The organism is Pseudomonas petroselini (genome assembly GCF_045037875.1).
Classification (GTDB): Bacteria; Pseudomonadota; Gammaproteobacteria; order Pseudomonadales; family Pseudomonadaceae; genus Aquipseudomonas; species Aquipseudomonas petroselini.
Genome location: NZ_CP173614.1, coordinates 1,469,773 through 1,527,443 on the forward strand (window position 1 = coordinate 1,469,773; position 57,671 = coordinate 1,527,443).

The window sequence follows — 57,671 nt, forward strand, 5'->3', positions numbered from 1 at the left end:
GAAAATCAACCCGGATCTTTCCAGTGCCAATGCCGAACTGACACTCGACCCCTTGGCCGAGGATTACCTGGTTCAGGACACCCAGTTCTGGGTAGTCAAACCCTCTATCTCCCTGGCCGGCATCACTGGCCTTGAAGCCTTGGTCAAAGGCAACTACATCGCCATTCGCCCAGGTGACAAAGGCACTCCACCACAACGCGAGTACATCGCCCGCGCCAAAGCGCCACCGTTGGACCTGCGTTCACCGGGCCTGCACATGGTGCTGTTTACCGATAACCTCGGCTCCCTGGATGTCGGCAGCCCGGTTCTCTACAAACAGGTCAAGGTCGGCTCGGTGCAGAGCTACCAATTCTCGCGCAAGAACAAACAGTTGGTGATCGGCGTTCACATCGAGAAGGAATACGAAAATCTGGTCAACGGCTCGACGCGCTTCTGGAATGCCAGCGGTGTCACCCTGACCGGTGGGCTCACCGGTGGCATTCAGGTGAAAAGTGAATCCCTGGCCAGCTTGATGGCTGGCGGTATCGCGTTTGAAACCCCGCAACCGAACGTACCGCTGAAAAAACGCATTCCGCGTTTCCGTCTGTTTGCCGACCGAGAGGCCGCCAACCAACATGGCACTCTGGTCACTATCAAAGTCGACCGCGCCGATGGCATGCGCCCTGGCACCCCGGTGCGCTTCAAGGGCCTGGACGTGGGTAAGATCGAAAGTGTCGACCTCAGTGCGGATATGCAGTCGGTAGTGCTCAGTGCACGTATCACCCAAGTAGCGGACCGCATTGCGCGCGTCGGCAGCCAGTTCTGGGTAGTCAAGCCTGAGTTGGGCCTGATGAAAACCTCCAACCTCGAAACCCTGGTCACCGGGCAATACATCGAAGTGCAGCCGGCTGCGAAAAACGCCGGCCCGCAAAAGAGCTTTGTCGCGCTGGACCAGCCTCCTGAAGCCGCCCATCAAGAGGCTGGCCTGAGCCTGACACTCAGCGCCGCACGCCGTGGTTCGCTCAAGGAAGGCGTACCGGTCACCTATCGCGAAGTTACCGTCGGCAAAGTAACAGGTTACGAGTTGGGCCAAACGGCGGACCGTGTACTCATCCATGTCCTGATCGAGCCCAAGTACGCACCCCTGGTACGCAGTGGCAGCCGCTTCTGGAACACCAGCGGCTTCGGCCTCGACTTCGGCCTGTTCAAAGGCGCCACCGTACGCACCGAATCGCTGGAAACCCTGGTTGCCGGCGGCATCGCCTTCGCCACCCCAGACGGCGAGCGCATGGGCAACGCCGCTCGGCCGCAGCAAACCTTCCCGCTGTTCGACAAGTTCGAAGATGAATGGCTGACCTGGGCGCCTAAAATTCCGCTCGGCAAATAAACCGAGTCGCGGCCATCGCGGGCAAGCCCGGCTCCCACATTCGACTGCGTTCCTACAGGATAAACGCAGTTAACTGTGGGAGCGGGCTTGCCCGCGAAAAACGCCGGCACAAACAACACAAAAAAAGGCCCTTGGATTCTCATCCAGGGGCCTTTTGCATTTCAGCTCAGAAAGTCAGACTTCATCCAACTCCGGCTCATCCGCCTGCACATTCACCGTCGCCTTCACCGCATCATGACGACGGATATACTTCCAATCCGCCTCATCGATATAGATCCCGTTTGGCCCGCTACCGCCTTCCAGGTCGATCGCCACCTGGGCGGACACCTGCGGCTTCACACTGGCCAGGATCGGCACAAAGCCCAGCTGCAAGCTGGTTTCCAGCAACGCCGCCTGGTTCTTTTCATCGATATCCGCCGCCTCGTCGAGGTAGTACGGCAAGCGCACACGCCCGGCCTGGTCGCGGTCCATCAAGTGCAGCAACAAGTACATGTTGGTCAGCGCCTTGATGGTCATGGTGGTGCCGTTGGACGCCGCGCCATCAATGTCGGTATGGATCACGGGTTGGCCATGCACCTTGGTGATCTCGAAGGCCAGCTCGAACAGGTCCTTGAGGCCCAGCTGGTTATGGTTGGCAGCCACCAGGCGCGCGAGGTATTCCTTGGCTTCTTCGTTCTTGTTGTCCTGCTCGGCGCTCTGGCTGAGGTCGAACACCGACAGGGTCTCGCCCTCTTCGTATTGACCGGCACTGTGGATAATCTGGTCGATATGCTTGAGCGCTTCCTTGTTCGGTGCCAACACGATGCGGAAGCTCTGCAGGTTGGAGACCTGACGCTTGTTGATCTCGCGGTTGAACAACGCCAACTGGTGCTCAAGGCTGTCGTAGTCGCTGCGGATATTGCGCAGGGTACGCGCAATGTCAGTGACCGCCGCGCGACGTGCCTTGCCCAGCGTCAACGCTTCATCGGTGCGGTGCGCATACGCGTTGATCAGCAGTTGCAGGCGACGCTCGACATCATCTTCACTGTCGAACTTGGCCACGCCCTTGAGGCGCACCTGCGCATACAACGCCTCGATCTGGCCATCGGCGCGCAGCAACCCTTGCCAGCTGTCCTGATAGTCATTGAGCAGCGGCAACAGGTTGTCCATGGAGTCGTCGACCGGGTCCATGAACGGTGTGCCGAACGGCAAGTCCGCCGGCAACAGCTGGCGACGGCGCAACGCGTCATCCAGCGTACGCTGTTTGGCTTCCATATCGCCGATCTGGCGGCCTACCAGTTGCAGCTTGGCCGACAGTTGCTGGACGCGCTCGGTGAACGCATCGCTGGAGCGTTTCAACTCATCCTGCGCCGCTTCCATCTGCGCCAGGTTTTCCAGCTTCTCGCCTTCTTCCGCGCTTAGGGTTTGTGCGCGGCGGAAGTCTTCGAGGGCCTTCTGTGCGTCAAGTACCTGCTGGTAGAGCGCTTCGGTCTGGGTCTTGCTCGCGGCGCGGTCAGACGCGACAGCCTGCTGGGTTTTCAGCTGCTTGAGTTCTTTCTCCAGTCGCTCTTTCTGGTCGCGCAACGCAGCGCGATCCGCCAAAGCCTGTAAGGCCGGTGGTTCGATGTGCGAGATGTCGATGGACAGCCCCGGCACTTCAAAACGCTCGCCCTTGAAGCCATCCAGGATCTGCTCCAGTGATTTGACCCACTGGCCGTCCTCATCCAGCGTGATGCCATGCTCGCCCAACGGCAGGCTGAACAACGAGCTGTTGAACAGGCGCATCAGACGCTCGACATCCTGCTGTGAGAATTCTTCCCGCAGTTTGGCGTAGCTGTTGTTATCGGCGTGGTCGAGCTGCTGCTTGACCGACTTCAAGCGCTTTTCCAGGTCGCGCAGACGCTCGTCCAAATCCTCGGCGCTGAACTGCCGCGACTGCGCGAGGGCGCCCGCCAATTCATCGTGAGCATCCTTGGCCGCCAGCAGCTGTTGCTCCAGCACTTTCACGTCATCCACGAGCGCAAAGCGATGCTTGAGCACCGACAGCTCGCCCAACCAACGCTGAATCCCGCTGATTTCCCGCTCCAGGCGCATCAGCTCCTGGGTGCCGCCACGTTGGTCGTTCTGCAGCGTGTCCTGCTCATTACGGTAGTGCTCGGCCTGGATCGTCAGCTCTTCTTTGCGCGCACTGGCGTAGTTCGACCAGGTGCCCAGCAACGAATCCAGCAGTGGCGACAGGCGATGCAATTTGCCGCGCAACACGTCGCGCTGGCGAACGCCATTGGACAGCGCCTCGACCAGCGGGCCGGCCGCTACCAGCGAGTTGTAGTCCTGCTCCATGCGTCGCACATCGCGGAAGGCTTCTTCGCACGCCGCGATGTAATCCACGCTGCCAGAACGCAGGCTGTGTTCAAACGCATCCAGAAACAGTTGCTTGAGCTTGGCCGCCGTGATTTCGCGCATGTGCAGCAGGTTGATAAACAGCGCGCGGAAGGTCTTCAGGCTCTGCTCGCTGGTGGATCGCAGCGGGATCAGCGTCAGGTCCAGCGGGATCGACGTATGACCACCCACCAGCAACCGGCGCAGTTCATCCGGCTTGAGTTCGTAGGCTTTCAGGCCTTCGCGTTCCAGGTTGGTGAACAGCTCTTTCTGACGCAGGCAGGTGTCGTTCTTCTGGTAGTGAGCCAGGTCCAGCTTACCGGCGTAGGCAAAGAACTGGTGCCCGAAACCACCGCCAGGGCCGCGCCCGACCACGCCGATCACGTGCGGACCGTGGGGCAGGGAGACTTCCACGAGGATGTAGCTGGTGTCGGTCGCGAAGTAGAAGCGCCGCGATTGCTCCAGGGTGTACTTGCCGAAACTCATGTCCGACATGCGCGCCAGGATCGGGAACTGCAAGGCGTTGATCGACGCGGATTTACCCAGGTTGTTCGCGCCATACACCGACAGCGGTTCTTCCAGCGGGAACAAGCCCAAGCTGTAGCCGGCAGTGTTCAATAGGGCGAAGCGGCGGATGCCGTAGCGTTCTTTGCTCATGCGTCGGTCTCCTGTTCTTCGGCAATAGCACGTGCCAGGGCGTCTTCTTCGCTTTCATCCGCGAAGTCGCTCAAGTCGAGTGGGTCATCGGTTTTCAGCAATTTCTCATCGCTGTCTTCGTCGATGATCACCGGTGCCGGCAGCGGCAACACGCTGTGCACGCTGGCTGCGAGGTCGCGGTCTTGTTGCACCGACAGGCACACATCGAGGAAGCGGTGCATGGGCGGCAGGAAGCGATAAATGCCGTTGTCTTCGCTGGCAAAACCCAGCTGGGTCATACGGCGCATGATTTTCTCTTCGAGTTCTTCCTGGGTTTGCACCTCGGCCTGGATGAACAGGTCGCGGTACTTCTCCAGCAGCGACGGCAACTCATCACGGCCCAGGCTGCCACCATCCAGCACGGCAATCGGGTCGCGGCCCTGGTCGGCCAGATGCTCGACGATGATGAAGGTGAACAACGCCAGGCGCTGGGCGGTCTTGTTCACCTGCGCACTGGCGATGGCCGAGTCCGGCACGAAGTAGTAGAAGCCACGGGTATCGCACACCAGTTCAAAGCCCAGGGCCTTGAACAGCGTGCGGTACTGGTCCTGGAAGTTCGACAGTTGTGCGTACAGCTCCGGGTCGCGGCGGCTGACGTGGTAACCCTTGAACAGCTCGCGAAAGATCGGCGCCAGCTGGGACAGTTCGGATAGATCAAGATGCATAAGGCGTGCTCGCAGAATTCTCGGCGGAGTCGGTGCTGGCCGGGAGCAGGGCGAATGAGCGCAGGCTGACCTGGTGCTCGTGTGTGTGGTAATCGCGGCGTTCCAGGCGTTCGCGCTTGAAGCGTTTTTCGCGCGAGAGGCGCGAGAACCAGTACAGCAATTCGTCGGTGGCGCCGTCCGGTTCCTGCTCCAGCAGCCAGGTCATCAGGTCCGGCATCGGCAGTGCGTCTTCGCAGCGCTCGAGCATTTCCTTGACCGTGCGCGGTGCCCGCTGGGCGTCGCCCTTGTGGGATTTGTGCGCCTTGGGGAACCGCGCCGGCTTCGGCTCGAAGTTCGCCAGGGCATACACATAGGCCTCGACCTGGCTGGCACTGCCGAGGAAGGTGCTTTGCGGCCGGGTAAACATCGGCATCGCCGCCTGCGGCACCGCGTCCAGGCCTTTACGTCGGATGGCCGACAAGGCCAACGCCGCGCCACGGGTCACAGCATTATGCCGGCGCGCTTCTTCGCGCAGCGGCAGCAGCAGCTCGCGGGCATGACGCAGGGTCAGCTGGGCGCTGGTCTGCATCTCGAGGATGCGCGCGTGGGTGCGCAGCAGCATGTCGTCGTCCACCAGGTGGCCGAGGCGCTGTTGCTCAGTGAGCATGCGCAGCAGCACGTTCTCCACCTTGCGCACGCCTTGCTCGAAGGCGCCGTCGGCGTTCACCAGCTGGATCATCGGTTCGACGTATTCGTCCCAGGTCGCCAGGACTTCGGCGTAACGCTGGCGCAACGGAATCTGCCGGTCGCTGGTCTTGGCGCGGTCGGCCACGGCGGCGAGGGCCTGTTCGTCGTTGGCGAGTTTTTTCAACACGTCGCGCACGCGCATGTCGAGCAGGCGCAGCTGGCGGGCCAGGTCGTGGCCATCACGGATGTCGAAGGCGTCCTGGATATAACCGGCCAGGCGCTCGAGGTGGCGCAGGTAGGCTTCGATTTCCAGGCACAGGCCAAGCCGGTGCTCCTTGCGAAGATACGCCAGGAAGTCGTGGATCTGCGCGTTGAGCTCGAAACGGTTCGGGCTCTTGGCGACAGGCACCAGGATATCCAGGCGAATCCACACGTCCAGCAGGCTGGTGATGTCCTGGGGCGTGCTGTCCAGTTGTTGGGCCGCCAATTGCGCGCGCAGTTCGCTCAGGCTCAGGGTGCCTTGGTCGAAGTGTTCGCACAGTGGCTCAAGCAGGGCCCAGTGTTCGGCGAGGGCGCGCAAGACGCGCTTGGGTTCGATCATCGGAATGGCCGGCTGGTTGGCGATTAAAAGTCGCGATTGTACTGCATCGGGCGCGGGATTTATCCACAGCCGGTCAGTGTGCAGTGGGCGATTGTTGCCGAACAGCGGTAGAATCCCCGCTCTTTAGTTATCCACAAGTGGCCGAGCTGTGCTTATCGAGTCCCGACGTCGCGCTTACTTGACCGCCATGCAGGTGGTCAACTGGCTGCCCCGCACCGAACTGCCGTTTGCCGCGCCGTCGCGGCCCGAGCTGTTGCAGGCGCCTGAGCCCTATGAGGCATTCGAGTCGTCGGGGGAGGAGGCGGCTGCACCGGTGGCGGTGGTCAAACCCACTCCGGAATCGCGCCCGGCCGTCGAACGGGCGAAGATCGAAGTGCCGCGCCCTTCGCCGGTGGTCAAGGCGGCCAAGGTGGTCGAGGAGGCCGCCCCGGTGGTCAAGGCCCCGGTGGTGCCGCCGCCGCGTTTCGCCCTGCAATTGCTGCGGGCCGGGCGCTGCCTGCTGCTGGTGGAGTTGCCGACCGGTGAACGCTTCCAGACCCGCGACCCCGCCTACATGCTGCTTAAGGACATGCTGCGCGCTGCCGGCCTGCCAGACAGCCCGCAAATCGTCGGCGACCCGGTACGTTGGCCGCTGCTGGTGCGTGGCACCATGGACCAGGGCCCGGAAGCCGCGCGGGACTTTGTGCAAGGCTTTGTCTCGGCACGCCTGGAAGACGAACCCTGTGTGTGCCTGTGGCTGATCGGCCTGCCCGCCGTGCGCTTTGCCGGTGAAGCCAATGCCGAAGCCTGGTACCGCGAGCTGCAGGTCGACAGCCTGGGCACAGTGTGGGCCCTGCCGGGCCTGGAATTATTAATGGAAGAGCCACAGCGTAAGGCTGATGTCTGGCAAGCCATGCGCCGGCTGATGGCGCGCTGGAAAACAACCGATGAGTGAGGCTTTATCCTTCCGCCCGATGACCGAGGCTGACCTCGACGCCGTGCTGAAAATCGAATACGCGGCGTTCAGCCACCCCTGGACGCGTGGGATCTTTCTCGACGGGCTGGGCAAGTACCAGATCTGGCTGATGTTCGAAGGTGAGCAGCAAGTGGGCCACGGCGTGGTGCAGATCATCCTGGATGAAGCGCATTTGCTGAACATCACCGTGAAGCCGGAAAACCAGGGCCGTGGCCTCGGCCTGGCACTGCTGGAGCACCTGATGTCCCGCGCGTATGCCGCCAATGCGCGGGAATGCTTCCTGGAAGTGCGCGACAGCAATACCGGCGCGTTTCGCCTGTATGAGCGCTATGGCTTCAATGAAATCGGCCGTCGGCGCGACTACTACCCCGCCGTGGGGGGCCGCGAAGATGCGGTCGTGATGGCCTGCACCTTGGTCGACTAAGTCACAAAAACCACTGTGGGAGGGGGCTTGCTCCCGATGGCGGGCTGTCAGTCAATGCAGGTGTCGACTGATCCACCGCTACCGGGAGCAAGCCCCCTCCCACATTTGGATCGACGGTGTGTCAGCGGTTGCCGTCGACGGGGTCGATATCCGCCAACTCCGCCTCATCCAGCCCATTCCCGCCGCCAATCTCATCTTCATCCACGATGCTCAAATCCCAGTCGGCCGGTTGACTTTCGCCGGCTTCCTGGGCATCCCGCGCACCATCTTCATGGATCAGTGTTTCGGGGCTCATGTCATCGTCGGTCGATTCATGATCATCCGTCGAAGCGCCGGTCATCCCGGCCTCTCGCACCCGTTCGTCGGGCATCAAGTGCTCGCGCTCGCGGCGCGGGATCTCATCGCCGATCTCCGCGGTCGGTTGCTTATCGTCAAAATCCAGCTCGCGCATCGAACCCATGCGATCTTCGTTGTCATCAATGGGTTCGGGCTGGGTAGCGCCGTAGGGACGTCGTGATTCAGTCATGGCCAATCCTCATACTGTGGGGCTTATAGTGTGTGGACAGGCTCGGCTCCCCAAAGATTCAAGCTAATTTGCGTGCGGCGTGACCTGGACGAGGGGTTGTCAGTCACAAAACTGCGCATCATTCCTGAGGCTTTCCCTGATGAACGAACTACAAGACCTGCTTGATAACAACGAACGCTGGGCGGATGCGATCAAACAGGAAGATCCCGAATTCTTCGCCAAGCTCGCCCGCCAGCAAACCCCGGAATACCTGTGGATCGGCTGTTCCGATGCCCGCGTACCGGCCAACGAAATCGTCGGCATGCTGCCGGGTGATCTGTTCGTGCACCGTAACGTTGCGAACGTGGTGTTGCACACCGACCTCAACTGCCTGTCGGTGATCCAGTACGCGGTGGACGTGCTCAAGGTCAAACACATCCTCGTCACCGGCCACTACGGCTGCGGCGGCGTACGCGCCTCGATGCAAGACCGCCAGTTCGGCCTGATCGACGGCTGGCTGCGCACCATTCGTGACCTTTACTACGAAAACCGCGACGTGTTGGCCCAATTGCCTACCGAAGAAGAGCGCGTAGACCGCATGTGCGAGCTGAATGTGATCCAGCAAGTGGCTAACGTCGGCCACACCAGCATTGTGCAAAACGCCTGGCATCGCGGGCAGAGCCTGTCGATTCATGGCTGCATCTACGGCATCAAGGATGGCCGTTGGAAGAGCTTGAACACCACCATCAGTGGTTTCGAGCAGTTGCCGCCGCAGTATCGCCTGCGTCCGCTGGGCGAAGCCTAAGGGCGTTTGCGCTCGCGCCACCGGGTCATGAACGCTTGTCCCTCGGCGTTCAATGGCTCATCGCGACCGGTGACCCAGCCTCGGCAGTTCAGCTCGCGGCATTGGCAAGCGAACTGCCGGAACAGCACGTCTTCGGTGCTGGCGTAATCCATGGTCAGGAGGTCGCCGGCGAGGATCTCATGCAGGGTCCAGACCTCCAGGTAATGCAGGTCGAGAAACACGTTCGGTTCGCAGGAATGAGAGAGCAGGCCAGTGAACCAACAGTCATAGAGGTGCAGGCGGGATGACAACTGCAAAGTATGCAGGCGTCGTTCACTGAGGGCATAGCCGGAGATCTTGGCGATGCAGACGCGACTATCGAAGGCGACTTGCGCTTTGATACCGGCGCCCATGCCATCGACTGCGTGCACCACTTCGAAGTGTTTCGTCGAAGGGTAGCCCTTTCCCAGTGTGGAGTTGAAGGGGTAAAGGCACTCACTTGCAGTGGTTTTAGCCTTTTCCATGGCTTGAGTTTTCATAACTCTCCTGGTTCAGGCTGCATCGACCTGCGGGTGGTGGCTGACTACCAGTCTTGCAGCGGATGGGTGCGGCTCAAGACTCGCTCAACATGGATCCGATTTCTACTGTCAATGTTGACAGTAGAAATCGGTTATTTGTGTACCGGCTACAGTGCCGGGGCTGCGATGGCCGGAGCAGGGGCGGCGCTTTTCAGCTGCTTCAACTGGGCTTTTATGGCCGGGGTGGCACATTTCGCGTTGGCTTCTTCCGGGGACAGGTTGCGCACCGAGGTATAAAACAACTCACAGGTTTGCTCCTTGCGCGTGACTTGCCAGGTATTTATGCACGCCTTGAGCAGCACGTTCGCATCACTCGCCGGTTTTTGGCCCATCCCGGCCTGCCAGCACGCGGCGCTCAGGTCCTGGCCCATCACCTTCAAACCGGCCTCATCGGCTTTCTGCTCGTTGCCGTCGTAGGTGTCGGGGCTGGCCGCATACCAGATGTAACTCGGGTGGTTGGCACCCAACACCGAGACGGTTTTGCCGGCGGCCGGGCTGATCTGCGCCAGGCCCAGCACTGCCACGCTCTGCCCGTATTGTTGTTTGATCCAGCTGCGCACCGGCGCGCCGAACGCCACCATCGGCAAAGCGCCTTTGGGGGGCAGGCTCAGTTCTTGAACCATGCGCGTCTGGTAATCGGTGAAGTAGCTGTAGACGTTTTCCAGGTCCTTGCCCGCATTGGAAGGCGCGGCGATGGGCGCGATATCGATGATGGTCTGGTACGCCGGGGTTTCGGTCGCCGGGATGCCATTATCCGTGAGCAGGGTGGCCCAGCGGTCGGTGGTGGCCGATTCGAGGTAATCCTGGGCTTGAGTCAGCGAGTAGTCCGGCGGGAAATGCAGCAGCTCGATGCTTTTACGGTTTTCCAAGGCCATGCCCAGTGGCAGGAACAAGTACCAGTTGTAGGCCCACTTGCCGTCGCTGTTGAGGTTGCTGGCACCTTGATAGGCCAGGTCTGCGGTATTGAGCAACGTGGTCAGGGGCTGGCCATAAGTGTCCGGCACACCGCTGAAGGTCGCCGATACCTGCCCGTCATGGGTCTTGACGCTCACTTTCGCCCGGCTGTAACCATCCCGTTGCAGGCTCTGGTTCAGATAGTGCTCGGCAGTCTGCTCCAGCGTCCATGGCCGAAAGCAGATCACATTGCAGTTGTTGGGGAAGGCAAACAGTTGGGTTACCCGCTGAGTGCTCCCCAGCGGTACCTCGATGTCGGCCTGTACGACCGCACTCGCCATCAGTGCGGCCAGGGTGAAGGACAACCTGGTCGGTTTAAACATTGTTGTTTCCTTGTCAGCGAAAGCCCGTCTGCGCGGGGTGAAAGCCCACCTCCACACAGTAGCGGCTGACCAGGGAAACCGCGTGCTAAATCAGCCGCTGTGTCGCTATTGGATAAGAAAACCTACAGGTTGAACTGTAAAGCGTTGCTTAAGTCCCCCATCGGTTTCTGGCCGCGGGCGATCATTGCGTCATCGCGTTGCTTAAGGCCGTCCAGGGTCTCCAGCTGAAACACCCGGGTGATCAGCCGCAGAATCGACGCCGTGTCGTACACCGTATGGTCCACCGTGCCTTTGCGCGCGAACGGTGACACCACGATCGCTGGCACCCGCGTACCCGGCCCCCAGCGGTCGCCCTTGGGCGGCGCGACGTGGTCCCACCAGCCGCCGTTTTCATCGACGGTCACCACCACCACCATGTTTTTCCACTGCGGGCTTTCTTGCAGCACTTTCAAGGCGCGCGCGATATGACGGTCGCCCGAGGCTACGTCGGCATAGCCCGCGTGCATGTTCAGGTTGCCCTGGGGTTTGTAGAAGGTCACGGCGGGCAGTTTGCCGGCCTCGGCATCGGCAAAGAACCGGTTGGTGTTCGATTCATCCCCCAAACCGCCATCGCGCAGGCGTTTGTCACGCTCGGCGCGGTTTTCCGGGCCCTGCTGCTTGAAGTAGTTGAACGGCTGATGGTGGTACTGGAAGTTCGGAATCTTCGGGATGCCGCCCGAGTCCTTGAACTGGTCCAGGGTCGCTTGCCACGCACCGGCGTACCAGGCCCAATCGACATTCTTTTTCGACAGCTTGTCACCGATGTGTTCGTGGGTTTGCGGCACCAGCACGTTAGGCAGATCGGCCTTTGCGTAATCCGGGTTTTCCGGGTCGCGGATCCAGGTCGGCCAATAGGGCGGGGCCAGGGTATTCACACCGTACCCATCCGGGGTCAGGGCGCTGGGGCCGAACTGCGGCGGACCGGTCATAGCGCTGGCCGGGGACTTGTCCAGCGGCTTGAGACGCGGGTCGGTGGGGTCATCGCTCTGCAGCGTGGCGATCTGCGCCTTGGCTACCGATTGCGCGGCATTCGGGTAAAACGGCGCGGTGGCGCTGATCAGGTATTGATGGTTGAGGAACGAGCCACCAAACGCGCCCTGGAAGAAGTTATCGCAGAGTACAAACTCCTTGGCCACGTCCCACAGGCGCAGGGAATAACGGCTCTGGGCGTAATGGCCCATCACCAGGCCGCCTGAGTCTGCCCAGGCGACAAAACCGTCGTTCTTGCCGCCGTTGATCTGCATCTGGTTCTGATAGAACACGTGCCACAGGTCACGCGTGACCAGGCTCAAAGGCAGGTCTTCGGCATTCGGGCCCTTGAGGGCAAATGGCGCGTTGGGTAGGTTTTCCTGGAATTGCACTTCGCTGGGGTAGGTCACCCCGTCCACCGTTTGCGGGCCGACCTGCAACACGCCGCCCCAGGCCGGAGGCAGGGTGGTCAGCATGCTACCGTCGCGGTCGCGTTGCTGTGTGTCGGCAGCGGAAAGCGCCGACAGTGGTTTCTCCACACCGGGGAAATCTGCAAACAGGTTGTTGAAACTGCGGTTCTCGGCATAGATCACCACCACGGTTTTCACTTGGTCGTGCAACGCCTTGTCCAGCTCTTGTGGCGTGAGCGGTCGCGCCACCGGTTTACCCGGTGCCTCGCTGGTATTGCCGCAGGCACTCAAGGTCGCGCCGACCCCCAACACCGCCGCGCCCCCGAGGAAACGCCGACGGCTGGTGTCCACCGACGGTTGCGTTACGGAATCGGGGGAAAGGCGGTCTTCGTGATCGTCACTCATTGCGCGGGAGTCCTGGCGAGATGTTGCAAGATATTTCGCAGGACGGTAGCAACGCAATGTGACGGAACGAAGACAGTGATTTAAACTTGGGGGGTCACAGCAGGCGCAGTGCCAGCTGGCTGCCCGCCCGCAAGTACTCCACCTGGGCCGTCACCGCATCTTTGACAATGGCCTCACCCGTATCGGTCAGCCTGGCCTTTTTTGCATCGATCACACTGCTCTGCAACAGCTGCATGGCCACGTCGATGGATTTCTGGAAGGCGGTCACGTTGTTATGCAGGCCGAACTCTTCGATAACCGAGGCCATGCGGCGATCGGCGTCGTCTCGCAGGGCCCTGTATTCAGTGAATGAAACGTTGTCGTCCTGATAAATATCAGTGATCAACGTTTCCAGTGATTTGGATAGGGGCGTCATCGGATCTCCTGGGTGTTAAGTGAGTAGGTGTCCGAGTCAGGTTAATCAAAGGTCTGGGTGGAGGGAGTCAGGGGTTGCCATCTGCCTGAATGAGATAAGTCCACGCGCTTTATCAGAAAGCTGGCTTTCAGCTTGTCGATTCATATCGGCGCTGATATCTCGTCTGGCTGTATGCAGGTGTCTACCGATGGCCAGCGCTGCTAGACTGGTTCGATAATGGATACCATTGAGGTGAACCGTGAAACCTTCTACCGCCCTTGACCAACAGCGAGCTGCCGTCAGAGAAGTGGTGGGCCGTTTTCGCATTTCAAACCCAAGAGTATTTGGGTCTGTTTTACTGGGTACCGACCAAGAGGGCAGCGATCTGGATTTATTGGTCGATGCCCCACCGGGAACCACCCTTTTTGATCTTGGTGGGCTTCAGGTAGAGCTTGAGGACCTGCTTGGCGTCAATGTGGACTTACTGACACCCGCCGACTTGCCTTTGAAGTTTCGCGCGAAAGTCTTGGCTGAGGCGCGTCCGATATGACAGCAAACCGACTTGGAGATTATTTGAATCACATCCGGCAAGCGGCTACTGACGCGATTACTTTTGTTGACGGCTTGAGCGTCGCTACTGCATGAATGCACCTGTTGCAACAACAGGTGCATCATCCGTTTATTAAGGCATCACAGGCGGCAAATACTTCAACGTCGTCCCCAACGCCCACAGCAGGAACAACACCAGCGGCGTGTGCACCAGCAACTGCACGAAGGAAAACCCGATCAAATCCCGCGCCTTCAACCCCAGCACCCCCAGCAGCGGCAGCATATAGAACGGGTTGATCAGGTTCGGCAGCGCCTCGGCGGCGTTGTAGATCTGCACTGCCCAGCCCAGGTGGTATTGCAGGTCATTGGCCACTTGCATCACGTAAGGCGCTTCGATAATCCACTTGCCGCCGCCCGACGGGATAAAGAAGCCCAGTACCGCCGAGTACACGCCCATCAGCAGTGCATAAGTGTCGTGGGAGGCGATGGAGGTGAAGAAGGTCGAGATATGGTGCGCCAGGGTCTGGCCGTCGCCACCCTTGACCACGGTCATCAGCGCCGCGATGGAGCCGTACAGCGGAAACTGGATCAGCACGCCGGTGGTGGTCGGCACCGCGCGTGCCACCGCGTCGAGGAAACTGCGCGGGCGCCAGTGCAGCAGGGCGCCGGTCATGATGAACAGGAAGTTATAGGTGTTCAGCCCCGAGATCGCACTGATCGCTGGCTTGGTCGAGAACTCATGGAACAGCCAACCCGCCGCCAGCACCGCCAGCAGGATGGTCAGCAGCGGGCTGTGTTCCAGCCATTCACCTGGACGGGTGGGGGCTTGCAGCTTGGGCAGGTTGAACGCCGGGTCGACGCCGCAGGCCTTGGCATCGCGGGCGCTGTTCGGGCCGGGTGCGGTGGCGTAGGCGATGATCAGCGACACCACGATCAACGCCAGCAACAGCACGCCGGATTGCCACAGGAAGATGGTGTCGGTGAATGGGATCACACCCGTGATCGACAGAATCGATGGCGGCAGGCTGGCCGGGTTGGCCTGCAACTGTGCCGCCGACGACGACAGCCCCAACGCCCACACCGCGCCAAGCCCCAGGTAAGCCGCAGCCCCGGCCGCGCGATAATCCATGCGCAAATCCGTACGACGCGCCAGCGCCCGCACCAACAAACCGCCAAACACCAGGGACAGGCCCCAGTTGAGCAAGGACGCGACCATCGAGATCAACGCCACCCAGGCCACGGCGGAGCGGCCGTTCTTCGGGATACGCGCCAGGCGGTCGATCAGTTTTACCGCCGGCGGCGAACTGGCCACCACATAACCACCAATCACCACAAAGGCCATCTGCATGGTGAACGGGATAAGGCTCCAGAACCCATCGCCAAAAGCCTTGGCGGCTTCGGTCGGTGCGGCGCCCATGCCCAGGGTCGCCACGGCGACGATGATCACGGCGAGCGCGGCAAATACCCAGGAGTCGGGAAACCAGCGTTCGGCGAAGTTGGAACAGCGCAGGGCAAATCGGGCATAGCGGCTTTCTTCGATAGCATCGGCCACGAGTCTTTCCTCTTGTCTTTATTATGGTGTTGGCAGTTTTACGGCATGTTCCGCTACGGCCATTGATATGGGAATGCAGTTATCTTCATCGATCCATGAGGAAAACAAATATATCTGCCGTGATTGCCATCATCCGGTTCACCTCATAACCTGCACGCCATTTTGTTTGTCTGCCGAGCCTTCATATGACTGCCACCTTTCCCCTACAGGCGCAGCGTTTTTCCCGCTCCGACTACAAAACCCTGGGCCTGGCCGCCCTGGGCGGTGCCCTGGAAATCTACGATTTCATCATCTTCGTGTTTTTCGCGCTGACCTTGAGCCAACTGTTCTTCCCGCCGGAAATGCCCGAGTGGCTGCGCCTGCTGCAAAGTTTTGGCATCTTCGTCACCGGCTACCTGGCCCGCCCGCTGGGCGGCATCCTGATGGCGCACTTTGCCGATCACCTGGGGCGCAAGCGCGTGTTCAGCCTGAGCATCCTGATGATGGCCTTGCCCTGCCTGCTGATCGGGATCATGCCCACCTATGCACACATCGGTTATTTCGCACCGCTGATCCTGCTGGCGCTGCGCGTGCTGCAAGGCGCAGCAGTGGGGGGTGAAGTACCCAGCGCCTGGACCTTCGTCGCCGAACACGCTCCCGCCCCTCATCGCGGCTACGCCCTGGGCTTCCTGCAAGCCGGCCTGACCTTCGGCTACCTGCTCGGCGCGCTCACCGCGACCTTGCTGGCGCAAGTCTTCACCCCGGCCGAAATCCTCGACTACGCCTGGCGCTTCCCCTTCCTGCTCGGCGGGGTGTTCGGCGTGATCGGCGTGTGGCTGCGCCGCTGGCTCAATGAGACCCCGGTGTTCCTCGAAATGCAGGCCCGTCGCCAGGCGGCCGCAGAACTGCCTTTGCGCACCGTGCTTCGCGACCACCGCGCCGTCCTGCTACCCGCGATGATCCTCACCTGCGTGCTCACCTCGGCGGTGGTCGTCCTCGTGGTCATCACCCCCACCATGATGCAAAAAACCTTCGGCATGAGCCCCAGCCACACCTTCGCCTTGAGCGCCTTGGGCATCGTGTTCCTGAATATCGGCTGCGTACTGGCCGGCCTGCTGGTAGACCGCATCGGCGCCTGGCGCGCGGTGCTGGTCTACAGCCTGCTATTACCGGTAGGGATTGGCATTCTGTACGCCAGCTTGATCAACGGCGGCGTCTGGCTGGGCGCGGCGTATGCCGTCGCAGGCTTGAGTTGCGGCGTGGTGGGCGCGGTGCCGTCGGTGATGGTCGGCCTGTTTCCGGCGCAGGTGCGGGTGTCGGGGATTTCCTTTACCTACAACATTGCCTACGCGCTGTGGGCGAGTACGACGCCGTTGATGTTGATTGCACTGATGCCGACCAGCCCCTGGATTTGCGTGATTTACTGCGGGGTGATGGGGGCGGTGGGCGTGGTGAGTGTGGGGCTGTTTGGTAAGCGCCACCCAGTAGATGCTGTTACAAAAGGCCGCTAGGGCCATCAATTGACGAGTATTTGCTGCCGCTCCTATAGTCCTGTCCACTCCTGACGGACACGCATGAACCCATGACTCAGAGCGCCTTTATCAACCCCGAAATCCTCTCCTGGTCTCGCCAGCGGGCGGGGCTGTCTGAGGCACAGATTGCCAAAGGGCTTACGGTCAAATTGGAAAGGGTGAAAGAGTGGGAGGCGGGTCAGAGTCTTCCCAGCTTTAGCCAGGCACAAAAGTGGGCTGCCATTGCACACGTCGCGTTTGGCGTCCTTTTTCTCAAGGCTCCCCCGCCGGAGTCTCTTCCTCTGCCAGACCTGCGTACGGTGGGTGGCGTGTTTCCCGACAAGCCCAGCTTGAACTTGATGGACACTGTAAGAGACGTGCTCCGTAAGCAAGACTGGTACTTGGAATATTTGCAGGACCACGAACCCTCCCCGCTGTCCTTCGTGGGAAGTTTCAGTAGCCGTTCGCCCATCAAGGACGTGGTTGCAGATATTCGTCGCGTACTCGGCATGACGGATGCTTTTGCTCGTATGAGTTATGACGATTATTTCAGGGCGTTAGTGAATGGCGCGGAGGAGGCCGGCATTCTCGTCATGCGCAGCGGGGTTGCCTTGGGAAACACCCATCGGAAACTTAATGTCAGTGAGTTTCGAGGATTTGCGATCAGCAATGCTCTAGCCCCGGTGGTCTTCATCAATAGTGCGGACGCACCCACGGCACGGCTTTTTACATTGATGCATGAGCTGGTGCATGTCTGGATCGATAGCACGGGCGTCTCTGATGGCAACAGTCATAGTGCCCGCCAGGAGGAAGCTTTCTGTAATGCGGTGGCGGGAGAGTTCCTGGCGCCGGAGCTCGTTTTTCGCACGCATTGGGATTCGAATACGCACTGGGAAGAAAACCTGGCGCCACTGGCTGGGCGCTTTCGCGTCAGCACCTTGGTGATTGCCCGTCGGGCCTGTGATCTTGGCTGCATCAGCAGTGATCATTATGGCGCCTACTACCGTCGGATCTTGCAGGCGTATCGAGATAAGGACGGCAGTGGAGGGGACTACTATCGCACAGCGGCTATCAGAAACAGCACCCGTTTGAGCAAGGCCGTTCTGGCCGAAGCGCAGAGTGGGCGGATTCTGCTACGCGATGCGGGAAAACTGCTGGGTGTGCAGCCTGCCAGGTTGAAGGCTTATGGGATGAAACTATCGGCATGAAGCATCTATTGGATTCGAATACGCTGATCGAGGCCAAGAACCGCTATTACGCAATGTCGGTTTGTCCAGGTTACTGGGCATGGATTCTTCAACAACACCAGGCTCTGGAGGTTGCCAGTATCGTCCCGGTAAGAGACGAACTAGCCAGAGGCAATGACGATTTGACCCAGTGGGTCAAAGGTAATACGCACTTGTTTGAAGACGCCAGCGATGAGCCTACTCAGGCTGCATTTGGGCAGATCGTCGCAAAGATTGCGGAGCAGGTGCCTGCGATGAAGGCCGGAGCGTTTGAGGAATTTCTTGAGGGCGCAGATCCCTGGTTGATTGCCAAGGCAATGGTCACGGGTGCAGTGGTTGTCACGCATGAGGTCTACAACCCTGACATCAAGCGCAAGTTCACGATTCCCAATGTGTGCTCACTGTTCGGTGTGCCTTACATGAATACATTTGAGTTGCTCGGCAAGCTCGATGCTCGCTTTGTGTTGCATCAGTGAAGCCATTGAGGGGAAGAGCGTTTCCCCTCAATGCGGTATTTTCAGGTCAAGAAGTGCCACATCAGCAACGTACCGACCAAGCCCACGACGGACACAATCGTCTGCAACACCGACCATACCCAGATCGTCTGCTTCAACTGCAAGCCAAAGTACTCACGCACCATCCAGAACCCGGCATCGTTGACGTGGCAGAAGAACACCGAGCCGGCGCCAATCGCCAGGGCCACCAACGAGCTTTGCGTCGCCGCTAACCCCGCCATCATCGGCGCGAGGATGCCTGCGGTCGTGGTGGTGGCGACGGTGGCCGAGCCGGTGGCCTGGCGCAGCGCTACGGCGATCAACCAGGCCAGCAGCAGATACGGCATGTGTGCGCCTTCGGCGACCTTGCTGATGGTCTGGCTGACGCCGGCGTCCAGCAGGGTTTGCTTGAGGCCGCCGCCGGCGCCGATGGTCAACAGCAATACGGCGATGGGGGCGAGGGCTTTGCGCAGGGTGTTGCCGACCTCGGCACGCGGCATGCCGGCGGCCCAGCCCAGGCAGATCACAGCGGCGATCACGGCCAGGCCGAGGGCGATCAGCGGTTCGCCGAGGAACTTCAAGGTCAGGCCGACCGTGCTTTCGGCCGGCAGCGCGACCTTGGCCAAGGTGCTGCCCAGCATCAGAATCACCGGCAACAGAATGATCAGCAACGACACACCAAAGCTCGGCTGGCGCGGCGCTTTGGGCGGTGCGCTGAACAGCGCGCCGATGTCGGCCGGCTCATCCACATGCAGGCGCTTGGACAGCCAGTTGCCGTAGAGCGGGCCAGCCAGGATCACCGCCGGCACCGCCAGGCAGAAGCCCAGCAACATGGTCAGGCCCAGGTCGGCGTGCAACGCGCCCACCGCAATCAGCGGCCCCGGATGCGGTGGCATCAAGGCGTGCAGGGTGGTCATGCCGGCCAGCGCCGGAATGGCGATTTTCAGCAGCGGCTGGTTCGAACGTTTGGCCATCACAAAGATGATTGGCACCATCATCACCAGGCCCACTTCAAAAAACAGCGGCAAGCCGATCACCATGGCCACCAGCGCCATCACCCACGGCAGTGACTTACCCTTGCCCAGTCCTAGCAGGGTGGTGGCTATGCGGTCGGCCGCGCCGGACTCCGCCATCAACGCGCCGAGCATGGAACCCAGGGCAATGATGATCCCCGCTTCACCGAGGATCGCCCCGGCGCCTTTGCTGAACGCCTTGGCCACTTCTTCCGGCGGCAAGCCGGCGCCGACACCGGCGATGAAGGTGCCGATCAGGATCGACAGGAAGGGCGGCAGTTTGGTCGCGCTGATCAGCACAATGATGCTGGCGATGGCCAGCAGTACGCAGAGCATAAGGCGGGTGTCGTGAACCATCCACGCGGCAGTCGATAACTCCAAAGCGGAACTCCTTATCGAACAGGTTGGGAAAATTGTTTCTTTTTGTTTCCTGTTCGAAAAGCATACCTGATACAACTGTGCCAGAGCGTTCAAGCGCACTTTTGGTGCATTTAAAGCTAACAATGGCTTGGCGTGCAGATGACAATTTTGCAACCCATGCCGATGGATCCGGCCTATAGCTCTATGATCCCCGTGCCCTGCGTAAGAGCCCGCTCGCCGGCAAGGCCCACGAGAACATTTACCACCACGAGGATTTTCCATGAGCGCAGGACACAACCACGCCAAAGTACGCGCCGGTCACGAGCGTCTGTTATGGCTCGCCCTGGGCCTGACCGGCAGTTTCATGGTTGCCGAGGTCATCGGTGCATTTATCACCGGCAGTCTGGCGCTGTTGTCCGATGCCGCGCACATGATGACCGACGCCCTGGCCCTGGGCATTTCCCTGGTGGCAATCCATGTGGCCAAGCGTGCCGCAGACCGCAAGCGCACCTTCGGCTATGCGCGTTTCGAAATCCTTGCCGCGGCGTTCAATGCGCTGCTGTTGTTCGTCGTTGCGTTCTACATCCTCTACGAGGCGTATCAGCGGCTGCAGGCGCCCGCCGAGATACAGTCCACCGGCATGCTGGTGATTGCCGTACTGGGGCTGATCGTCAACCTGATTTCCATGCGCCTGCTGAGCGCCGCCAGTGGTGAAAGCCTGAATGTGAAGGGCGCGTACCTGGAGGTCTGGAGCGATATGCTCGGTTCCATCGGCGTGATCATCGCGGCGCTGGTGATCCTGTACACAGGCTGGGGCTGGGTCGACTCGCTGGTCGCCGCGGCCATTGGTTTCTGGGTGTTGCCACGCACGTGGACGTTGCTCAAGGAAAGCATGAACGTCCTGCTGCAAGGCGTGCCGGACGGCATTGACATCGAACAGGTGGAGCAGGCTATTCGCGGTGTGCGTGGGGTCAAGGATGTACACGACCTGCATATCTGGGCGCTCACCAGTGGCAAGAACGTGCTGAGCACCCATCTGGTGGCGGATTCGGCGCTCGGCACGGAACAACAAATCCTCGTCCAGGTGACGGAACTGCTGCATGAGAAATTCGATATTTCCCATGCGACCATCCAGGTCGAAGGCGCCGGCTTTGCGCATGATGAACATGACGAGGTGCATGCCTGATCCTGGCTAACGGATTTGTAATGTTCTGCACACCGCTCTGATAAGTACCGAAAGCTACAGTGCCCCGGCTTGGATTTATCCGCCATTTCATGGGCCTGGAACTCTCGTTATGCCAATTCGCGCAAGAACATTTCTGTGGTCGATCGTCGTGTTTCTGGCGACGGCACAAGGGGTCGGTGCACAAACCCTGACCCTCGATGCGGCCCTGCAAACCGCCTTTGCCAACAACCCTGACCTGGCGGCCGCGCAATGGGAAATCGACATTGCACAGGGCGGTCGCCAGCAGGCGGGGTTGATCCCGAATCCGGTGGCCTCCTGGGATGCCGAAGACACCCGTCGCAACTCCCGCACCACCACCGTTAAACTCAGCCAGACCCTGGAACTGGGCGGCAAGCGCGGTGCGCGCATCGACGTTGCCACCCGAGCCCAGGACGCCGCCGCGCTGACGTTGGAACAGCGCCGCAACACCCTGCGCGCCGAAGTCATCGACAACTACTACGGCGCGCTTCGCGCCCAGGAACGCCTCGACCTGGCGCAGCGGTCCATGGCCGTGGCCGAACGCGGACTGGCCGTCGCCAACGGTCGTGTCACCGCTGGCAAAACCTCGCCGGTGGAGGCGACCCGCGCGCAGGTGCAGTTGTCGGAAATGCGCCTGGAATTGAACCGCGCTCAGATAGGCCTCACCGATGCTTATCGCCGCCTGGCCGCGAGTACCGGCAGCGGCGTGCCGGACTTCCAAGTCGTTGCCACACACACCCAATCCACGCCTGCCTTGCCGCCCGCTAGCCAATTGTTGGCGCGCCTCGAACAAACCGCTGAACTGCGCCTGGCCGAACTGAACATCCTGCAAAACGAAGCCAGCGTCGGCCTGGAAAAAGCCCAGCGTATTCCCGACCTCGACGTGTCCATCGGCAGCCAATACGACGCCAGTGTGCGTGAGCGCGTGAACCTGGTGGGGGTGTCGATGCCGATCCCGCTGTTCAACCGCAATCAGGGCAATGTGCTGGCGGCCACGCGCCGCGCCGATCAGGCCCGAGACCTGCGCAACGCCGCCGAACTGCGCCTGCGCACCGAAACCCGTCAGGCCCTCGACCTGTGGCAAACCGCGAATACCGAAGTGCGCGCCTTCAACCAGCAGATCCTGCCCGCCGCGCAAGAGGCGGTGGACAGCGCCACCCGTGGCTTTGAGATGGGCAAGTTCAGTTTCCTCGACGTGCTCGACGCCCAGCGCACCCTGATCGCGGCTCGCACCCAGTACCTCACGGCCACCGCCCAGGCCACCGACGCCTGGGTGCGTATCGAACGAATTTACGGCGACCTCGCCCGGTTTTGATTTTTCCTGGAGTCCCCTATGAACAACACCCACGGCGTGGCGCTTGCCGTCGCCTTGAGCCTGATGCTGTGCAGCGTTGCTAAGGCCGAGGAAGAAGAAGGCGAACTTGAACTCACCGAGCAGCAGATTCAAGCCGCCGGCATTCAGGTCGCCCAGGCTCAACCGCGGTCTATCAGCACGTTGCTGGTGCTGCCGGGAGAAGTGCGTTTCGACGAAGACCGTACCTCCCACATCGTGCCGCGTGCGGCGGGCGTAGTGGAGTCGGTCAAGGTCAACCTCGGCCAGTCGGTGAAGAAAGGGGAGCTGTTGGCGGTGATCGCCAGCCAGCAGATTTCCGATCAACGCAGTGAGTTGGCCGCCAGTGAGCGGCGCGTCGAACTGGCCCGCACTACCTTCCAGCGCGAGCGGCAGTTGTGGCAGGACAAGATCTCCGCCGAGCAAGACTACTTGCTGGCGCGCCAAGCGCTGCAAGAAGCCGAAATCGCCCTGAACAACGCCCGCCAAAAGATGACCGCATTAAGCGGCAGCGCCGTACTGGTCGGCGGCAATCGCTACGAACTGCGTGCGCCCTTCGCCGGCGTCGTGGTGGAAAAACACCTGGGTGTCGGCGAAGTGGTGAGCGAGACCAGTAATGCCTTCACCCTCTCGGACCTGTCCCAGGTGTGGGTGACCTTTGGTGTATTTCCCAAGGACTTGAACAAGGTACGCGTCGGCAAGCCGGTCAACGTCAGCTCCACCGAAATGGGCACCGAGGTGCTCGGCACCGTGGCCTATGTCGGCAACCTGCTCGGCGAGCAGACACGCACCGCCACTGTGCGCGTGAGTGTGCCCAACCCCGATGACGCCTGGCGGCCTGGCCTATTTGTCAGCGTGCAACTGGCCACCGACACGTTCCAGGCCAAGGTCACCGTGCCCCAGGAGGCGATCCAGACCGTCGAGGACAAACCCTCGGTATTCGTGCGCACCGAGCACGGTTTTGTCACCCGTCACCTGGAACTCGGCGCGAGCGAAAACGGCTACGTCGAAGTGCGCCAGGGCCTCGATGCCGGGGCGCAGGTGGCCACGGTCGGCAGCTTCATCCTCAAGTCCGAACTGGGCAAAGGCTCGGCCGAGCACGCCCATTGATCCTGCGAGTGATTCCCCATGTTTGAGCGCCTTATCCAATTTGCCATCGAGCAGCGCATCATCGTGCTGCTGGCGGTGCTGTTGATGGCCGGTGTCGGCATCGCCAGCTATCAGAAGTTGCCCATCGACGCGGTGCCCGACATCACCAACGTGCAGGTGCAGATCAACTCGGCGGCGGCCGGGTTTTCACCGTTGGAAACCGAGCAGCGCATCACCTTTCCCATCGAAACCGCCATGGCCGGTTTGCCCGGCATGCAGCAGACCCGCTCGCTGTCGCGCTCCGGTTTGTCCCAGGTGACGGTAATTTTCAAGGACGGCACCGACCTTTTTTTCGCCCGGCAATTGGTCAACGAGCGTCTTCAGGTGGCGCGCGAGCAATTGCCCGCCGGTATTGAAACCGCCATGGGGCCGATTTCCACCGGCCTCGGGGAAATTTTCCTATGGACCGTGGAAGCCAAAGACGGCGCGCTCAAGGACGATGGCACGCCCTACACCCCGACCGATCTGCGGGTCATCCAGGACTGGATCATCAAGCCACAACTGCGCAACGTGCCGGGTGTGGCCGAGATCAACACCATCGGCGGCTTTGCCAAGGAATACCAGATTGCGCCCGACCCCAAGCACCTGGCCGCCTACAACCTGACCTTGAATGACCTGGTCACGGCGCTGGAGCGTAACAACGCCAACGTGGGCGCGGGCTACATCGAGCGCAGCGGTGAGCAATTACTGATCCGTGCGCCCGGGCAGTTGGCGTCCATCGATGACATCGCGAACATCGTCATCACCAGCTCGGACGGCACGCCGATCCGCGTGCGCAATGTGGCGCAGGTCGACATCGGCCGTGAGATGCGTACCGGCGCTGCCACGGAAAATGGTCGCGAAGTGGTGCTGGGTACGGTGTTCATGTTGATCGGCGAAAACAGCCGCAGCGTGTCCCAGGCCGTGGCGAAAAAACTTGAAGAGATCAACCGCTCGCTGCCCGAAGGCGTCGTCGCGGTCACCGTCTACGACCGCACCAACTTGGTCGAAAAAGCCATCGCCACCGTGAAGAAAAACCTCTTCGAAGGTGCGCTGCTGGTGGTGGCGGTGCTGTTCCTGTTCCTCGGTAATATCCGCGCTGCGCTGATCACCGCGATGGTGATTCCGCTGGCGATGTTGTTCACCTTTACCGGCATGTTCACCAACAAGGTCAGCGCCAACCTGATGAGCCTCGGCGCGCTGGACTTCGGCATTATCGTCGACGGCGCGGTGGTGATCGTCGAGAACGCGATTCGTCGCCTGGCGCATGCGCAACAGCGTCATGGCCGCCTGCTGACCCGCAGCGAGCGCCTGCATGAAGTCTTCGCCGCCGCCAAGGAAGCGCGGCGGGCGCTGATCTTCGGGCAACTGATCATCATGGTGGTGTACCTGCCGATCTTCGCCCTCACCGGGGTGGCCGGGAAGATGTTCCACCCGATGGCGTTTACCGTGGTGATTGCCTTGTTGGGCGCAATGATTCTGTCGGTGACCTTCGTGCCGGCGGCGATTGCGCTGTTTGTGACTGGCAAGGTCAAGGAAGACGAAAACTTCGTCATGCGCAGCGCACGCCGGGTCTATGCGCCGGTGCTCGATTGGGTGATGGCGCGCCGGCCGCTGGTGTTCGGCTTGGCCGTGTTGACCATTGTCGCCTCGGGCGTTGTCGCCAGCCGCATGGGCAGTGAATTTATTCCCAGCCTCAGCGAAGGTGATTTTGCCCAGCAAGCCTTGCGTGTGCCAGGCACCAGCCTGACGCAGTCGGTGCAGATGCAGCAGCAACTGGAAAAAACCTTGATGGCCCAGGTGCCGGAAATCGAGCGGGTATTCGCGCGTACCGGTACCGCGGAAATTGCCTCCGACCCGATGCCGCCGAATATTTCCGACAGCTACGTGATGCTCAAGCCCAAGGACCAATGGCCCGATCCGGACAAGTCCCGCGAGACCCTCATCGCCGACATCCAGCGCGCCAGTGCGATTGTGCCGGGCAGTGCGTACGAGTTGTCGCAACCGATCCAATTGCGTTTCAACGAGCTGATCTCCGGGGTGCGCAGCGATGTGGCGGTGAAGGTGTTCGGCGACGACATGGACGTGCTCAACAAGACCGCCGGTGAAATCGCCGAGACCCTGCAAAAGCTCAGCGGCGCCTCGGAAGTCAAGGTTGAACAAACCTCCGGCCTGCCGGTGCTGACCATCAATATCGACCGCGACAAGGCCGCGCGTTTTGGCCTGAATGTGGGCGATGTGCAGGACACCATTGCCGTCGCCGTCGGCGGGCGCCAGGCCGGTACGTTGTACGAAGGTGATCGCCGTTTTGACATGGTTGTGCGTTTGTCCGACGCGCTGCGCACCGATATCGATGGGCTGTCACGGCTGTTGGTTCCGGTGCCGGGTAACGCGTCTGGCCAGCTGGGTTTTATCGCCTTGTCCCAGGTCGCCAGCCTGGACCTGGTGCTCGGCCCGAACCAGATCAGCCGCGAGAACGGCAAGCGCCTGGTGATCGTCAGTGCCAACGTGCGTGGGCGGGATATCGGCTCATTTGTGGAGGAAGCCGAGGCGGCGTTGATTGCCCAGGTGAAGGTGCCGGCGGGTTACTGGACCACCTGGGGCGGCCAATTCGAACAATTGAAAGAAGCGTCCGAACGCTTGCGCATCGTGGTGCCGGTGGCGTTGCTGCTGGTGTTCGGGCTGCTGTTCATGATGTTCAACAACCTCAAGGACGGCTTGTTGGTGTTTACCGGGATTCCGTTCGCCTTGACCGGTGGGATCATGGCGCTGTGGCTGCGGGATATTCCGCTGTCGATCTCGGCGGGGGTCGGCTTTATTGCCTTGTCCGGCGTGGCGGTGCTGAACGGCCTGGTGATGATCGCCTTCATCCGTAACCTGCGCGAGGAGGGGCGTTCGTTGTCGATGGCGATCAACGAAGGCGCGTTGACCCGGCTGCGTCCGGTGCTGATGACGGCGTTGGTGGCGTCCCTCGGGTTTATCCCCATGGCACTCGCCACCGGCACCGGCGCCGAAGTGCAGCGGCCGCTGGCGACGGTGGTGATCGGCGGGATTATTTCGTCTACGTTGCTGACCTTGCTGGTGTTGCCGGCGTTGTATCAGTGGGCCCATCGCAAGGAAGAGGAAACACCAGGCGGAACCGCGTAAAACGGCCCGGCTGGCTGCTGACGTCGGCGTGCCCCTGATGCAGGTGCATGATCGACTGCACAATCGCCAGCCCCAGGCCGGTGCCGCCTTCGGCTCGGGTGCGGCTGCTGTCGGCGCGATAAAAGCGCTCGAACAGGTGCGGCAGATGATGGGCTTCGATACCGCGCCCGGGATTGCCCACCGACAGCGACACACTCTGGTCGTAGCGTTCCACCAGCAGCAATACGCTGGAGGCGCTCGGGGTATGGCGAATGGCATTGGACAGCAGGTTGGAAATAGCGCGCTGGATCATCAGGCGGTCCCCCGTTACCCAGGCGTCGCCGCGCAGGCTCAGGGTGACGTGCTTGTCCTCGGCGCTGAGGGCGAACAGCTCCATCACCCGCTGCGCTTCCTGTGCCAACGACACCGGGGCAAACTCGGCCCGCGCCGCCGGGTGGCTGACCTGAGCCAGGAACAACATGTCGGAGACCATCCGCGACAGGCGCTCCATTTCCTCGGTACAGGATTCCAGGCTGGCCTTGTATTCCTCTGAGGGCCGTTCACGGGACAGGGTCACCTGCGCCTTGCCCATCAGGTTGGTCAACGGTGCGCGCAGCTCGTGGGCGAGGTCGTCGGAGAATTGCGACAGTTGCTGCACGCCGGCATCGAGGCGGTGCAGCATGAAGTTGATGCCCTGGGCCAATTCGCCCAGCTCCTTGGGCAGGTTGTCCAGCTCCAGGCGATGGGTCAGGTCCTGGGTGCTGACCTTGGCCGCCACGCGGCTGAACTGCTGCAGCGGCGCGAGCCCGCGTTGCACCAGCCACCACGCGCCCATGCCGATCAGGATCAGCAGCATCGGCAGGGCGATCACCGTGGAACGCAGGTAGGCACTGAGCAACGCTTCGTCGTCGGAGCGATCCAGCGACAGCAACACACGCACGTTTTCGCCACTGCTCAGCGGCATCAGGCGGGTGGCGCTGAGGATGCGATTGCCTTGGCCGTCGACCCAGTTCAAGTACGCCAGGGTGTTGCTGGCGGGCACGTCCAACAACAGCGGCTGCTGCGGTTTGGCACCGACGCTCAGCAGCACCGGCGCATTCGGCCGTGCGCCGATGATGGTCAGGTAGATGTTGTCGTGGCCCATCACCAGGTCCAGCAGCGAATGGGGGCGGTCGCTGATGTCGTGGGCGTCAAGGCCCTGGCCGAGGCTGTGCTCCAACTGCTCCATTTTGTTTTCCAGGCCTTTGCGCGCGAGCTTGTCCAGCTCGTGGGTCAGGGCCAGGTACGCCAGGGTCGCCAACAGCACGACGAGGCCGGCGCCCATCAGGCTGACCGTCAACCCCAGGCGCATCGACAGGCTGCTGGTCCTCATGGTCGCGCCTCCAGCACGTAACCCACGCCGCGAATGGTGTGGATCAACTTCACCTCGCTCTGGTCATCGACCTTGCCCCGCAGGCGGCTGATCGAGACTTCCACGACGTTGGTGTCGCAGTCGAAGTTCATGTCCCACACCAGCGAAATAATCTGCGTGCGGGTCATCACTTCACCGGCCTGGCGCATCAGCACCTGCAGCAGCGCGAATTCCTTGGTGGTCAGGTCGATCCGGCGGTCGCCGCGATAGGCGCGATGCCGGCGCGGGTCCAGTTCCAGGTCCGAGACGCGCAGTACGTCCGGCACTGGGATGTGTTCGCTGCGTCGCAACAGGGTGCGCACTCGGGCCAGCAGCTCGGGAAACTCGAAGGGCTTGACCAGGTAATCATCGGCGCCCATGTCCAGGCCCTTGATCTTGTCGGTCAGCCGGCCGCGCGCGGTCAGCATCATCACGCGCTGGTTGCCGTCGCGGCGCAGTTGTTCCAGCACTTCCCAGCCGTCGGTGTTGGGCAAGTTGACATCCAGGATCACCAATTCGTAGCGGTGTTGCCGGGCCAGGTGCAGGCCATCAATGCCGCTGGCCGCGCAATCGACGACATAACCGCTTTCGGTCAAGCCTTGCTGCAGGTAGTCGGCGGTTTTTTGCTCGTCCTCAACCACAAGGATACGCATGGGGGTTACCTTCAAAGAAAACGGAAAGGGGGCATGGCCTCATAGCGAGGCTGGGTAGGCTGTAGGAAAATTCTGAACCGTGAAGTAGCTTTAGGGTCAAGCCACGTCAGGCGGTTGCGACGATTCGTCACTGAGTCGGCGCACAAAAAAAACGCCCCGTCCGGGGCGCAAAAATTCATCTCTGTTCCAAAGGAGCTACACAAAAGCCGCAGAGATGAGATGTGTTCGGTGTGCAGTGTAAAAAGTGCAACTTAACGAGAAGGTGAGGCCGATATTACAGTTCTGACAGACTTCAACCTGTGAACAGATGTAGGCCATCGGCAAGTGAATGTAAGCGCTGTGCCTTAGAGCACTGCCATTGGATACTCGACAATCAGCCGAACTTCTTCCAGGTCCGACTCAAATGCACTGGAGCGCACTGTGGCCTGGCGAAGTCGCAGCGATAAGTCCTTTAAGTTGCCAGCCTGTACGACATATTTGGCCTCGATATCCCGCTCCCAGCGGCGCTGATCGGTGAGTGGATCACCTGCCGCATCGCGACGCATGTACACCGCGTTGGCGTTGCTGTAGTCGGCGCCAGTGCCTTTGCCATAGCGGGTCATGAACGACAGGCCGGGGATGCCGAACGCCTGCATGTCCAGGTCGTAGCGCACCATCCACGAACGTTCCTTGGGCGAGTTGAAGTCGCTGTACTGGATCGAGTTGTTCAGGAAGATCGAGTCCGACTGGCGCAGGTAATCGAAGTCGTCATCGCCGTTGTTGCGCTGGTGTGATACGGCCAGGCTGTGGGCGCCGACCTTCACCCCAAGCCTTGCGCTCCAGATGTTGTTGTCGAATTCACCCAGGCGTTTCTTACCTTCGTCCACGGCTTTGTAGTAGTTGAAGTCGCCGAACAGCGAGACGTCTTCATTCAGCGGATAACTGGCGGCGCTGCCGACGTAGTACTGGTCCCAGGCATCCTTCAGGCGGCTGCTGTAGAGGCTGACACTGAGGTGTTTGTTGACGCTGTAATCACCGCCGAAATAGCCGACCCAGGGCGAGTCGACCTGCCCCGCGTAAAAGGTCGCAAAGCCTTTGTTCATGCCGCTTTCGGTCGGTTGGCTCATGCCGCTCAAGCGTCCACCCTGCAGGGTCAGGCCCTCCAGGCTGGTGTTTTGTGCGGTCACGCCACGAAAGCTTTCCGGCAAGACGCGCGAATCGCCGTAAGCCACCACCGGGGTCAGCGGGAATACGTCGCCGGCCTTGATCACGGTATCCAGCACACGCAATTTCGCGGCGCCGCCGAATTTGCTGTAGTTGTCCTCGGGGTGGTTTTCGCTGTCCACCGGTAGAACGCCGAACGAACCCTTGCCGCCGCTGCGACCGGTGCCCGAGTCGAGTTTTACCCCGACCATGGCGAACGCATCCAGGCCGAATCCTACGGTGCCTTGGGTAAAGCCGGATTCGAACTTGCCGATCAATCCCTGGGCCCAGGCTTCGGAATAGCCATTGCCGGTGGGGCTGGACTGGCCCTTGCGGTCATCGCGGTTGAAGTAAAAATTACGCGCCAGCACGTTGAAGCTGCTGCCTTCGATAAAGCCTTCGGGTTTGTCTTCCACGGCCACGGCGGCCAGGGGCAAGGCGGCGCACAGTGAAAGGGGAAGGCTGAAGTGACAGATACGCATGGTTTTGCTCCTCGGTAATGGCAGTTATCAGCTTCTTATGAGCGGGCGTTCTTATTGATCTGGCCCGGGCTGATAGTTGCAAACCGTGGATAACGATGAAGTGGCAAGAACATTACAATTCTGGAAGCTCACGCGTATCTAACAAATAAGTAATGTTCTGGTGAAGGTGGCGTCAGGGTCCGCTGGTTAGTCTCGGCACTTAACGATCAGTCGAGGAACTAACCATGAACTTTTATACCGTTGGCCTGGGTGTGTTAACTGCAATCTTGTCGTTCGGCGCATTGGCCGAAGGTGGGGGCGACCGTACGTTTGCGCTGATGATGGAGCGCAATCAAAAAGCCATGGCCGACTACGCGGCCAAGAAAGGCAAGCAGGCACCTGAGGTACAGGCCTATCGCTATGGCATGGCGCTGGACATCGCCAAGGTGGTCAATGTCACGCCGCCGATCCGCTCGTGCAACCCGGTGCCGTCGCGCATGACCTATGAAGACTCCAGCGGCAAACTCAATACCCTTGAGTATCAAGTGATGGGTGTGTGCCGAAATAACGGCAGTTGATGGATCCAAAAATATAGTTGGGTCGGGGCTCAAGCCCTCTTAAGAAAATCCTGGAAGCGCCGATGCAGGTCAGATTCATCTCCCCCCATTTGGTCATCGGTGCCCCATGTTTAACACCCGTTTGAAGCAGGAGCTGTCGGCTCTTCGCGAAGAATTGTCCAGCTTGGATCAGGTCAAGGAGAGCCTGGAAAGTGAAATGCTGTGCCTGACGCTGGACGCCAATGACCGGCTGTACAAAGTGGTCAAGTTCGCCACGGTGATCACCGACCAGGTCAACCAGGAACAGGCGGTCGCCGAAGCGGCGAGCATTGCCTACAGCACCTCGCTGCAAACCGACAATAGCGCCCAGCGTGGTACCACTGTGGTGACCCAGGCCGTGGATGTGATGCGCGACCTGGCCAGGCACATGCAACAGGCCGGCGACGGCATCGAGGCGCTGAACGCTCAGTCTCAAGTGATCGGCAGCATCGTCAAGACCATCAGCGGTATTGCCGAGCAGACCAACCTGCTGGCGCTCAACGCTGCCATCGAAGCGGCGCGCGCCGGTGAGCAGGGCCGTGGTTTTGCGGTGTTGGCCGATGAAGTGCGGCAGCTGGCATCGCGGACCAGCAAGGCGACCGAAGAGATCGTCGGCGTGGTACGTCAGAACCAGGACATGGCCCGTGAGGCGGTGGCCCTGATGACCGACGGCCGCCTGCAAGCCGAGCAAGGCCTGGCCCTGGCCGCCGAAGCGGGCACGGTGATCGTGGAAATCCAGGACGGCGCCCAAAAGGTGGTCAGCGCAGTCGGGCAGTTTGCCAACCAACTGTCCACCTGACCCGTGGGGCGCTTGCTTGAGGTTGCGTAGGTTTTTTCCGCGCCGAAAGCCGCCTGCGCTGTTGTGCTCCTGATGCCCTGCGCAGCCCACACTGAGCGCATTTCCCGTCGGGATTTCAGCGCCCGAGCATCTTCACCCAACGCGACGGCGGCATGCCGTAGGTGCTGCGAAATTGCCGGGTCATGTGGCTTTGGTCGGTGAAGCCGGCGGTCAACGCCGCGTCCACCAGCGATTGGCCCTGGGCGAGCAGGCTGCGCACCAGGTCCAAGCGGCGCATGGTCAGGTAGCGGTAGGGGCTGGTGCCGAACAGCAAGCGAAAATCCCGTGACAAGGCCCAGCGGTCGCGGCCGGCGTGGTCGGCCATTTCATCCAGGGTGATGCTGCGGCCCAAGGCGCTGTGGATAAATTCCCTGGCGCGTTCGGCGGCGACGTAATCGAAGGCCTTGCGGCTGACGATCCCTCCCGAGACGTTGCTGAGCGCGTGGGTCAGGTCGAACAGGGCGTCCTGCTCCTGCAACGGGTCGAGAGGGTTATCCAGGTTCTGCAGCAGCACTTCGCTGGCACGAAACAGCCTGGGGTCCGTGGAGAGGCCACTGGGGATAAACGGCAACGGCTTGCCGCCGAGGATCTGCTGGATCAGCGACGGCTCTACGTAAATCATCCGGTACTTGAAGCCCTCGTCACTGCCGGCGTGACCATCGTGGGTTTCATCGGGGTGCAGCACCATGGTCATGCCGGGCAGGCTGTGGATCATGTCGCCGCGATAGTGAAAGCTTTGCACGCCAGTCAAGGTCCGCCCGATGGCGTAGGTGTCATGGCGATGCGGGTCGAAGGCGAAACCGGCAAAGTAAGCCTCGATACGGTCCAGGCCACTGGCATGCGGGGCGCGGTGCAGCCAGTCGAGGGTGGCGGTGGGTTTGCCCATGGTGACTTGTCACAAAAAAGAGGTGGGAACACGTTAACTGAGTCTGCACCCCTTGTCTGCCGGGGTCTTGTACGATTGTGCAGGGCGGGGGCGGGGCCCATGATCGCCGTTCCTGCCTTGTGCTGATGGACCTGCCGCCCATGGAATTCCTCAACACCGCGCAATTGGCTCGACCGCTTTGCCGGCGGTTGCTACGTGCTGTTCGGTGCACATTTGGTAGCGAACCGCTGACGGCCCGTGGTAAGAAGCCTTACTTTCAACAGTGAGGCCGATCATGAGCATGGTGCGGGTAGGTATTATTTTTGGTGGCCGTTCGGCGGAGCATGAAGTCTCGTTGCAATCGGCGCGCAATATTGTCGATGCACTCGACCGTACGCGCTTCGAGCCGGTGCTGATCGGTATCGACAAGGCCGGCCACTGGCACCTCAACGACACCTCGAACTTCCTGCTCAACCAGGAAAATCCGGCCCTGATCGCGCTCAACCAGTCCAATCGCGAACTGGCTGTAGTGCCCGGCAAGGCCAGCCAGCAACTGGTGGAAACCTCAGGCGCGGGCCTGTTGGAACATGTCGATGTGATCTTCCCCATCGTCCACGGCACCCTCGGCGAAGACGGCTGCCTGCAAGGGCTGTTGCGCATGGCTGACCTGCCTTTCGTCGGCTCCGACGTACTTGGCTCAGCGGTGTGCATGGACAAGGACATCAGCAAGCGCTTGCTGCGCGATGCCGGCATTGCCGTCACCCCGTTTATCACGCTGACCCGCAGCAATGCCGCGCGCACGTCCTTCGATACGGCGGTGAACACGCTCGGCCTGCCGATGTTCGTCAAACCGGCCAACCAAGGTTCGTCTGTAGGCGTGAGTAAAGTCGGCACCGAAGCCGAGTACCACGCTGCCGTTGAACTGGCCCTGGGCTTTGATGAAAAAGTGTTGGTTGAGTCCGCCGTAAAGGGCCGTGAAATCGAATGCGCCGTGTTGGGCAATGAGCACCCCATCGCCAGCGGGTGTGGTGAGATCGTGGTGAGCAGCGGTTTCTATTCCTACGACAGCAAATATATCGACGACCAGGCCGCCCAAGTGGTGGTGCCGGCCGCTATCAGCCATGACGCCAGCGAGCGCATTCGTGGACTGGCCATTGAGGCGTTCGAGGTGCTGGGCTGTTCCGGTTTGGCGCGGGTCGACGTGTTTCTCACCGACGACGGCAACGTGCTGATCAACGAAATCAACTCATTGCCCGGCTTCACCCGTATTAGCATGTACCCCAAACTGTGGCAGGCAGCAGGCATGAGCTACAGCGAACTGGTGAGCCGCTTGATCGAGCTGGCGCTGGAACGGCATGCGGGGCGCAAGGGGTTGAAGATCAGTCGCTGACCGACCCCGGGCCTTGTAGTGAGCGGGCTTGCCCCGCGGTGGGCTGCGAAGCAGCCCTAAAACCATCCACCCCAAATTTTCCTGACCCACCTCAGCGGTCCTCCTAGGGCTGCTTCGCACCCCAGCGCGGGGCAAGCCCGCTCACTACGTGTTCAGTCGCCGACTGCTTCGCCTTCACGTCGAGGGTCGGCGCCGCCGCTCAGCGACACCTTGCCTTGGGCATCCCGCGTGCGGACGATGGCCTGTATGCCACTGGTCATATCGATCTCGCCGAGCATATGGCCCTTGTCCTTGAGTGCCTGCTTCAACGCTGGGCTGAACATACCGGTTTCCAGCTCGGTCGCACCGTTGCGACTGCCGAAATTGGGCAGGCTGATCGCGGCCTGGGGGTCGAGTTTCCAGTCGAGCATTGCCACCAGGGACTTACTCACGTACTCGATGATTTGTGAGCCGCCGGGCGAGCCTACCGTGGCCAGTAATTCGCCGCTTTTGCGGTCGAACACCAGGGTCGGTGCCATGGCCGAACGCGGGCGCTTACCGGGCTCCACACGGTTGGCGACACGTTGGCCGTCCTCTTCGGGGATGAACGAAAAGTCAGTCATCTGGTTGTTGAGCAAAAAGCCCTGGACCATGACGTGGGAGCCAAACGCTGCTTCCACCGTCGTGGTCATCGAGACGGCCCCGCCCTGGTCGTCCACCGCCACCACTTGCGACGTGGAGATGCGCAGCGGCGAACGGTCCGGCGCGTACGCCACCTGGATGCCTTCAGGCGTGCCCGGCTTGGCGATGCCCATGCTGCGCTCGCTGATCAAGGCGGCCCGTTTGGCCAGGTAGTCCGGGGCGACCAGGCCAGCGACGGGCACGGGGACAAAGTCCGAGTCGGCCACATAAAGCGCGCGATCAGCGAAGGCCAGGCGACCGGCTTCGGCGAGCAGGTGCACGGCTTCGGGTGTGGGTTCCAGGCCTGCGGGTGATGGGCTTTTCACGGGTTGCATCGCGGCGATGGCCAGGCTTGGATCCTGGGCTTGCAGTGCTTGCAAGGTACCCAGGATTTGCGCGATGGCGACCCCGCCCGAGGACGGTGGTGGCATGCCACAGACTTTCCATTGCTGGTAGTCAGTACACAGCGGCGTGCGTTCCTTGGCGGTGTAGCCCTTCAGATCCGCCACGGACAGGCTGCCCGCATTGCGATGACGCTGCACCTTGCTGGCGATCTCCTCAGCGATCGAACCATGGTACAGCGCGTCCGGTCCTTCCTTGGCGATGCGTTTGAACACCTCGGCCAACGCCGGGTTTTTCAACAGCGTACCGGTGGCTTTCGGCGTGCCGTCGGCATTCAAAAAGTACGCCGCCATTTCTGGCGATTGCGCGATGTAGCGGTCGGCCGCGATCAAACTGTGCAGGCGCGCAGAGATCGCGAAGCCGTTTTCCGACAGCCGGATTGCCGGTTCGAACAGCTTGGCCCATTGCAACTGGCCCGTCTTCTTGTGTGCCATCTCGAGTGCACGTAGTACCCCAGGCGTACCGACTGAGCGCCCGCCCACCTGTGCGTCGGGAAACGCCATCGGCTTGCCGTCGGCCTTCAGGAACAACCGCTCGGTCGCACCGGCCGGTGCGGTTTCACGGCCGTCATACGCATGCACGTTTTTGCCGTCCCACAGCATGATGAACGCGCCGCCGCCGATGCCGGATGATTGCGGCTCTACCAGCGTCAGCACCGCCTGCATCGCAATCGACGCATCAATCGCCGAACCGCCCTGGCGCAACATCTCGCGCCCCGCCTCGGCGGCCAGGGGGTTGGCTGCTGCTGCCATATGGCGCTCGGCGTGTTGGGCCGTCAGGTCGGTACGATAGCCGGAACCCAGCTCGGGTGCCGGCGGCTGTTTGTTGACGGGGGAATGGCAGGCAGTGAGCGCGAGGGCTGCGGCAATCACTGACAGTTGACGGCGGGAAATTGAAAACACGCGCTGAACTCCGTTCATTTTGAGAATGATCTGTTGTCCTTGGGGACTGCGTTTTACCGGTAAATCGTGCCGTGCGGGTTGGCTCTGTGTGGCGGGAAATCACCCGCGTACAGGTGAACGGTTTGTTCGAGTGCATGAAGCTGCCGTCGTGATTAGTCACACGTGGAACCAAACAAAGCCGGGGCCCACTAGACAGCTGTGATTGATTTCGTTCGGGAGCACTACCATGCACATAGAACTCGACCCTCTTAAGAAATTACAGCACGACCTTAGCAAGTTTTTGCCGAGGTGGAGCCAGGAGTCCCACCCGCGCACCCCCCCACCATTGTTGCCGAACATGTCGCTGAACCACTATCGAACGCTGCAACCGACCTCGATGCAGTTCGATGTCGGTCTCAAAGACGGGAAGGTACAGGCTGATACGACCCTGGCAGGGCGTGATATCGCCCATCACCTCAACCAACCGAATAAACAGTATGTGACCGACGGTCCTTCTGCCGCTGGCAGCCAGACCTTGCGGATGAAGGATGAGCGCCAGTATCTGTTCCATATTCAGTCCACGCCGGCGGTTGCTGCGGTGTTCAAAAGCAGTCTTCCTGATGCTTCCGGCGGTGCCGTCGATAGCCCCGGTCGTGCTCATATCGGGAGTGTCAGCGCTGTTCAAACGACTGTAGAGGGCCAGCAGTTCCGTCTGGAGGGCAGGCGACTGTTTCGCTTTGAACCCCTCACGTTGTCCTGGACGCCCGACGCGGATGCCCGTGCATTCAGCCGTATTGGCCTGACGAAAGAAGGGCAGTTGCTGAAGACCCCCGAGGGGTTTGCAGACAGCAGCGCGCAAGGGCGCATGACGGCGCTGCTGAGTCAGTCCCCGCAGGGTTCGTGCGTGCATCTTCAGGGCGTTGGCGAGCAGGTCCTGCACCCCGTCGATGAGACAGGATTGCCTGTGCAGCTCACGCGTATTGGGGTGTCGGGAAGCACGTTGTACGGCGCTACCTCGGACGGTGAATGCGTCTTTGCAGACCTGCGCACGGCGCAGGGGCATGCGCTTCCGATGGTCCCGCAACCGGTCGACTCGCTGGAGCGGGCGTTGAAGGGGGCCGTCAGTGTGGAAGGGTTCTTTCATGATGACGCGGGGCAACTCAATGCCCAGGTTCGCGACGCACGCCAGCAATTGCACAGCGTCCCCTTGAGTGAGGGCAACGCACTCAGCCCGCAATGGAACCTCAGCGATGTGTTGGTCAAGGGGATCGAGAAAGGTCTGCCGCTGCCCAGCCTGCAGGCGCTGGCGGCGGCGGTTGATCTCGGGCAACGGGGCAAGGTTGCGCTGGATGCCGGCAGTCTGCTGACGTGGGATGACGCGGCCCAACGCTGGGAAAACGCGGCCCAACCGGATCTCGAGCATCTGGAGCGGGGGCTGGATGGTCGCGCCTATGTACTGCAAGACGGGCAGTTGAAAGCGGTGGCCATCAGTAAAGTGCGCGACCCGTTGATTGAAGGGGCCAGCCATGATCTGGCGGCTCTTCCTGCGCCGCGCCCGCACGTCTCCCTGGACGAGGTACTCGCGGGGGATAGCCACCGGCGCGTGACGGGATTCGCCGTGGCGGATGGTCGTAATTTTGTCACCGTGGACCAGGATAACCAGCTTCAGGTCCATCAAGACGGGGTCTCCAGGCCGTTGCCCCTGTCCCCGCCGATTGACATAAAGACACTGGCGTTGGATCACGAGGGCAATCTTTATGCGCACACCCGGGGTGGCGAGTTGTTCAAGGCGGATCATCAAGCCTGGCAAGGCAATACCGCGATTGCGCAAAGTTGGCGCAAGGTTGAACTCCCGGATCGACAACCTTTGGAGTCGCTGCGGATGGGCGCCGATAAGCACTTGGTGGGTGGGTGGAATAAGCAGTTCCACCGACTGGATACGGCCACCGCCAGTGCGATGGAGTGGGGCCCGGTGTTATCGACCACCCCGGCACCGTCACTGGCCGATAAGTTGGCGGGCATGCCGGTGCGTGCGCCGTTTTCCGGCGGTGCGCTGACGGTAAGCAGCAACGTCATGGGGCAAACGCGGGAGGGCATGCCGCTCAAGCGCGATTTTTTCCAAGGGGTCAAGGCGCACTTCCACCCTTTGCAATCGCTCAGCCAAATGGGTAGGGATATACAGCAACACTTCAAAGGCCGGCGGGGGCTGGAGCCGGTCTATGCGGACGGTAAGCGATTGCACGACCAGCTCCAGCCCCTGGCCCAGAGCAAGCCGGTGCCAACGGATCTGGAGGCGCGGCTCACGTCCCTGAGCGGGCCGGGGCAGCGGCAGGCACTGGCCGGGCAGATCCGCGACGCACTGACCAAGGTCGAAAAAAGCAGCCAGTCCAGCGCTCGCCGCCTGGGGGATACACACGGGGTCGCGTTTGACCCTCGGCCCACATTGAGCAGGGCGACGATTAACCCTGGTTCAACGCTGCATCAGCTGTATGAGGCGTTCAAGCGGGTCTCTCCGTCGGCGGAAAAGTCGACCGCTGTGATGTTGGCCAACTTTGAGGGACAGAACCTGGCGCTTCCCGCTTGGCAGCCAGGACGCAAGCGCGACCTGGACCATCCCTCGGCACTTATCGAGGGCGACCTGATTCATCATGCGAACACGCTCAAGCAATTGGCGGACCTGGCTCAAGCGCTTGACGGTATGTCAGGTCATAGCCCAAGTGCCCTGGCGCGTATTGAAACGTCGCTGAACGACATCATGCAGGCGTTTAAAGACAGCCCTGTACACACAATGGCCAGTCAGGGTATCGCCAGTTACGGTCAAGCGGAGTCGCTGTACGGCAACTTCAAATTGTTGGCCAAGGACCTTGGAACACCAGGATCGGCTCTTCACTGGCATCTCTCGGGCCTGTTGGGGACGCCCTCCGATGCGTCCATCAAGGAGGCAATGACCCAGCAGGTACAGCAACTGGGCAGTGGCCAGGCACTTGCGCCTAGCCGCACCCAAGGTAAAAGCCTGGGGTTGATGGTGACGGGGATAAAGCCCATGGCATCCGTGGAGTTTTTTTTGGGAGCCTCCAAGGCTCACACCCACGGCGTGAGTATCAGCCGTACCGACAAAGGTGCTCGGGTTGAGATCAGTGCGGACGATATGCGGCGACTGGCCGGTTCGGTGGGCTGGGGGCAGACGCTAGGCACCAGGCCGGGGCCGGTGGGGCCTGGTTTCAGGGTCGCTGGTGAACTGACCGCGGCGGTGGCCAAGACCACCGGGGCGAGCATCGAATTTGACGTCAAGGAGGCAGATTTTGGCAAGATGATGTCGATCCTGACCGGCGAGCAGGGCACGGTCTACGACTTGCTGGCGCTGGGTGACGCGCACGCTGCCGGCACGAGTTCGAAGCTCAGTGGTGATGTAAGCCTGGACGCGCTCGCGCAATTACGCCTGATGTACAGCCCAGAGGAAAACATCGCCGAGCTGGACTCCGTGATTCGCGCTGGCATCGGTTGGGTGGGCAACCTCAATCTCGCGCATGCGGACAAGAGTCAGTCCACCACGCACACCGCAACGGGCGCCAGCCAAGCGACGTCAACCAGTGCGCAACTACTCAGGCAGGGCGGCGTGGGGGCCAATTTCGCGCCGGTCAATGTATTGGCGTTAGGCAGTCTCGAAAGCGGTGGGCCGAGCGTGGCTGGGTTTGCGTTGCCGGAGCTCTCGGTCATGGTGAAGTTTGATCGCGGGGAATCGCAGGCCTTCAGCTTTTCTTTCAAGCATCCGGAGCCGGTCACTCAGTCGCAAATTGATGACCTCAAACGCAGCGTCTCGGCCTATTCGTCGACCTTCAAGCATGATTTGGCGGGCATTGATCAGTCGGGCACTACAGCGGATCAACAGTTGGCTACAGTGCAGCGATTTCTCGCGGCCCATCCGCCCATGGTGACCAAGCCGGACGCTTACCATGCCATCAGCCAGTCGTTGGATAAGTTGATGACCCAGCAAGACCTGGTGAAAAACGGGCTGCGCCAACTGGCGTCGGTCGAGTCCTCCGTCACACGCGTGGGGCTACGCGATGATGGGCGTCATGCCTGGCTGGATGATGTGGCACCGGCCAATAAAGCGGCCATTGAACAGTGGTTAAAGGACGACCCTCAGCTTGCCCGGGTGATCAATCAATTGCAGCACGGTGAGGGCACCTCGGTGAAGCTCGGCATGGAGCTCAAGCCGCAGATCCTGCGCACGATAGAGCGTCGCCATCTTGCCGGTGACAATACCGAGCCGCTGATCCGGCAGGCCCTGAGTGATCGTCGCAACCTGCGGGTTAAAAGCATGAGCCTGAGCTACACCGCCACCCAGTCCCATGGCATGTCCATACCCGCTGGGGCGAATCTCAGCTTTTCCAGCAGTGCCGGCTTGAGTTACACCCAGAAGCGTGTGAATGCTGACCTTGAATACGGAGTGGACCCCGATAAACCGTTGCGAATGAACCTGAACGATACGCTGGACCGCTTGCCCAGGCATGACCTGACCATTGACTTGGCAGACCAGCGCGTGAGGACACAAAAACCAGCAGTGATCTGAATCGCCTCCTCTCTACGGCGGCCCCGGCACTTTTCGCGAGGCATAAAAAAACGGCTTACCTTTCGGTAAGCCGTTTTTAGTACTTGGTGGCTACACAGACATTTGAACTGGATTGTTAACATGATGTTTTATCTGAGTTATTTAAAAGTTTTTTGATTCTGGGATGCATGGAGGGATACATGGTGTTTGCTGCTGGCGCAATATCATGCGCGATTTCACAGGGCGTCTGTGGTACTAGATTAACGCTCGGCTCACAACAAACTAGATCGCTGCATACCGAATAGTGTGATAACCGTCTTTAATGGGGCGGTACCGAGAAATTGGAAGTTTTTATAACCCCGTAAACCGCCAGTCGAAGTCTTAAGAGTATAGATCTGTCTTTCGTCTTGCCGGGTTATCAACTGAATGAAACCACCGCTAAAGACTTCGTCAGCTTATCAAAAAACTCTGGCGGGTTATAGGTTTCGCTATGCTGCTAGATCAAGTATTCGAAACGGCTGAGAGCCAATGAGACATTATATTTACTGTCGAAAGGATAAGATCGATGCGGATTTCACACGTGGAGCATGTTGTTGATCATCTTGGAGAGATGAATCGGCGCCCGCATGAGATTTTCTATTTTGGATTCTAGTGGTTCGCTTATTTTTTATATCAACTTAATTAATATTCATCTAGGGGTACTCTTGTACACCGAAGCTTTGTATCATGCTGCGACGGCCATCCATGATTTTTGAAATCTGTTCAAAATACAGTCCCAGTCTTCTAGATTCTTCATTATATCCTTTCCACGAGAAAGGTATGTTTTTATTGGTTAAGCTTTCAATAAATGTGATATGTGTTAGTGCGATAAATATTCTATAAAAATTAGTCGCGCGGTTGAAATTGTTTCCAAGCATGTGAACTATTATGTGTCTATTAAATCCATCATTTTGTAATTCCGTAGGCTTGTAAAGGACGTCCTTAAAGAACAGTCTAAAGCAGTTTATAATGTCGGATTGTGGGCATATGTGTGTATAAAAGTCTACCTCAATGCTGTCGATACCGTATATCCCGGGATGCCAGTTGTAATCGCTAACACGACGACTTCCCCAGTTTTTTAAAATGCTTCTAAGTCTTTTTTCGAAAACTGTGCCCTTTACATTTTTATTGTCTTCTTCTAAAAGTAAGTTTTGTAGGTTTCGTAGTCCTCCTTCAAAGACCGGTATTAATGACATTATTGCTGAGTGGTCAAGTCCCATGTAAAAAGATTCTATTGATTCAAGGATTATTAATTGATAATCTTTAAGTGCATCGCTTTTTGAGAAGTAATTTAAAAAGTATGCTGCCGCTAAATCCATTTCGAATATATTATTAAGCCAGTTTTCAACAGCGCTAGCTGGGTCCCGCGCTGACGTGGCTTTGTGAAAACTACGCGACATATCTCCCTGACCTAAATATAAAGGCACTGGAATACCATACGGAAGCATACTAGATTGAATTAAAGTTGTTCTTCCCCAGTTTCTGTTGTAAAAGTCAATGGAATGTTTGAGTAGTAGAAAGGTTTCGTTGTCGCAGGTTATTTTAAATCCTGGTCTGCCCACATCTACGTCGTTCACTGTTACTAATGTGCCTGCGCTTCGCTTGAAGGTTTCAGTAATTAATGAGGCGCTTAGTTCGGGTTGCCTATAAAGACTTTTTAATATTTTTGCGTGATCCATTTCACACACTCCCTGAGTGATTAGGTTTAGGGTGTTGATGTGTTGGTTTTGTGTTCAGGTTGATTGTTATGTGTTTTTTTGATTGCTGTTGGGGAGTGATCGAATAATGTTGGTTAAGTGTGGTTTTTGAGTTTTTAGGTCTTAAAGTATCGTTGAATAAGATAGGTTTTTTTTCAATGGGGACGCACATGGCAGCTCCTTATTCGAAACTTTGTTCATTGCTTTTATTACGTTGCCGCTCCTTCTCAATCCAAAGTTCGAGATCGGGAAGGATGTCGTTAATCCAATCTGTAACATCCGTATTGTGGTGGTCCATTAGTTTTAGAATTTTCGAGCGTCTTCGCTCTAGAATATCAACTAGAGGTCCTACTCCGCTCCGGGCTTGCAAGCGCGTGTAATGGTCTCCGAGAAAGGCCGTTTTGTTGGGCGCATATTCCAGTAGCTCTAAGAAAAGTGTGTCAATATCATCACTATCTTCGCCGTTTTTATGCTTGAACATGGGTATGGATTGACCAAGTAACTCGTAGCGCAAGATTGGGTCTATACTTGCCCACTTATGAAGCGCCGTTGACTCAATTTTTTCAATGGGTGAATCAAAATCAAAGTGTAATTCGATAAAGTGGCTATTGTTTGTCGTTGCGCCATGAAGCAAGAATATATCTAGTGCAATTAATGTTTGAGTTTCGAATAGGCCTTCGATCAGGTGGCGTACTTCGTGGGGGGATGTTTGATATGACGCAATTGCGTTATGGAGGTTGAAACACATTTCGCGCGCAGTTTCTTCACCTTCGTCCCCTGAACAACAAACACGCACTACTGTCTTCATCTGGTAATCGTGGCGTGGTTTGTTTTTTTGAAAGTTCATGCGCGTTAACAGGCTTCGACCAATTTTAATAATTGACTGATCCCAAGGTTTTTCTATCTTCGCGTCATTGAAAAAATGCATGCTTAGAATGTCGAGAGCAACCGCCACACCGTCCGCCAAGTTAGCTACGTCGAGTAGAAGTCCCCCCAGGTCCTTCGGCGGCGATTCGATGACACTACCGTTGGCTATTTGGTTAAATTCCGTTGAGTTCATTACGCCTTTACTAATCGCGTGTCTCAGACGTTTGATTCCCGCGCTATCAATTCCAATCCGAGCCTGGAGGAACGGTAGGTATGATCTTAGGTCGGGATTATTAATGGTGGAGTCCAGTATTTGCGATGTGAACGTGGCATCACGTTGATATGCAAAATTTACAAAGCCACCGAGAACCGTTGGGTCGCGTTTTTCAAGTGTGCTCAATGCAAACGTATCAACTAGCTCTTGCCACATTGCAAGTAGATCAGCGGCACCTTCAGCAAGTCCTTGGCCACATTCAAACACACGTTGCTGGTTTTGTGAGGTTATCAACTCAGAAACAAATTCCTTACGTGTTTTATCGTCTTGTGCGAGAAAACGACCTACTTCCTGAGCCATCTTAGAGGCTCTTTCCCACGGCCGCATGACATCGTCGTCATCTGGGTCGCCGTCGACAATGTCCCAGCCACTCCCATCTCCGCTTAGAACTATAGCGCGTGCCTGATGGAGAAGGTCTAACGGTTTCAATTGATCAATAATTGTATGCAACTTTTCCTTAATGTTCGGACGCATCGTATTGCCCTGGTACCTAAGCGTTGCTCGAAAAGCAAGCCAACCCTCAATCCAAGGTTTTTTTCTCACTAAAGACTGGGCGATACTTTCAAGTAACTCGTGGCATTGCTGTATTGCCCATAGTGCTCGAATTCTACGAGCGATGATTTTAGGTAAGTCATCAATAGTCTCTGACAGATCTGCACTGAGCGAAAGGGCAGAGTTGTACCAATCCGAAACATCTCTATTGAATTTCGGAGACCAGCCCCAATCGCGTGGCCTAGCGCCGAATTCGAAGCTGTTCGATGACGTGAAACTACCGGTCATAAGCATCGCATCAAGTGCAATTGATGCACAGTGGCGTTGCCCTGAGTCAATTGATGTGGCTAGTTTTCCGATCACTTCGCATCTTTTAGTCGGTGGCGCTTGCGTACCTGATAGGTATAAGTGAAAAAGCTCCGCAAAAGTGTCACGTGCGGAATTGGAATTTCCCCTATTGCTTTCAAGTTCGGTTGATACAAATCGGGAAAGCAAAATTGCTGATCGTTCGAATAGTTGTGTGTCGTATGCAAGCATCTTGATAAGCCGTATCAACTGCCAACGATTTGAGAAAGTAGGCGCTAGCATTAGTTCAGCATTGTCACCACTAAGGTCGAGCTCAATTTTGGCAAGCACTACATCAGGAGCAACAGGAGCTAGATTAGTGATGATCTGAAGCCCTTCCGCCTCTATCGAAAATAAGTTTATTAGAGTACTGTCGGCAGATAGCCAGCGGGAAACCACTGAACTAGCTTCAGGACTATCGTGAAGAAAACCCAAACGTCGTGAGAGCGACTTCTGCATTCTTGGTGTCAGATTTTCGAAGAAATAGTCGAACTCTGCGGGGGGGATTCTTGCCAGTGCGGATGCAGCTAAAAAGTTAGAAATTGCATGTGGTAGAATTGCCCGCCACCGGCCACGGGATTGTGCTATGCCGCGTTGTCCTAATCTTATAAGGGCTGCATACATCACATTCGTATTCACTGTACGAATGCGCGAGATTTTTGCTAGTTCACTTTCGTTCGAACTGTCCTCACCATCAATTGAATAAAGAAGTGAGAGATCTTCAACTGCGAGGAGCAGATCTTGATCGTGTTCATTGCGTTGCTGGAAGATTCGCTTAAATAAGTCGCGGTTTTTGAGTTTCCCTAAAGTTTCGCCTTTTCTCAGAGTGTCGGATATAGCCCGAGCTACGCGGAAGTTGCCATCGCTAAATTCTGAAATCCTACCCCGATCAACCTGTGATACGTTCGGGAAGGTCTGTTTCAGCCATTGTGCAACTAGGTCAGTTGATGCTGAGCGGAGTCGAAAAACTTCGGTTTGTTCTGGCTCGTCATCGCTTACATCATACTCGATAGTCAGCAGGCTGACGCAACTTTCACTATGGGCGCAGATGTGTGCGAGTTCGCTATGAGTGGCGGGATTGCAGTTATCTACTACCAAAATAGCGCGATTGCCTCGTGTTATAAGTTCGCGCGCCATATCCCGTGCAGTCGGATCGGTCTCCACAGAATAATCAGTGTAAACCGCAAGGCTAGGATCAAGTGACTCGATCCCCACTTGACTTTCGAATAGGGCTTGCACAAGTCGTGTCTTACCAAGACCTGATAAACCGACTAATCGAATGCAGCGACCTGGGGTTTTTAACGTCTCGCGTAGCTTGGCGATGCCTTCGGCGATGGTTAGTTGTATTGGCTCTCGGCTCCCCTCATCTGTTAGACATGCGTTATCGTCAGAGAGAAACTTGTTTGGCTCGACCACTGTCGTTCCGATCCAGTTGCCTATGCTGCTCCATCCAGCTGAGCGCAACCCGATTTGCATACGAACCCACGCTACAATACCCGGATATTCGTTGACCCAAGTGGCCAACCTGTCTCGATCATAGAAGTCTGTGTGAAGTTTTCTGGCATCACGATGTTTACCAAGCTGCTTACGGATCGCGTTACGCCGATCCGCCAGCGGCTTATCCGCGACTGATCCTTGGGCGCTTACGATAATGTACGAACCGGATGCTGCAGCTAGCTCACTGATTACGGCTCGCAGTGTGCCTTTGGGGCGCATCTCGTCCCGGATCGCACTTGCCGGCATGTCGGGTTTTTTAACCTGAAAACCTGTGAGCTTTCGTGGTACGAAATCGGGTTTAGTAAGTGGACCAAGACACTCAACACGAACGTCAAGTCCGCCGTCCGCAGCATCTTGGTTGCCACCTGCGGTAACCGACGATAGCGGGCATCCTTGTGCGCGTAGCTCAGATAATGCCAAGCGCGCAACGAGAGTGCGTAAATTGCCGTCGCTCAGATTTGAGATGTCAGACCCTGTTATTTCGAACATAGCTAATGCGATGCCTTGGTTAAAACTCATTAGGCGATCATAGCTGAGGAAAGAATTTTTAGTTCGACGTATGACGGAAGTAGGGATTAAGCACCGCCTCTAGGCTTAGACAGGTAGTCGCGAGTGCTGATCACCTAGACCACGGGATTCGGTACGGTTAGATATTCACTCATCCCGACACCCTCTATCTGGGTCGCCCACAGCGATTAGGGGGGCGCTGGCCGCCCCTTCTTACCTGACACCTGAACACCTTCAGTAAGAGCTGGCAGAGTTGGGTAGGGTGTCTTGGCCACATACCAACCTAATGCCCAACCGGATACGGAACCCCCAATAGCCACTTGAATCTGTAAAAACATCGGGGTTCGAATTACCCCAATCCTAGTCACCTTCCAAAGGACCCGTGATCGAAGCGAAGGTGCCGTGTTTTGGCTGCTGTGTAATTGCACTGACTTGATCACCCTTTTCATTCGACCTGACCAGTCATTGCGTCAGATTTGACCAGCACAGGTTGTGGGTGTGACCGGCAGAGATCGACCCGTAGCTGTCTGTTGTAGGGAAACAAACGCCAATCACGCCGCAAGCGAGGATAACGGCCGCGTTGGTTATCGTGGCGCGCGATTGCTGGCCCCGGATGAGTGATGTCACAATGATGTGCCACGCTTTGCATGCTCAACGATTAGCGCGATTGCCGGATTATTATCATGCCCAGCCTCTGTTGCTGTTCTAACACGCTAGGCCAGCCGAAGAGACTTCTCCTGGTTCAGCTGCGCCGACTGCTGTGTTTAGTGCTGCTTTGGGATCAGTCTGCGTGGGCCGATCCTGGCCCTCAACAGAATGGCGCCAAACAGGTGATTGATGTACAGCTACGTTGGAAGCATCAGTTCCAGTTCGCGGGCTACTATGCCGCGATCGCAAAGGGCTATTACCGCGAAGAAGGACTGGATGTGCGCTTGCACGAAGGTGGCCCCAATGTCACACCAGTCGAAGAAGTGCTATCTGGGCGTGCCCAATACGGCGAAGCCAATAGTGAATTGCTCTACGCACGCCTGCATGGAAAGCCCTTAGTAGCGCTGGCCGTGATTTTTCAGCATTCACCTTCCGTGCTCGTGGCTCGCACAGACCAAGGTGTTCGCACTGTGCACGACCTGATCAACAAGCCGCTGATGTTGATGGATGCACAGACCGATGCTGATTTTCTGGCGATGTTCCGTAGCGAGGGTATACCCCTCGAAAAACTACAACTTCTACCCAGCAGTTTTCAAATTGGGGATCTAGCCAGCGGTAAGGTGGCTGCGTTCAACTCGTACCTGACCAACGAGCCCTTCTACCTGCAAGAGCGGGGCGTGGATTACAACATCATCTCGCCCGTCACCTATGGGATCGACTTCTACAGCGACATCCTGTTCACCAGTCAGGCCGAGATTGACGAAAATCCACAGCGGGTCGAGGCCTTCCGCCGCGCTACCTTGCGCGGCTGGCGTTACGCGATGGATAACCCCGAGCAAATCATAGACCTGCTGCTCAATCAGTATTCGGTGAAGAAAAGTCGCGCGCACTTGCAATTCGAAGCTGAGGCCATGCGTCCGCTGGTGGTATCTGACCTGATAGAGATCGGTCATATGAATCCGGGGCGTTGGCAACGAATGGCTGAAACCTTTCTCGAACTGGGTATGGTCGACAACATCGCCGGTCTGGAAAACTTCATTTACGATCCAAACCCGCCACAACTCGTCGAGCGGCTGCGCAAGACCATTGTGCTGATCAGTATTGGCTGTGTGCTTGTCTTTATGTTCGCTCTGGTTCTGTTAAATGCCCAGCGCCATCTGCGCAACGAGATCAAGTTGCGCAAACTCGCCGAAGAGGCAGTACACAAGCTGGCCTTCTATGACAGCCTGACTGGCTTACCCAATCGCAATAGCTTTATTCCCTTTGCTAGTCAGAAGCTGCTGGTCGCGAAGAGCCGTGGAGAACATCTGGCCCTGTGCTATATCGACTTGAATCACTTCAAGCAGATCAATGATCAATTTGGTCACCAGGCAGGCGATGCCATCCTGATCCATGTAGCCAGGGCCATCAAATCCAATATTCGCGAGTTCGAAATAGCCGCGCGCATGGGCGGTGACGAATTCGTAGTGCTGCTCGACTGCGCGCATCGCAGAGGCGATATCCAGCGCATCACCGATGAAATCTGCAAGGCCGTCGACCTGCCCATTCCATGGAAAAACAGCCAACTCAAGGTCAGCGCCAGCCTAGGGGTGGCGTGGTATCCGGAAGATGGCGAAGTTCTGGACGATCTGATTTTCAAGGCCGACACCGCCATGTTCCAAAGCAAAGCCAGTATCGCGGCGCAGGCTTGAAGCTGCTTGCGTGGTTCCCCTGCGAAAAAACTTGGTAGTTAGAAACCAGTGCGCCACTGCGGTTTGCGTGTGCGTACTCCTTTGCATGACGCTTCTAGTCAGCGCCGTGACTGACACGGTTTGTAGAAGCTGAATGTTCCATAGCCGCCTACGGTAATCCTCCGTCCGTTTCTGGCCGTTCTCTGCCGATCTTGGTTTCAACGCGTGTTGGTCAAATACGATGTAATTGCTGGTCAGAACGAATGCAAGTTGCTGTTCGGGTCGAATGCAAACGCGTCGTCAAGTGGAGCGCAATTTCTCAGGCTGCTGGGCATCTGGGAGAGGTGTAGGAATGCGTGTGGCGAACCCCTCTGCTGCTCGCTGAAGGCGCCCAATGCGACGGGGTGATGGGGGTTAAAAACCGATACCCCTCAAGAAACGGTGTTCCAGGTGTTCCACTAAAGCTGAAAGCCACGGAATACGTGGCTTTCAGGCCGGAATACCTTTTTATTTGAGCTGGAACACCAGGTGTTCCAGCGGAAAAAGGTGTTCCACGTTGATGGTCTGTTGAATCAGGCCGCAAGCAGTTCCTCAACCGTCGGTTTCGTTGCGCCTGGACTGATTGTGTGAACACCGATGTATTTAATACGGTCTTGCTGATGGGTAGGAGGTAAGGGGATTTGAATGCTTTGCAAGCAACTGGGTATGCCCAGAGCTTGAATGACTTCCTGATACCGTTTGGCAGCCGTCACCAGTTCATCGGCGTTACTTCTTAGCTGCTCCGCTCGCTTGTACAGGATCGCTGTTAGGAGCTCTTTATGGGTCGCTTCCAATGCTTGGCCGCACTGTTCGAGTCGTTGGTCGATCTCAACCACTTCCTGTTCAAGTTTAGCGATGGCAGCAGCTCGAGCCAGGTCCTTGCCACGGCTTCTGTCCGATTCGCCAAGGATTGATTGCAGGGCTGTGTCTGCTTCGGCTTCAGCAGACGTATCACCAGCAGCAATGGCTGCACTGTAGGCCTTGAGCGCCTTGTCATGCGCCGATGCTCTTGCTTCCTTGTCCAGAGTGTTTTCAGCAACCAATGCCGTTAACTTGTGGGCTAGCTGCTTCTTGGTCCTCTCGAGTTCTTGGAGCGTTTCACGTTGAGCTGCTTATTTGTTCTGAGCCGCTTTAATTTCGGGGGTTGAAATCGAGTTTCTGTTAGACATGCGGGTATCTCCATTTACATATGGTGCTGCGAAAGGCTTGCCGGAATGGCAGGCCAAAATGGATAACTAATTTATGCGGCCTCGAAGGAGTGCCCGCTGTCATCCGCCATGAGTACGGAGGAGTTAAAAACGTAGGCACGGGCTTTAGGCATGCCCGGCAGCCTTACCGATTGAGCCGCTTTGCCATCGCTGCCAGGCTCTAAAATGGCCCGGCTCAATAGCTCTTTGTTGACTGCGTTTAGGTTCATGCCTTTGAAAACCTCGGAGCACCAAGCCTCGAGCAGTACGTAATAGGTGGTGGTGGTATGCAGTGCATCACCCAGTCCATGCTCCAGCGTCTTGCGAAAGCCAAGTCGGTCGATGGTGCGAGGACCGTGCTCGTCGATCTTGGCGGCGGCGGATTCCCAGCGAGTGAAACGGCTCTCTCCGAAACGCTCGATCACTTGGCGAAGCCGCGCGACGATGGCGTCACTTTCGAAGTTTCCGGCACCGCCGCGCTCATTCAGCCAGGCATTGAGACAAACCTTTGCCGCCGTGGTCGCTCCACCCTTGGGCCAACCTGTTATCCCCAAGGCGGTGGCCAACTCCCCAGCGGCAGCGGCCAATCCAAAACGAGTAGCGGCACGTTGGGCCTGTCCGCTTACTGATGTGGGTAGTGAAGTCGAGACAAACCTCTCAATGGTGTGGCGCAATATGGTCGACCACCCCAGCATCTTTCCGGGCTCACATAGGGCTGACAGGAAGGCAGTTATCGGGGTGCCGTAGTATTTGGTCACCCGAGCTTTTAGAGCGTCTGAAAGCGCAGCTGCATCCTCAAAACCATTGAGGGCGTCGAACATCCCAAGGCCTTTGCTGGCATCGGCAGGCACCGCGAGCATGCGTACTTCCATGCCCGCTTTAAGATCCTTGTTTGCCTCTGCCATGTGCTGCGCTAACGTCTTTTCCCCGGTCGAGAGAAACAACAAGCGCCATTCCTGAACGTGACGACCGGCCTGGCCTCGATCATTGGCGCGTGCTTTGCCACTGCCATTGCCCAGCATGTAAACCGTTTCGCCAATGATGCGCGGATCGCACATCCCGATTTCATCGAGCACCAATAAGCCGTCTGAGTGCGCGGCGGCGATGGACTCCAGGGCGTTGTCAGTCGAGCGCCAGGAGCGCACGCAACGCGGACTCCCGTAGACCGATGCGGCCACCTGTAAATGGGTGGTCTTCCCACCGGAGCTATCGCCGTAAAGTTGAAAGCCCCCTGATTCATGGCCTAGCATGTGCAGTAATGGCCCCGCGAAAGCGGCACACACAACAAACGTCAGGCGGTGGTTGCCAGTGCATAGGGAACCGATATGGCGCTGCCATTGTGCGAGTGTTCCGGCCTGACTAATGGGCGGAAGTTGAGCGCCCGCATCGTAGAAGTGCAGCTGCTCTTTGCTGACTCCAATCTGTTGCTCTGGGAGCAATGCCACTCCCGTGCGAGTGGCTCGAACGTATTGTTACTTGCCGCTAGCTAAGCAGCTCGGCGAGCCTGTTTGTTCGCCATTGGGTTCTTGCCGTCGGCTGCGTCACTGCGCAGTACGGAAGCCTTCTGCCTTGCAAATGCCCCACTGACCTCTGGATAACCGCCGAGACCTAACCAGCTCCATTTACCAGCTGGCGTTTTGTAGCGCAGTTGCCAGGACTTTTGACCGTCGGGTTTCACGCGGAAATACAGACCGTTGCCGTCCTGTTCCCGGTATTCCTTGATGTCGGGCTCCAGGCTTGCCAGGACGGTGTCAGACAAGGGGCGGCGCTTGATTTCAGAACGCTTCATGGGCATGTATCCCCTGAGTTCTATTTTTCACCAAGGATACACAGGGGATACACGGTGGGAAGGTATAGGGGTAGACAGAGGTGAACAGCCAGAAACAAGAAAGCCCGCACTAGGCGGGCTTCTTGTGGTTGTTTATAGACTGCTATAGACATCTATAAACAGGTACTTGGTGGCTACACAGGGACTTGAACCCCGGACCCCAGCATTATGAATGCTATGCTCTAACCAACTGAGCTATGTAGCCAAGTGGCGCGCATTATTCGCGTAGAACGGGAATGCGTCAAGTATTTATTTTGAGTTTTTATCTGCGCTTTCAACTGTTTAAGCGAAATCACGGGTTCGGACGACGAGTGGTTCGCGATTCACCCTGTCGCGCACCAGGAAAGCCTGATCGCGTTGGGCAGATATCCCTGCCGCCCAACGCGTGGCCTGACGTTAAGGAGACTTCGGGTTTTGAGTGGCGCGTTTGAGCTGTTCGCGCGCCCTTGATAGGCGCGAGCGAACGGTGCCGATAGGAATGTCCAGTGCGTCAGCGGTGTCCTGGTAGCTGCCGTCGGTTTCCAGTGAGGCGTAGAGCGTCTTGCGCATTTCGCTTGGCAGGTGGTCGATGGCACTCAGGGTTTTTTCCAGGCGCCGATTGATTTCAAACTCCCAATCCAGGTTGTGGTTATCTTCTTGCCCATGCCAGAGCGACTCGTCAAATTCGCAATGCACCGGCTTGGCGTACAGGCGCCTGAAGTGGTTGCGTATGAGGTTTTGCGCGATGCCGCACATCCACGTGCTGAGCGTGGCATTCCCGCTGAAGCGCTCGCGGTTGCGCCAGGCTTCCAGGTAGGTCAATTGCAGAAGATCGTCTGCATCTTCGGGGTTGAGTACGCGTTTGTGAATGAAACGCCGAAGTTTTTTTTGCTGGTCGTCTGTCAGGTGATGCATGAATTGAGGCGAGCTGCCAACGAGGTGCGCTAAGGCTTCAATAGGGATATTCATGGTTTTTTCCTTGGTGTAGACGCAGTCGAAAGGGTGTCGACGGGAACCCCTTTTGCACTGGCTGTGCCAAAGAAAATTTTTTATTAACGTATTGATTTATATAAATAAATATCTTGTATTGATGCGATTTTGTGCAGCGCCTTGCATAGACCATTGAAGGCTTGTGCAAGTCTTTTCAAAATGGCCGTGCAATCGTCTATTGATGGAACCGCCTGGTCGGGTCTTGCCACACAGGGAAACACTCTTCCTGTTCGGGCCTGTCCATGAAAGTTGAATTTTCCCCCGATGTGCAACCGGTCCAACAGCTGGATCAGCCTGCTGTCATCCACACCTCCGTTCCTGCGCCCGTCAAAGGCATGGATGAACTCGCTTTTCTGTTCAACCAGGAAGTGGACACTAACAGTCGCACGTTGGGTGAGAGGAAGATTGGCGTGCGCGTGCTCCCATCCGAGCAGCTTGCGCATATCTATGATCAGTTGGGCCATCCAGCCCAGGCGACCCTGGCAAGTTTTTCACGTCGCATCCGCTGGCAATTGCTGCAGCAACCGAATATCGACAAATTGCTGGAACTCGCGGGCGGGGACCCGGCCCGCGCGTTTGTGGTGCTCAAGTATGTGGCGGCCCAGGCGGACACCGAGGTGCGCCCGTCGGAAGCGGCGTTGGCGCGTGATGCGATTGCCAAGTTGGAGGTCCGTTACAAAGGGGAAATCCAGGCGGGCCTGAACATTGCCGTGGCGTTGCAGGCGGCCTCTGTCGACCCTCAGGAGCGCCAGGCGCTACGCACGCTCTACTATGCCAGTGTGGTCACGCGTCAATCGTTGGCGACGATGATGCATGCGCTGCTGGGCGTGTACGGCGGCGACCGGTTTGCCGACGGGCTGAAGGTGATGCGAAAGGCCTTGGCGGACGATATCGCGGCCAAGGTATCGTCAATGCCGACACCTCTGTTGCGTACTTTGCTACTGGGCCTGCAAAGCTGTGGGCAGTTGAGCGGGGTGCTTGCGGGGTGTCACGCGCTGCTTCAGCGCCTGGGCATCGATCATGACGCTGTAGGTCTGCTGCAGCGCCTGTTGGGTTTCGCCGGCAGCGGCATTTCGACTGCCGAAATCCTAAGGTTTGGGGATGATTTTGGTGGGGCGTCGGAACGCCAGAAATTGTTGTCTCTGAATGCGCTTTACCCCTTGGTCCAGCAATTGCCATTGGCGTTGTGGCTCGATAGCCGAGTACGTGAAGAAACCCTGCGTGGCTTCCTGGCAGTGATGGGGGAAATGGAGCGGATTGCGCGTGGCCCTGCACGTTTTCCCGATGAGCTGGGGCCCCTGGCGTGACTGCGCTTTCGGCCATCAACCGGTTTTTGCTCAAGGTAGCGCAGCGCGCCGAAGTGCTGGGCGCCGTGGTGGTGATGGCCATCGTATTCATCTTCATCGTGCCGCTGCCTACCTGGCTGGTGGACATTCTGATTGCGCTCAATATCTGCATTTCGTGCCTGTTGATTGTATTGGCGCTGTACCTGCCGGGCCCCCTGGCATTCTCGTCGTTCCCCTCGATTCTGCTGTTGACCACCATGTTTCGCCTGGCGCTGTCGATTGCGACAACGCGCCTGATCCTGTTGGAACAGGACGCCGGTGACATCGTCGAGGCCTTTGGCAATTTCGTGGTCGTCGGCAACCTGGCGGTGGGGATGGTGATCTTTCTGATCCTGACCCTGGTCAACTTCCTGGTGATCACCAAAGGCTCGGAGCGGGTGGCCGAAGTGGCGGCGCGTTTCAGCCTGGATGCGATGCCCGGCAAGCAGATGTCCATCGACAGCGACTTGCGCGCCGGTTTGATTGACGGCATGCAAGCCAGGGATAAGCGGGAGCAGTTGTCCCGTGAGAGCCAGTTGTTCGGTGCCATGGACGGGGCGATGAAGTTCGTCAAGGGCGACGCTATCGCCGGCTTGATCATCGTAGTGGTCAACCTGTTGGGCGGTTTCTCCACGGGCATGTTCCAGCACGGTTTGAGCGCCGCCGACTCGATGGCGCTGTACTCGGTGCTGACCATTGGTGACGGCCTGATTGCGCAGATCCCGGCGCTGCTGATCTCCCTCACTGCCGGCATGATCATCACCCGTGTGGCGCCGGATGGGCGCAAGGGCGTCAGCAATATAGGGGCCGAAATTGCCCGGCAGATGACCAGCGAACCCAAGAGCTGGATGATCGCTTCGGTAGGGATGCTTGCCTTTGCCGCAGTACCCGGCATGCCTACCGGGGTGTTTATCCTGATAGCGCTGATCACCGGCAGCTTGGGGTATTACCTGGCGCGTCAGCGCCAGCGGCAAGAGCAACCGGAGGCTGAAGTCGCCGACGTGGTGCGTCCCGAAGAGAACGGTCGTGAGGACTTGCGTGGGTTTGATCCATCGAGGCCCTACCTGTTGCAGTTCTCCCCGGCGTTGCGGGGGACGCCTGAGGTGGCTGATCTTGTGCACTCGATTCGCCAGGCGCGAAATGCGCTGGTCGCGAACATTGGCCTGACACTGCCACCGTTCGAGGTGGAACTTGATGACTCGCTGGCCGACGAGGAAATGCGCTTCTGTGTGCATGAGGTACCGATGGTCAAGGCGTCGGTGGTCAACCTCGTGGCGGTTGAGCGTAAGGCGCTGACGGTTGAGCCTGAACACGGCATACCGGGGCTGGCAGAGCGCGATGAACAGCATTGGGTCTGGTTACCGCTGGGCGATCCGCTGCTCGATGATCCGCAGTTGGAGCGCTTCACCGCCGCGAGCCTGATTGTTGAGCGCATGAAGCAGGCCATGATGCTCAGCGGGCCGCAGTTCCTGGGAATCCAGGAGAGCAAGTCAATCCTCAGTTGGCTGGAGCACAACCAGCCGGAATTGGTCCAGGAGCTGCAGCGGATCATGCCGCTGTCGCGTTTTTCGGCGGTGTTGCAACGCCTGGCCAGCGAGGGTGTGCCGTTGCGCGCGGTGCGGCTGATTGTCGAGTCGCTGATCGAGTACGGTCAGCATGAGCGTGAACCGGACGCGTTGGCCGACTATGCGCGCATTGCGCTCAAGGCGCAGATCTACCATCAGTACAGCGAAGCCGACGGCCTGCATGCCTGGTTACTGTCGCCGCAGGCGGAAAACATCCTGCGTGAAGCTCTGCGCCAGACCCAGACCGGGGTGTTCTTTGCACTCGACGACGAACACAGCGCGGCGTTGGTCAACTTGCTCAATCAAGCCTTTTCGGTGCGCCCCAAACTCAAGAGCGTGATGCTCGTCGCTCAGGACTTGCGCAGCCCTTTGCGTACGTTGTTGCTGGAAGAATTCAACCACGTACCGGTGCTGTCTTTCGCCGAGCTGGGCAGTACCTCCAAGGTCAAAGTGCTGGGGCGCTTCGACCTTGGCCAGGACGAGTTGATGCGCGGGGCGGTGGCATGAGCGCTGGACGATGTCCCGCAGGGAGGGCGCGATGATGTTTGAGTTGCGAGTGCTCGATGGGCTGCATCAGGGCGCTGCGTTGCCCTTGTTTGGGGAGCAGTGGAGCATCGGTGCCCACGTCGATGCTGACCTGGTGCTGAACGATCCGGGTATCGCCGAGCACCATGCGTGGCTGAGATTCATCGACTCGAACTGGTCAGTGCAGGCCGAGGCAGGACTGTTGCATGGGGCTGATGGTCAGTTACTGGCACAGATCGCACGCTTGGCGCCGAACGTCACATTTTCGGTGGGAGGCGTGCGGCTGTGTGTCACCTCGGCCGATCAACCCTGGCCCCAGGCGCCGGCCCCTGCACCGGTAGCGTCGCCCCAGGTCAATGACCCGGCGCGGGTACTTAAGTTATCGACCATCACGCACTCGCAGCAAAAACGCCTGATTACCTTGGTATTGGTGGTGACGGTCATCTTCATCGTGTTGGGCATGGCCTCCACGGGTGAGCCTGAGGCCCAGGCTTCCTTGATGCCGCCGGTTGTTCAGAAACAGGAACTGGCCTCGCCGTTCGAAGTGCGCCAACAGTTGTTGAAGATGCTCGGCGAGCGTGAATTGAGCCAGCGCGTCAATTTGCAGGTCATCAATGGGCAGGTCGCGCTCAGTGGGGATGTCTCACAGGATGATGTCGAACTGGTCGCGCGCATGCTCAACCGTTTTGGCGAGCAATTTGACAGCGCGGTGCCGGTGATCAGCCGTGTGCGCGTACGGGATGGGGCGTTGCCGTTCAAGATTGTGCAGATCGTGGGTGGGCCCAATGGCCATGTGGTCCTGGAGGAGGGCAGTCGGCTGTTTGTCGGGGATGAAGTGGATGGCCTGCGCCTGGTGCTGATCGACAACAGCAAAGTGGTTTTTGACGGCGTACAGCGTTATGAGGTGCGCTGGTGAACGCGCAACTGCAAGCGCGTCTCGACGCCTGGCAGCAGCGCCAGGCCGAGTCGCTGGCGACCTTCGCGCCCGTGACGATGCGGGGCCGCATCCAGCGCGTAAATGGCATGTTGTTGCAGTGTCGACTCCCCCAGGCGCGTATCGGTGATTTATGCCGTGTGGAGAAAAAGCCGGGCGACTATATGCTCGCAGAGATCATTGGTTTCGATCAGCAGGATGCTGTGCTCAGTGCGCTGGGCAACCTGGAAGGGGTCCAGGTGGGCGCCGGCGTCGAGCGCCTCGGGGTCGCGCATCGGGTGCAGGTCAGCGAGGCACTGCTGGGCCAGGTGCTGGATGGTTTCGGGCGGCCGATCTCGGGCGAAGGTCCCGGTGCGTTTGTCGAGGCCGACTTGCCGGACACCAGCGCAGTGTTGTGTGAGGCACCGTTGCCCACCGAGCGGCCACGGATCCACCGCGCGCTGGCCACTGGGGTGCGTTCCATCGATGGCCTGTTGACGCTGGGCGAAGGCCAGCGCGTGGGCCTGTTCGCCGGGGCGGGTTGCGGCAAGACCACCCTGTTGGCCGAGATCGCCCGTAACGTGGAGTGTGACGTCATCGTGTTCGGCCTGATCGGCGAGCGGGGGCGCGAGCTGCGTGAGTTTCTCGACCATGAGCTGGATGAGCAACTGCGTTCCAAAGCGGTGCTGGTGTGTGCCACCTCCGATCGTTCCAGCATGGAACGAGCGCGTGCCGCGTTCACGGCGACGGCGTTGGCTGAGGGTTATCGGCGCAAGGGCCTGCGCGTGTTGCTGCTGATCGACTCCCTGACACGTTTCGCCAGGGCCCAGCGCGAAATCGGCCTGGCCGC

40 protein-coding genes, 1 tRNA gene and 3 pseudogenes (2 of these 44 only partly in view) are annotated in these 57,671 nt (G+C 58.7%); 22 read left to right on the forward strand and 22 right to left on the reverse strand.

Going from position 1 to position 57,671, the window contains the following annotated elements; translation table 11 throughout:
• Positions 1-1,366, forward strand: partial view of a PqiB family protein gene (locus ACI512_RS06750; RefSeq protein ID WP_236379741.1) — the 3' portion only. 938 nt of this gene lie to the left of the window's left edge; 1,366 of the gene's 2,304 nt are visible here — the last part of the coding sequence; its start codon lies off the left edge, out of view; it ends in the stop codon at positions 1,364-1,366.
• 174 nt (positions 1,367-1,540) lie between these two features.
• Here the strand turns inward: ACI512_RS06750 and mksF are convergent, their stop codons facing one another.
• The 3 genes from mksF to mksB are packed head-to-tail and all read right to left on the reverse strand — an operon-like array spanning position 1,541 to position 6,352.
• Positions 1,541-4,381, reverse strand: a complete 2,841-nt coding sequence (mksF, locus tag ACI512_RS06755) for an Mks condensin complex protein MksF (protein WP_236379742.1) — start codon at positions 4,379-4,381, stop codon at positions 1,541-1,543.
• Entirely contained in the window at positions 4,378-5,085 is a 708-nt protein-coding gene (mksE, locus tag ACI512_RS06760) for an Mks condensin complex protein MksE (protein WP_012722059.1), read from the reverse strand. The genes mksF and mksE overlap by 4 nt, the downstream gene beginning before the upstream one ends.
• Positions 5,075-6,352: an Mks condensin complex protein MksB gene (mksB, locus tag ACI512_RS06765; protein WP_012722060.1), complete on the reverse strand. Its 1,278-nt coding sequence runs from the start codon at positions 6,350-6,352 to the stop codon at positions 5,075-5,077. The genes mksE and mksB overlap by 11 nt, the downstream gene beginning before the upstream one ends.
• A gap of 187 nt (positions 6,353-6,539) precedes the next feature.
• On the opposite strand from mksB, the gene ACI512_RS06770 reads away from it, so the two are divergent.
• Both ACI512_RS06770 and rimI read left to right on the forward strand, forming a co-directional pair.
• On the forward strand, positions 6,540-7,286 hold the full coding sequence (locus tag ACI512_RS06770; protein ID WP_052308614.1) for a hypothetical protein: 747 nt from the start codon (positions 6,540-6,542) through the stop codon (positions 7,284-7,286).
• Positions 7,279-7,731, forward strand: a complete 453-nt coding sequence (rimI, locus tag ACI512_RS06775) for a ribosomal protein S18-alanine N-acetyltransferase (protein ID WP_003188286.1) — start codon at positions 7,279-7,281, stop codon at positions 7,729-7,731. Before ACI512_RS06770 ends, rimI begins: the two co-directional genes overlap by 8 nt.
• Before the next feature lie 121 nt (positions 7,732-7,852).
• On the opposite strand, the gene ACI512_RS06780 is transcribed toward rimI, so the two are convergent.
• Complete coding sequence (locus tag ACI512_RS06780) at positions 7,853-8,257, reverse strand: hypothetical protein (protein WP_043204736.1); 405 nt, start codon at positions 8,255-8,257, stop codon at positions 7,853-7,855.
• Between the two features lie 139 nt (positions 8,258-8,396).
• On the opposite strand from ACI512_RS06780, the gene can reads away from it, so the two are divergent.
• Positions 8,397-9,041: a carbonate dehydratase gene (gene can / locus ACI512_RS06785; protein ID WP_003188288.1), complete on the forward strand. Its 645-nt coding sequence runs from the start codon at positions 8,397-8,399 to the stop codon at positions 9,039-9,041.
• Here the strand turns inward: can and ACI512_RS06790 are convergent.
• The 4 genes from ACI512_RS06790 to ACI512_RS06805 all read right to left on the reverse strand — a co-directional run bounded on the left by ACI512_RS06790 (position 9,038) and on the right by ACI512_RS06805 (position 13,113).
• Positions 9,038-9,559, reverse strand: a complete 522-nt coding sequence (locus ACI512_RS06790; protein WP_064054670.1) for a hypothetical protein — start codon at positions 9,557-9,559, stop codon at positions 9,038-9,040. The genes can and ACI512_RS06790 overlap by 4 nt on opposite strands.
• A 146-nt stretch (positions 9,560-9,705) precedes the next feature.
• On the reverse strand, positions 9,706-10,875 hold the full coding sequence (locus ACI512_RS06795) for a hypothetical protein (protein ID WP_236379743.1): 1,170 nt from the start codon (positions 10,873-10,875) through the stop codon (positions 9,706-9,708).
• A gap of 122 nt (positions 10,876-10,997) precedes the next feature.
• A complete protein-coding gene (gene acpA, locus ACI512_RS06800) occupies positions 10,998-12,698 on the reverse strand; it encodes an acid phosphatase (protein WP_236379744.1) in 1,701 nt (566 codons plus the stop codon).
• A gap of 94 nt (positions 12,699-12,792) precedes the next feature.
• Positions 12,793-13,113, reverse strand: a complete 321-nt coding sequence (locus ACI512_RS06805) for a hypothetical protein (RefSeq protein ID WP_236379745.1) — start codon at positions 13,111-13,113, stop codon at positions 12,793-12,795.
• Between the two features lie 238 nt (positions 13,114-13,351).
• On the opposite strand from ACI512_RS06805, the gene ACI512_RS06810 reads away from it, so the two are divergent.
• The gene (locus tag ACI512_RS06810; RefSeq protein ID WP_064054672.1) at positions 13,352-13,642 is read left to right on the forward strand and encodes a nucleotidyltransferase family protein; all 291 of its coding nucleotides are present in this window, start codon (positions 13,352-13,354) and stop codon (positions 13,640-13,642) included.
• 132 nt (positions 13,643-13,774) lie between these two features.
• Here the strand turns inward: ACI512_RS06810 and ACI512_RS06815 are convergent, their stop codons facing one another.
• Positions 13,775-15,193: a short-chain fatty acid transporter gene (locus tag ACI512_RS06815; RefSeq protein ID WP_046034146.1), complete on the reverse strand. Its 1,419-nt coding sequence runs from the start codon at positions 15,191-15,193 to the stop codon at positions 13,775-13,777.
• A gap of 185 nt (positions 15,194-15,378) precedes the next feature.
• Between ACI512_RS06815 and ACI512_RS06820 the strand changes: the two genes are divergently transcribed.
• From ACI512_RS06820 to ACI512_RS06830, 3 genes are all read left to right on the forward strand, one after another.
• Complete coding sequence (locus tag ACI512_RS06820) at positions 15,379-16,683, forward strand: MFS transporter (RefSeq protein WP_236379746.1); 1,305 nt, start codon at positions 15,379-15,381, stop codon at positions 16,681-16,683.
• A 71-nt stretch (positions 16,684-16,754) separates the two neighbouring features.
• The gene (locus ACI512_RS06825; protein WP_236379747.1) at positions 16,755-17,891 is read left to right on the forward strand and encodes an ImmA/IrrE family metallo-endopeptidase; all 1,137 of its coding nucleotides are present in this window, start codon (positions 16,755-16,757) and stop codon (positions 17,889-17,891) included.
• Complete coding sequence (locus tag ACI512_RS06830; protein ID WP_236379748.1) at positions 17,888-18,385, forward strand: DUF4411 family protein; 498 nt, start codon at positions 17,888-17,890, stop codon at positions 18,383-18,385. The genes ACI512_RS06825 and ACI512_RS06830 overlap by 4 nt, the downstream gene beginning before the upstream one ends.
• Before the next feature lie 41 nt (positions 18,386-18,426).
• On the opposite strand, the gene ACI512_RS06835 is transcribed toward ACI512_RS06830, so the two are convergent.
• Positions 18,427-19,797 (reverse strand): gluconate:H+ symporter, encoded by a 1,371-nt coding sequence (locus tag ACI512_RS06835; RefSeq protein WP_064054676.1) that lies wholly within the window; start codon positions 19,795-19,797, stop codon positions 18,427-18,429.
• Positions 19,798-20,056: 259 nt separating this feature from the next.
• Between ACI512_RS06835 and ACI512_RS06840 the strand changes: the two genes are divergently transcribed.
• The 4 genes from ACI512_RS06840 to ACI512_RS06855 all read left to right on the forward strand — a co-directional run bounded on the left by ACI512_RS06840 (position 20,057) and on the right by ACI512_RS06855 (position 26,585).
• Positions 20,057-20,962, forward strand: a complete 906-nt coding sequence (locus ACI512_RS06840) for a cation diffusion facilitator family transporter (protein WP_236379749.1) — start codon at positions 20,057-20,059, stop codon at positions 20,960-20,962.
• A 109-nt stretch (positions 20,963-21,071) separates the two neighbouring features.
• Entirely contained in the window at positions 21,072-22,295 is a 1,224-nt protein-coding gene (locus ACI512_RS06845; RefSeq protein ID WP_236379751.1) for a TolC family protein, read from the forward strand.
• 18 nt (positions 22,296-22,313) lie between these two features.
• The gene (locus ACI512_RS06850) at positions 22,314-23,420 is read left to right on the forward strand and encodes an efflux RND transporter periplasmic adaptor subunit (protein ID WP_012722074.1); all 1,107 of its coding nucleotides are present in this window, start codon (positions 22,314-22,316) and stop codon (positions 23,418-23,420) included.
• 18 nt (positions 23,421-23,438) lie between these two features.
• Positions 23,439-26,585 carry a CusA/CzcA family heavy metal efflux RND transporter gene (locus ACI512_RS06855; RefSeq protein WP_236379753.1) on the forward strand — a complete coding sequence of 1,049 codons (3,147 nt, stop codon included), beginning with the start codon at positions 23,439-23,441 and terminating at the stop codon, positions 26,583-26,585.
• Here the strand turns inward: ACI512_RS06855 and ACI512_RS06860 are convergent.
• From ACI512_RS06860 to ACI512_RS06870, 3 genes are all read right to left on the reverse strand, one after another.
• On the reverse strand, positions 26,500-27,936 hold the full coding sequence (locus ACI512_RS06860; protein WP_236379755.1) for a heavy metal sensor histidine kinase: 1,437 nt from the start codon (positions 27,934-27,936) through the stop codon (positions 26,500-26,502). The genes ACI512_RS06855 and ACI512_RS06860 overlap by 86 nt on opposite strands.
• Positions 27,933-28,607: a heavy metal response regulator transcription factor gene (locus ACI512_RS06865; protein ID WP_236379757.1), complete on the reverse strand. Its 675-nt coding sequence runs from the start codon at positions 28,605-28,607 to the stop codon at positions 27,933-27,935. Before ACI512_RS06865 ends, ACI512_RS06860 begins: the two co-directional genes overlap by 4 nt.
• Before the next feature lie 344 nt (positions 28,608-28,951).
• Positions 28,952-30,271 (reverse strand): OprD family porin, encoded by a 1,320-nt coding sequence (locus ACI512_RS06870; RefSeq protein ID WP_012722078.1) that lies wholly within the window; start codon positions 30,269-30,271, stop codon positions 28,952-28,954.
• Positions 30,272-30,495: 224 nt separating this feature from the next.
• Between ACI512_RS06870 and ACI512_RS06875 the strand changes: the two genes are divergently transcribed.
• On the forward strand, positions 30,496-30,828 hold the full coding sequence (locus ACI512_RS06875) for a DUF2790 domain-containing protein (protein WP_012722079.1): 333 nt from the start codon (positions 30,496-30,498) through the stop codon (positions 30,826-30,828).
• Positions 30,829-31,213: 385 nt separating this feature from the next.
• Positions 31,214-31,645, forward strand: a complete 432-nt coding sequence (locus ACI512_RS06880) for a methyl-accepting chemotaxis protein (protein ID WP_405121884.1) — start codon at positions 31,214-31,216, stop codon at positions 31,643-31,645.
• A 115-nt stretch (positions 31,646-31,760) separates the two neighbouring features.
• Here the strand turns inward: ACI512_RS06880 and ACI512_RS06885 are convergent, their stop codons facing one another.
• On the reverse strand, positions 31,761-32,570 hold the full coding sequence (locus ACI512_RS06885; protein ID WP_236379759.1) for an AraC family transcriptional regulator: 810 nt from the start codon (positions 32,568-32,570) through the stop codon (positions 31,761-31,763).
• 150 nt (positions 32,571-32,720) lie between these two features.
• Between ACI512_RS06885 and ACI512_RS06890 the strand changes: the two are divergent.
• Together ACI512_RS06890 and ddlA are read left to right on the forward strand one after the other, a co-directional pair.
• Positions 32,721-32,801 (forward strand): annotated as a pseudogene (locus ACI512_RS06890) (lysine transporter LysE); the annotation flags it as partial.
• Positions 32,802-32,844: 43 nt separating this feature from the next.
• Positions 32,845-33,939 (forward strand): D-alanine--D-alanine ligase, encoded by a 1,095-nt coding sequence (gene ddlA, locus ACI512_RS06895; RefSeq protein ID WP_236379761.1) that lies wholly within the window; start codon positions 32,845-32,847, stop codon positions 33,937-33,939.
• A gap of 152 nt (positions 33,940-34,091) precedes the next feature.
• On the opposite strand, the gene ggt is transcribed toward ddlA, so the two are convergent.
• Positions 34,092-35,921, reverse strand: coding sequence for a gamma-glutamyltransferase (gene ggt / locus ACI512_RS06900; protein ID WP_405121720.1), 1,830 nt, complete (start codon positions 35,919-35,921; stop codon positions 34,092-34,094).
• A gap of 208 nt (positions 35,922-36,129) precedes the next feature.
• Here ggt and ACI512_RS06905 point away from each other — a divergent pair, with 208 nt between their 5' ends.
• On the forward strand, positions 36,130-40,455 hold the full coding sequence (locus ACI512_RS06905; RefSeq protein WP_405121721.1) for an AvrE-family type 3 secretion system effector: 4,326 nt from the start codon (positions 36,130-36,132) through the stop codon (positions 40,453-40,455).
• Between the two features lie 671 nt (positions 40,456-41,126).
• Here ACI512_RS06905 and ACI512_RS06910 read toward each other — a convergent pair.
• Both ACI512_RS06910 and ACI512_RS06915 read right to left on the reverse strand, forming a co-directional pair.
• Positions 41,127-42,152, reverse strand: coding sequence for a hypothetical protein (locus ACI512_RS06910; RefSeq protein WP_405121722.1), 1,026 nt, complete (start codon positions 42,150-42,152; stop codon positions 41,127-41,129).
• Between the two features lie 199 nt (positions 42,153-42,351).
• Positions 42,352-46,164 carry a hypothetical protein gene (locus ACI512_RS06915; RefSeq protein ID WP_236380566.1) on the reverse strand — a complete coding sequence of 1,271 codons (3,813 nt, stop codon included), beginning with the start codon at positions 46,162-46,164 and terminating at the stop codon, positions 42,352-42,354.
• A gap of 671 nt (positions 46,165-46,835) precedes the next feature.
• Between ACI512_RS06915 and ACI512_RS06920 the strand changes: the two genes are divergently transcribed.
• Positions 46,836-48,491: a GGDEF domain-containing protein gene (locus ACI512_RS06920; protein WP_236380564.1), complete on the forward strand. Its 1,656-nt coding sequence runs from the start codon at positions 46,836-46,838 to the stop codon at positions 48,489-48,491.
• Between the two features lie 551 nt (positions 48,492-49,042).
• Here the strand turns inward: ACI512_RS06920 and ACI512_RS06925 are convergent.
• The 5 genes and pseudogenes from ACI512_RS06925 to ACI512_RS06945 all read right to left on the reverse strand — a co-directional run bounded on the left by ACI512_RS06925 (position 49,043) and on the right by ACI512_RS06945 (position 52,472).
• The gene (locus tag ACI512_RS06925; protein ID WP_236380563.1) at positions 49,043-49,552 is read right to left on the reverse strand and encodes a hypothetical protein; all 510 of its coding nucleotides are present in this window, start codon (positions 49,550-49,552) and stop codon (positions 49,043-49,045) included.
• 197 nt (positions 49,553-49,749) lie between these two features.
• Positions 49,750-51,135: pseudogene (locus ACI512_RS06930) on the reverse strand (DUF927 domain-containing protein); the annotation flags it as partial.
• 50 nt (positions 51,136-51,185) lie between these two features.
• A pseudogene (locus tag ACI512_RS06935) lies at positions 51,186-51,485 on the reverse strand (Arm DNA-binding domain-containing protein); the annotation flags it as partial.
• Between the two features lie 167 nt (positions 51,486-51,652).
• Positions 51,653-51,729: transfer RNA gene (locus tag ACI512_RS06940), tRNA-Met, on the reverse strand.
• Positions 51,730-51,920: 191 nt separating this feature from the next.
• The gene (locus ACI512_RS06945) at positions 51,921-52,472 is read right to left on the reverse strand and encodes an RNA polymerase sigma factor (RefSeq protein WP_236380560.1); all 552 of its coding nucleotides are present in this window, start codon (positions 52,470-52,472) and stop codon (positions 51,921-51,923) included.
• A gap of 263 nt (positions 52,473-52,735) precedes the next feature.
• Between ACI512_RS06945 and sctW the strand changes: the two genes are divergently transcribed.
• The 4 genes in view from sctW to ACI512_RS06965 are tightly spaced (at most 34 nt apart) and all read left to right on the forward strand, a layout consistent with a single transcriptional unit that may run on beyond the window.
• The gene (sctW, locus tag ACI512_RS06950; RefSeq protein WP_236380557.1) at positions 52,736-53,800 is read left to right on the forward strand and encodes a type III secretion system gatekeeper subunit SctW; all 1,065 of its coding nucleotides are present in this window, start codon (positions 52,736-52,738) and stop codon (positions 53,798-53,800) included.
• Positions 53,797-55,890 (forward strand): type III secretion system export apparatus subunit SctV, encoded by a 2,094-nt coding sequence (gene sctV / locus ACI512_RS06955; protein WP_236380555.1) that lies wholly within the window; start codon positions 53,797-53,799, stop codon positions 55,888-55,890. The genes sctW and sctV overlap by 4 nt, the downstream gene beginning before the upstream one ends.
• Positions 55,891-55,924: 34 nt before the next feature.
• A complete protein-coding gene (locus ACI512_RS06960; RefSeq protein ID WP_236380551.1) occupies positions 55,925-56,824 on the forward strand; it encodes an FHA domain-containing protein in 900 nt (299 codons plus the stop codon).
• Positions 56,821-57,671, forward strand: the 5' portion of a protein-coding gene (locus ACI512_RS06965) for a FliI/YscN family ATPase (protein ID WP_329615967.1). Its footprint extends 508 nt past the window's final position; the window shows 851 of its 1,359 coding nt (coding positions 1-851); its start codon is at positions 56,821-56,823; its stop codon lies beyond the right edge, outside the window. Before ACI512_RS06960 ends, ACI512_RS06965 begins: the two co-directional genes overlap by 4 nt.

Excerpts from the sequence above, each read along its gene's own strand:
- ACI512_RS06855 (WP_236379753.1), top strand. The coding sequence starts at position 23,439 with ATGTTTGAGCGCCTTATCCAATTTGCCATCGAGCAGCGCATCATCGTG.
- ACI512_RS06840 (WP_236379749.1), top strand. The coding sequence starts at position 20,057 with ATGAGCGCAGGACACAACCACGCCAAAGTACGCGCCGGTCACGAGCGT.
- sctW (WP_236380557.1), top strand. The coding sequence starts at position 52,736 with ATGAAAGTTGAATTTTCCCCCGATGTGCAACCGGTCCAACAGCTGGAT.
- mksF (WP_236379742.1), bottom strand. The coding sequence starts at position 4,381 with ATGAGCAAAGAACGCTACGGCATCCGCCGCTTCGCCCTATTGAACACT.
- ggt (WP_405121720.1), bottom strand. The coding sequence starts at position 35,921 with ATGAACGGAGTTCAGCGCGTGTTTTCAATTTCCCGCCGTCAACTGTCA.
- ACI512_RS06865 (WP_236379757.1), bottom strand. The coding sequence starts at position 28,607 with ATGCGTATCCTTGTGGTTGAGGACGAGCAAAAAACCGCCGACTACCTG.
- ACI512_RS06960 (WP_236380551.1), top strand. The coding sequence starts at position 55,925 with ATGTTTGAGTTGCGAGTGCTCGATGGGCTGCATCAGGGCGCTGCGTTG.
- ACI512_RS06905 (WP_405121721.1), top strand. The coding sequence starts at position 36,130 with ATGCACATAGAACTCGACCCTCTTAAGAAATTACAGCACGACCTTAGC.
- mksE (WP_012722059.1), bottom strand. The coding sequence starts at position 5,085 with ATGCATCTTGATCTATCCGAACTGTCCCAGCTGGCGCCGATCTTTCGC.
- acpA (WP_236379744.1), bottom strand. The coding sequence starts at position 12,698 with ATGAGTGACGATCACGAAGACCGCCTTTCCCCCGATTCCGTAACGCAA.
- ACI512_RS06795 (WP_236379743.1), bottom strand. The coding sequence starts at position 10,875 with ATGTTTAAACCGACCAGGTTGTCCTTCACCCTGGCCGCACTGATGGCG.
- mksB (WP_012722060.1), bottom strand. The coding sequence starts at position 6,352 with ATGATCGAACCCAAGCGCGTCTTGCGCGCCCTCGCCGAACACTGGGCC.
- ACI512_RS06915 (WP_236380566.1), bottom strand. The coding sequence starts at position 46,164 with ATGAGTTTTAACCAAGGCATCGCATTAGCTATGTTCGAAATAACAGGG.
- ddlA (WP_236379761.1), top strand. The coding sequence starts at position 32,845 with ATGAGCATGGTGCGGGTAGGTATTATTTTTGGTGGCCGTTCGGCGGAG.
- ACI512_RS06920 (WP_236380564.1), top strand. The coding sequence starts at position 46,836 with ATGCCCAGCCTCTGTTGCTGTTCTAACACGCTAGGCCAGCCGAAGAGA.
- ACI512_RS06875 (WP_012722079.1), top strand. The coding sequence starts at position 30,496 with ATGAACTTTTATACCGTTGGCCTGGGTGTGTTAACTGCAATCTTGTCG.
- ACI512_RS06880 (WP_405121884.1), top strand. The coding sequence starts at position 31,214 with ATGCGCGACCTGGCCAGGCACATGCAACAGGCCGGCGACGGCATCGAG.
- ACI512_RS06860 (WP_236379755.1), bottom strand. The coding sequence starts at position 27,936 with ATGAGGACCAGCAGCCTGTCGATGCGCCTGGGGTTGACGGTCAGCCTG.
- ACI512_RS06850 (WP_012722074.1), top strand. The coding sequence starts at position 22,314 with ATGAACAACACCCACGGCGTGGCGCTTGCCGTCGCCTTGAGCCTGATG.
- ACI512_RS06805 (WP_236379745.1), bottom strand. The coding sequence starts at position 13,113 with ATGACGCCCCTATCCAAATCACTGGAAACGTTGATCACTGATATTTAT.
- ACI512_RS06885 (WP_236379759.1), bottom strand. The coding sequence starts at position 32,570 with ATGGGCAAACCCACCGCCACCCTCGACTGGCTGCACCGCGCCCCGCAT.
- ACI512_RS06770 (WP_052308614.1), top strand. The coding sequence starts at position 6,540 with ATGCAGGTGGTCAACTGGCTGCCCCGCACCGAACTGCCGTTTGCCGCG.
- ACI512_RS06870 (WP_012722078.1), bottom strand. The coding sequence starts at position 30,271 with ATGCGTATCTGTCACTTCAGCCTTCCCCTTTCACTGTGCGCCGCCTTG.
- rimI (WP_003188286.1), top strand. The coding sequence starts at position 7,279 with ATGAGTGAGGCTTTATCCTTCCGCCCGATGACCGAGGCTGACCTCGAC.
- ACI512_RS06820 (WP_236379746.1), top strand. The coding sequence starts at position 15,379 with ATGACTGCCACCTTTCCCCTACAGGCGCAGCGTTTTTCCCGCTCCGAC.
- ACI512_RS06825 (WP_236379747.1), top strand. The coding sequence starts at position 16,755 with ATGACTCAGAGCGCCTTTATCAACCCCGAAATCCTCTCCTGGTCTCGC.
- ACI512_RS06830 (WP_236379748.1), top strand. The coding sequence starts at position 17,888 with ATGAAGCATCTATTGGATTCGAATACGCTGATCGAGGCCAAGAACCGC.
- ACI512_RS06845 (WP_236379751.1), top strand. The coding sequence starts at position 21,072 with ATGCCAATTCGCGCAAGAACATTTCTGTGGTCGATCGTCGTGTTTCTG.
- ACI512_RS06790 (WP_064054670.1), bottom strand. The coding sequence starts at position 9,559 with ATGAAAACTCAAGCCATGGAAAAGGCTAAAACCACTGCAAGTGAGTGC.
- ACI512_RS06910 (WP_405121722.1), bottom strand. The coding sequence starts at position 42,152 with ATGGATCACGCAAAAATATTAAAAAGTCTTTATAGGCAACCCGAACTA.
- ACI512_RS06780 (WP_043204736.1), bottom strand. The coding sequence starts at position 8,257 with ATGACTGAATCACGACGTCCCTACGGCGCTACCCAGCCCGAACCCATT.
- can (WP_003188288.1), top strand. The coding sequence starts at position 8,397 with ATGAACGAACTACAAGACCTGCTTGATAACAACGAACGCTGGGCGGAT.
- ACI512_RS06945 (WP_236380560.1), bottom strand. The coding sequence starts at position 52,472 with ATGAATATCCCTATTGAAGCCTTAGCGCACCTCGTTGGCAGCTCGCCT.